The organism is Pseudarthrobacter arbutini (genome assembly GCF_054510915.1).
This window is the reverse complement of record NZ_JBTNDQ010000020.1, coordinates 1-57671: the sequence shown is the minus strand read 5'-3', so window position 1 is coordinate 57671 and position 57671 is coordinate 1. Positions and strand designations below refer to the sequence as shown.

53 protein-coding genes are annotated in these 57671 nt (G+C 65.3%); 38 read left to right on the top strand and 15 right to left on the bottom strand.

The features are described from left to right. Positions 1–55: 55 nt before the first annotated feature. The 11 genes from ACX80V_RS19595 to ACX80V_RS19545 all read left to right on the top strand — a co-directional run bounded on the left by ACX80V_RS19595 (position 56) and on the right by ACX80V_RS19545 (position 9374). Entirely contained in the window at positions 56–1741 is a 1686-nt protein-coding gene (locus ACX80V_RS19595; RefSeq protein ID WP_485844546.1) for a glycoside hydrolase family 32 protein, read from the top strand. Positions 1742–1812: 71 nt separating this feature from the next. Next, positions 1813–2310, top strand: a complete 498-nt coding sequence (locus tag ACX80V_RS19590) for an Asp23/Gls24 family envelope stress response protein (RefSeq protein ID WP_485844545.1) — start codon at positions 1813–1815, stop codon at positions 2308–2310. Then, complete coding sequence (locus ACX80V_RS19585; RefSeq protein ID WP_056348767.1) at positions 2307–2498, top strand: hypothetical protein; 192 nt, start codon at positions 2307–2309, stop codon at positions 2496–2498. The genes ACX80V_RS19590 and ACX80V_RS19585 overlap by 4 nt, the downstream gene beginning before the upstream one ends. Then, positions 2495–2875, top strand: a complete 381-nt coding sequence (locus ACX80V_RS19580; RefSeq protein WP_248763031.1) for a hypothetical protein — start codon at positions 2495–2497, stop codon at positions 2873–2875. The genes ACX80V_RS19585 and ACX80V_RS19580 overlap by 4 nt, the downstream gene beginning before the upstream one ends. A gap of 23 nt (positions 2876–2898) precedes the next feature. Continuing rightward, the gene (locus ACX80V_RS19575; RefSeq protein WP_485844572.1) at positions 2899–3516 is read left to right on the top strand and encodes a hypothetical protein; all 618 of its coding nucleotides are present in this window, start codon (positions 2899–2901) and stop codon (positions 3514–3516) included. Further along, positions 3513–4124 (top strand): hypothetical protein, encoded by a 612-nt coding sequence (locus tag ACX80V_RS19570; protein WP_485844544.1) that lies wholly within the window; start codon positions 3513–3515, stop codon positions 4122–4124. The genes ACX80V_RS19575 and ACX80V_RS19570 overlap by 4 nt, the downstream gene beginning before the upstream one ends. Positions 4125–4335: 211 nt before the next feature. After that, a complete protein-coding gene (locus tag ACX80V_RS19565; protein ID WP_156380383.1) occupies positions 4336–4494 on the top strand; it encodes a hypothetical protein in 159 nt (52 codons plus the stop codon). Between the two features lie 312 nt (positions 4495–4806). Next, the gene (locus ACX80V_RS19560; protein ID WP_485844543.1) at positions 4807–6144 is read left to right on the top strand and encodes an ABC transporter substrate-binding protein; all 1338 of its coding nucleotides are present in this window, start codon (positions 4807–4809) and stop codon (positions 6142–6144) included. A gap of 93 nt (positions 6145–6237) precedes the next feature. Next, on the top strand, positions 6238–7203 hold the full coding sequence (locus ACX80V_RS19555) for a carbohydrate ABC transporter permease (protein ID WP_056348751.1): 966 nt from the start codon (positions 6238–6240) through the stop codon (positions 7201–7203). Beyond that, positions 7200–8177, top strand: coding sequence for a carbohydrate ABC transporter permease (locus tag ACX80V_RS19550; RefSeq protein ID WP_058930231.1), 978 nt, complete (start codon positions 7200–7202; stop codon positions 8175–8177). Before ACX80V_RS19555 ends, ACX80V_RS19550 begins: the two co-directional genes overlap by 4 nt. A gap of 144 nt (positions 8178–8321) precedes the next feature. Beyond that, a complete protein-coding gene (locus ACX80V_RS19545) occupies positions 8322–9374 on the top strand; it encodes a LacI family DNA-binding transcriptional regulator (RefSeq protein ID WP_485844542.1) in 1053 nt (350 codons plus the stop codon). 64 nt (positions 9375–9438) lie between these two features. On the opposite strand, the gene ACX80V_RS19540 is transcribed toward ACX80V_RS19545, so the two are convergent. Together ACX80V_RS19540 and ACX80V_RS19535 are read right to left on the bottom strand one after the other, a co-directional pair. After that, positions 9439–10455: a DUF8083 family protein gene (locus ACX80V_RS19540; protein WP_485844541.1), complete on the bottom strand. Its 1017-nt coding sequence runs from the start codon at positions 10453–10455 to the stop codon at positions 9439–9441. A 34-nt stretch (positions 10456–10489) separates the two neighbouring features. Beyond that, on the bottom strand, positions 10490–11296 hold the full coding sequence (locus ACX80V_RS19535; RefSeq protein ID WP_485844540.1) for an exodeoxyribonuclease III: 807 nt from the start codon (positions 11294–11296) through the stop codon (positions 10490–10492). A gap of 162 nt (positions 11297–11458) precedes the next feature. Here ACX80V_RS19535 and ACX80V_RS19530 point away from each other — a divergent pair, with 162 nt between their 5' ends. The 4 genes from ACX80V_RS19530 to ACX80V_RS19515 all read left to right on the top strand — a co-directional run bounded on the left by ACX80V_RS19530 (position 11459) and on the right by ACX80V_RS19515 (position 15786). Then, the gene (locus ACX80V_RS19530; protein ID WP_485844539.1) at positions 11459–12958 is read left to right on the top strand and encodes a CoA-acylating methylmalonate-semialdehyde dehydrogenase; all 1500 of its coding nucleotides are present in this window, start codon (positions 11459–11461) and stop codon (positions 12956–12958) included. Next, complete coding sequence (locus ACX80V_RS19525) at positions 12958–14037, top strand: enoyl-CoA hydratase/isomerase family protein (RefSeq protein ID WP_485844538.1); 1080 nt, start codon at positions 12958–12960, stop codon at positions 14035–14037. The genes ACX80V_RS19530 and ACX80V_RS19525 overlap by 1 nt, the downstream gene beginning before the upstream one ends. Beyond that, complete coding sequence (gene mmsB, locus ACX80V_RS19520; protein WP_056348732.1) at positions 14030–14944, top strand: 3-hydroxyisobutyrate dehydrogenase; 915 nt, start codon at positions 14030–14032, stop codon at positions 14942–14944. Before ACX80V_RS19525 ends, mmsB begins: the two co-directional genes overlap by 8 nt. 65 nt (positions 14945–15009) lie before the next feature. Further along, entirely contained in the window at positions 15010–15786 is a 777-nt protein-coding gene (locus tag ACX80V_RS19515; protein WP_058930224.1) for an enoyl-CoA hydratase, read from the top strand. A 7-nt stretch (positions 15787–15793) separates the two neighbouring features. Here the strand turns inward: ACX80V_RS19515 and ACX80V_RS19510 are convergent, their stop codons facing one another. Then, positions 15794–16768, bottom strand: a complete 975-nt coding sequence (locus tag ACX80V_RS19510; protein ID WP_485844537.1) for an NAD(P)/FAD-dependent oxidoreductase — start codon at positions 16766–16768, stop codon at positions 15794–15796. 66 nt (positions 16769–16834) lie between these two features. On the opposite strand from ACX80V_RS19510, the gene ACX80V_RS19505 reads away from it, so the two are divergent. Continuing rightward, a complete protein-coding gene (locus ACX80V_RS19505) occupies positions 16835–17416 on the top strand; it encodes a helix-turn-helix domain-containing protein (protein ID WP_485844536.1) in 582 nt (193 codons plus the stop codon). Between the two features lie 35 nt (positions 17417–17451). On the opposite strand, the gene ACX80V_RS19500 is transcribed toward ACX80V_RS19505, so the two are convergent. Together ACX80V_RS19500 and ACX80V_RS19495 are read right to left on the bottom strand one after the other, a co-directional pair. Next, positions 17452–17958, bottom strand: a complete 507-nt coding sequence (locus tag ACX80V_RS19500) for a MarR family winged helix-turn-helix transcriptional regulator (RefSeq protein WP_058930221.1) — start codon at positions 17956–17958, stop codon at positions 17452–17454. A 2-nt stretch (positions 17959–17960) separates the two neighbouring features. Then, positions 17961–19688, bottom strand: coding sequence for an AMP-binding protein (locus tag ACX80V_RS19495; RefSeq protein WP_485844535.1), 1728 nt, complete (start codon positions 19686–19688; stop codon positions 17961–17963). A gap of 163 nt (positions 19689–19851) precedes the next feature. Between ACX80V_RS19495 and ACX80V_RS19490 the strand changes: the two genes are divergently transcribed. Next, positions 19852–20985 (top strand): acyl-CoA dehydrogenase family protein, encoded by a 1134-nt coding sequence (locus ACX80V_RS19490; RefSeq protein WP_485844571.1) that lies wholly within the window; start codon positions 19852–19854, stop codon positions 20983–20985. A 78-nt stretch (positions 20986–21063) separates the two neighbouring features. On the opposite strand, the gene ACX80V_RS19485 is transcribed toward ACX80V_RS19490, so the two are convergent. The 3 genes from ACX80V_RS19485 to ACX80V_RS19475 all read right to left on the bottom strand — a co-directional run bounded on the left by ACX80V_RS19485 (position 21064) and on the right by ACX80V_RS19475 (position 23323). Next, a complete protein-coding gene (locus tag ACX80V_RS19485) occupies positions 21064–21267 on the bottom strand; it encodes a cold-shock protein (RefSeq protein ID WP_013599688.1) in 204 nt (67 codons plus the stop codon). Between the two features lie 170 nt (positions 21268–21437). Continuing rightward, a complete protein-coding gene (locus tag ACX80V_RS19480) occupies positions 21438–22064 on the bottom strand; it encodes a response regulator (RefSeq protein ID WP_485844534.1) in 627 nt (208 codons plus the stop codon). Beyond that, the gene (locus ACX80V_RS19475) at positions 22061–23323 is read right to left on the bottom strand and encodes a sensor histidine kinase (RefSeq protein ID WP_485844533.1); all 1263 of its coding nucleotides are present in this window, start codon (positions 23321–23323) and stop codon (positions 22061–22063) included. The genes ACX80V_RS19480 and ACX80V_RS19475 overlap by 4 nt, the downstream gene beginning before the upstream one ends. A gap of 246 nt (positions 23324–23569) precedes the next feature. On the opposite strand from ACX80V_RS19475, the gene ACX80V_RS19470 reads away from it, so the two are divergent. After that, entirely contained in the window at positions 23570–24154 is a 585-nt protein-coding gene (locus tag ACX80V_RS19470; RefSeq protein ID WP_485844532.1) for a GlcG/HbpS family heme-binding protein, read from the top strand. A gap of 10 nt (positions 24155–24164) precedes the next feature. Further along, entirely contained in the window at positions 24165–24911 is a 747-nt protein-coding gene (locus ACX80V_RS19465; RefSeq protein ID WP_485844531.1) for an ankyrin repeat domain-containing protein, read from the top strand. Positions 24912–24918: 7 nt separating this feature from the next. Here the strand turns inward: ACX80V_RS19465 and ACX80V_RS19460 are convergent, their stop codons facing one another. The 5 genes from ACX80V_RS19460 to ACX80V_RS19440 all read right to left on the bottom strand — a co-directional run bounded on the left by ACX80V_RS19460 (position 24919) and on the right by ACX80V_RS19440 (position 31028). Continuing rightward, on the bottom strand, positions 24919–25929 hold the full coding sequence (locus ACX80V_RS19460) for a glycosyltransferase family 4 protein (protein ID WP_485844530.1): 1011 nt from the start codon (positions 25927–25929) through the stop codon (positions 24919–24921). Between the two features lie 22 nt (positions 25930–25951). After that, positions 25952–28105: an amylo-alpha-1,6-glucosidase gene (locus ACX80V_RS19455; RefSeq protein ID WP_485844529.1), complete on the bottom strand. Its 2154-nt coding sequence runs from the start codon at positions 28103–28105 to the stop codon at positions 25952–25954. 243 nt (positions 28106–28348) lie between these two features. Further along, positions 28349–29545 (bottom strand): acetyl-CoA acetyltransferase, encoded by a 1197-nt coding sequence (locus ACX80V_RS19450; RefSeq protein ID WP_485844528.1) that lies wholly within the window; start codon positions 29543–29545, stop codon positions 28349–28351. Further along, the gene (locus ACX80V_RS19445; protein WP_485844527.1) at positions 29542–30216 is read right to left on the bottom strand and encodes a CoA transferase subunit B; all 675 of its coding nucleotides are present in this window, start codon (positions 30214–30216) and stop codon (positions 29542–29544) included. The genes ACX80V_RS19450 and ACX80V_RS19445 overlap by 4 nt, the downstream gene beginning before the upstream one ends. A gap of 92 nt (positions 30217–30308) precedes the next feature. Then, positions 30309–31028, bottom strand: coding sequence for a CoA transferase subunit A (locus ACX80V_RS19440; RefSeq protein ID WP_485844526.1), 720 nt, complete (start codon positions 31026–31028; stop codon positions 30309–30311). A 199-nt stretch (positions 31029–31227) separates the two neighbouring features. On the opposite strand from ACX80V_RS19440, the gene ACX80V_RS19435 reads away from it, so the two are divergent. After that, positions 31228–31998 carry an IclR family transcriptional regulator gene (locus ACX80V_RS19435; RefSeq protein ID WP_485844525.1) on the top strand — a complete coding sequence of 257 codons (771 nt, stop codon included), beginning with the start codon at positions 31228–31230 and terminating at the stop codon, positions 31996–31998. A 267-nt stretch (positions 31999–32265) separates the two neighbouring features. Continuing rightward, positions 32266–33171, top strand: coding sequence for an NADP-dependent oxidoreductase (locus tag ACX80V_RS19430; RefSeq protein WP_485844524.1), 906 nt, complete (start codon positions 32266–32268; stop codon positions 33169–33171). Positions 33172–33304: 133 nt separating this feature from the next. Here the strand turns inward: ACX80V_RS19430 and nadE are convergent, their stop codons facing one another. Beyond that, complete coding sequence (gene nadE, locus ACX80V_RS19425; protein ID WP_485844523.1) at positions 33305–34126, bottom strand: NAD(+) synthase; 822 nt, start codon at positions 34124–34126, stop codon at positions 33305–33307. A 115-nt stretch (positions 34127–34241) separates the two neighbouring features. Then, a complete protein-coding gene (locus ACX80V_RS19420; protein ID WP_485844570.1) occupies positions 34242–35258 on the bottom strand; it encodes a LacI family DNA-binding transcriptional regulator in 1017 nt (338 codons plus the stop codon). 222 nt (positions 35259–35480) lie between these two features. Between ACX80V_RS19420 and ACX80V_RS19415 the strand changes: the two genes are divergently transcribed. From ACX80V_RS19415 to ACX80V_RS19335, 17 genes are all read left to right on the top strand, one after another. Continuing rightward, on the top strand, positions 35481–36341 hold the full coding sequence (locus ACX80V_RS19415; RefSeq protein ID WP_058930208.1) for a sugar phosphate isomerase/epimerase family protein: 861 nt from the start codon (positions 35481–35483) through the stop codon (positions 36339–36341). Beyond that, positions 36338–37351 (top strand): Gfo/Idh/MocA family protein, encoded by a 1014-nt coding sequence (locus tag ACX80V_RS19410; protein WP_485844522.1) that lies wholly within the window; start codon positions 36338–36340, stop codon positions 37349–37351. Before ACX80V_RS19415 ends, ACX80V_RS19410 begins: the two co-directional genes overlap by 4 nt. Positions 37352–37543: 192 nt before the next feature. Next, the gene (locus ACX80V_RS19405) at positions 37544–39067 is read left to right on the top strand and encodes an ABC transporter substrate-binding protein (protein WP_485844521.1); all 1524 of its coding nucleotides are present in this window, start codon (positions 37544–37546) and stop codon (positions 39065–39067) included. Positions 39068–39188: 121 nt separating this feature from the next. Continuing rightward, a complete protein-coding gene (locus ACX80V_RS19400) occupies positions 39189–40130 on the top strand; it encodes an ABC transporter permease (RefSeq protein WP_485844520.1) in 942 nt (313 codons plus the stop codon). Next, positions 40127–42001 (top strand): dipeptide/oligopeptide/nickel ABC transporter permease/ATP-binding protein, encoded by a 1875-nt coding sequence (locus tag ACX80V_RS19395; protein WP_485844519.1) that lies wholly within the window; start codon positions 40127–40129, stop codon positions 41999–42001. Before ACX80V_RS19400 ends, ACX80V_RS19395 begins: the two co-directional genes overlap by 4 nt. After that, entirely contained in the window at positions 41998–42903 is a 906-nt protein-coding gene (locus tag ACX80V_RS19390; protein WP_485844518.1) for an ATP-binding cassette domain-containing protein, read from the top strand. Before ACX80V_RS19395 ends, ACX80V_RS19390 begins: the two co-directional genes overlap by 4 nt. 45 nt (positions 42904–42948) lie before the next feature. Continuing rightward, positions 42949–43809, top strand: a complete 861-nt coding sequence (locus tag ACX80V_RS19385; RefSeq protein WP_485844517.1) for a sugar phosphate isomerase/epimerase family protein — start codon at positions 42949–42951, stop codon at positions 43807–43809. Between the two features lie 60 nt (positions 43810–43869). After that, complete coding sequence (locus ACX80V_RS19380; protein WP_485844516.1) at positions 43870–45036, top strand: Gfo/Idh/MocA family protein; 1167 nt, start codon at positions 43870–43872, stop codon at positions 45034–45036. 105 nt (positions 45037–45141) lie between these two features. After that, complete coding sequence (locus tag ACX80V_RS19375) at positions 45142–46203, top strand: LacI family DNA-binding transcriptional regulator (protein WP_485844515.1); 1062 nt, start codon at positions 45142–45144, stop codon at positions 46201–46203. Positions 46204–46283: 80 nt separating this feature from the next. Beyond that, a complete protein-coding gene (gene uxaC / locus ACX80V_RS19370) occupies positions 46284–47690 on the top strand; it encodes a glucuronate isomerase (protein WP_485844514.1) in 1407 nt (468 codons plus the stop codon). 20 nt (positions 47691–47710) lie between these two features. Continuing rightward, complete coding sequence (locus tag ACX80V_RS19365; RefSeq protein WP_485844569.1) at positions 47711–49117, top strand: mannitol dehydrogenase family protein; 1407 nt, start codon at positions 47711–47713, stop codon at positions 49115–49117. Between the two features lie 300 nt (positions 49118–49417). Beyond that, positions 49418–50833, top strand: a complete 1416-nt coding sequence (gene uidB, locus ACX80V_RS19360) for a glucuronide transporter (RefSeq protein WP_485844513.1) — start codon at positions 49418–49420, stop codon at positions 50831–50833. 45 nt (positions 50834–50878) lie between these two features. After that, positions 50879–52108 carry a D-mannonate dehydratase ManD gene (manD, locus tag ACX80V_RS19355; RefSeq protein WP_056348669.1) on the top strand — a complete coding sequence of 410 codons (1230 nt, stop codon included), beginning with the start codon at positions 50879–50881 and terminating at the stop codon, positions 52106–52108. Between the two features lie 56 nt (positions 52109–52164). Next, the gene (locus ACX80V_RS19350) at positions 52165–54432 is read left to right on the top strand and encodes a gluconokinase, GntK/IdnK-type (protein ID WP_485844568.1); all 2268 of its coding nucleotides are present in this window, start codon (positions 52165–52167) and stop codon (positions 54430–54432) included. Between the two features lie 151 nt (positions 54433–54583). Beyond that, on the top strand, positions 54584–55873 hold the full coding sequence (locus tag ACX80V_RS19345) for an FAD-dependent oxidoreductase (protein ID WP_485844512.1): 1290 nt from the start codon (positions 54584–54586) through the stop codon (positions 55871–55873). A 10-nt stretch (positions 55874–55883) separates the two neighbouring features. After that, on the top strand, positions 55884–56456 hold the full coding sequence (gene pyrE / locus ACX80V_RS19340) for an orotate phosphoribosyltransferase (RefSeq protein ID WP_058930196.1): 573 nt from the start codon (positions 55884–55886) through the stop codon (positions 56454–56456). Between the two features lie 70 nt (positions 56457–56526). Next, on the top strand, positions 56527–57567 hold the full coding sequence (locus ACX80V_RS19335) for an alpha/beta fold hydrolase (protein ID WP_058930195.1): 1041 nt from the start codon (positions 56527–56529) through the stop codon (positions 57565–57567). The last annotated feature ends 104 nt before the right edge of the window (positions 57568–57671 follow it).

Below are 57671 nucleotides of genomic sequence, written 5' to 3'. Positions count from 1 at the left end.
AACGGGGACGTCCGTGACATTCACGGGCGTCCCCGCCTCAAATTTTAGGATCCCCATGCTTTTCTTCACCGCTTCCCGGCCGCACCTGAGCAGCCCGGACAGACGCAGGTCCAGCAGGCCGGCCCTTTCCGCCGTCGTCGCCCTGCTCCTGGCGGTGACAGCCGCCGGCTGCACCCCTGATTCGCAGAACGTGAATCCCGACGCCGGAAGCCACCCTCCTGAGGGTTCCTCCCAAGGTGCCGCAACGCCGTCGGCCGGCGATCCCTGGCGTCCTGCGGCGCACCTGACGCCGTCAAAGAACTGGATGAATGATCCCAACGGCCTGGTGTACGAAGACGGCACCTACCACGCGTTCTACCAGTACAACCCGAAGGGCAACGACTGGGGCAACATGTCCTGGGGCCACTCCACCAGCACTGACCTGGTGCACTGGGCGGAAGAACCGGTGGCCATGGAGGCCACGGAGACCGAGGAAATCTTCTCCGGCTCGATCGTGGTGGACACGGACAACACCTCGGGGCTGGGCAGCAAGGACCACCCGGCCATGGTGGCCCTATATACGAGTGCCTACAAGGACAACGCCCCGCTGCCCAAAGGCTCCCAGGCCCAGTCCGTCGCGTACAGCCTCGACCACGGCCGCACCTGGAAGAAGTACCAGGACAATCCGGTGGTGGATCTGCAACCCTCTTCGCAGAACTTCCGCGATCCCAAAGTCACCTGGTACGAGCCGGGGCAGTACTGGGTCATGACCACCGTCGTGGCCGACGACCACGTGGTGAAGCTCTATAAATCCAAGGACCTGCTGCACTGGGACTTCCTCAGCGACTTCTCCGGTGTCGGCGCCCAGGGCGGACTGTGGGAGATGCCTGAACTCCTGGAGGTTCCTATGGAGGGGACCGACGAGCGGCGCTGGGTCATGCTTCTCAGCATCAACCCGGGGGGCATAGCCGGCGGCTCAGGCATGCAGTACTTCACGGGAGAGTTCGACGGCGTGACGTTCCGCGCCCAGGGTGCCGCCGGGCCGGACGCTCCGCTGCAGGACCACCAGTGGGTGGATTACGGCGCGGACTTCTACGCCGCCACCACCATCTCCGGAGCCCCCGGCGGCAAGCCAGTCCTCTTCGGCTGGATGGGGAACTGGGACTACGCCCAGAAGATGCCCACCACCCCGTGGCGCGGCGCCATGGCAATTCCCCGCGAACTGACGCTCTCCGGCAGCGGCAGCGGCAGCAGCAACAGTAACGACGACGGCGGCAGGCCCGTCTTGCGCTCGTCCATCGCCGCTGCCCCCGCTGGAGTTTTGTCCAGTGGAGCTGCCTCCGAGCGGCAACTCACCGTTGCCGATGAAAGCAAGCCGCTGGGGGAGGACTTCTCCTCCAGGTCCCAACTCCTGGATGTTGAACTGACGCCGGACGGTGCTGCGGAGGCCGGAATCGAACTGCGCGGGCTCCAGATCCGCTACAAGGCGCAGTCCGGCACGCTGACGGTTGACCGGTCCGCGGCAGGGACCTCAAACTTTTCGGACAAGTTCAGCCCCTACCACCAGGTGAGCGTCCCGCTCGTGGACGGAAAACTGAAGCTGCGGATCCTGCTCGATACCTCCTCGGTGGAAGTGTTCGCCCCCGGAAGCGGCACTGTTGTCACAGATCTCTTCCTGCCCGACTGGTCCAACACTGACACTTCGGTGTTCAGCGAAGGCGGAAAGACCGGATTTACGCTGACCGGCCGGAAGCTGGCCTGACTCGCCACGGATTCCCGTGCGTTCCCACACGCAGGGGATAGGGTTGGGAACAACAGAAGGGGAAGTGTCTGATGGAATACCAGAACCCACAACCCGATGCGGGCGTCGAGCGCCAGCATGCTACCAGCCAGCCTGCTACCAGCCACCATGCCGCCAGCCAGGCGCCCGTGCCCGGTCATGGCCGCACCGTGATCGCTGAGACCGCCGTGGCAAAAGTTGCCGGCATCGCTGCCCGTGCCGTGCCCGGCGTCTATTCATTGGGCTCGGCTCCGTCGCGTGCGCTGGGGGCCATCCGGGACGCTGTCGGCAGTTCGGACCATGCTACCGGCGTCCGTGCCGAGGTCGGTGAGACGCAGGTGGCCGTGGACATCAGCCTGGTGGCCTCCTACGGATCGCCCCTGCATTCGCTGGCCGATCAGGTCAGGGCAGCCGTTTACCGCGCGGTCGAGGAACTCGTCGGCCTGCAGGTCATTGAAGTGAACGTCGAAATAACCGATGTCTATGTGGCGCCGCCGGCGAAGGCCGGAGCCCCTGCCATCGCCGTCGTCGAGAGGGAGGCACTGCTGTGAATCTGACCGTTGTGGGGATCGCCATGGGCGCCTTCGTAGCGTTTATGTCCTTCCAGTTCGGGCTGTGGGGCTTCCTGGTCTCGCTCCTCTTTATGGCCGTCGGCGCCCTCCTGGGCCGCGCAGCGGAAGGGAAACTGGACCTGCGCGGCGTCCTGGACGCCATCATCGGCCGGCGCTCCTCGTCATGACGTCAGCCGCACCATCCATCCAGGGGCGGGTCCTGAGCGGACACAACCGCATCAGCACGCAGGCCCTGACCAGCCTTGCCAGGACAGCGGCCGCGGAGGCCCTCGGTGTGGAGCCCCATGATGTCCGGGCGGACTGGACGGACGACGACGGCCTGCTGGCGTTATCGCTGGTGTCACCTATCAGGATCCCGCCCCTGGCCACCGTGCTCAGGGACGCAGGCCGGGTGGCCGCATTCGGTGGATCCATTTGGGACCGGACGGTCGATGCCAAATCCAGGATCCTTTCGACGGTCACGGCCCTCAGCGGCGCCAGCCTGAGCAGGGTGGATATCCGCATCAGCGGCGTTAAGCCGATCGAGGGAGGCCGGGTCCAGTGAGCGGAGGATCAGTGGACGGGGACCTGGACTCGAGGCAACCAAGCCGCGCCCGGGCCCAGCCGCAACCTGATTTGCGCAGGGTCGTCTATCGGGAAACCCATTCCTCGCGGGCAGTGGTGGCAACAGTGGCCGCGGTCCTGGTGATGGGGTTGGCAGGCTACGGTCTGCTCGAATCTGCCGTTCACGCCATCGGTCAGCCGGCCTGGCTGATCGAACCGCAGCTGGCGGCGGAGCGCATCGTTGCACTTCCGGCCGGTATCCCGCCGTTGCTGCTCGGTGCCAGCGGCGCCGTAGTCGCCATGGTAGGGCTGTTTTTCCTGCTCAACGCCATCCTGCCGGGAAGACGCGCCCGGCACGTGTTGAACGGCACCGGAACTTCGTCCGCCGTGGTGGTCGATGACGAGGTCATCGCCTCCGCCCTGGCACGCAGCGCACGGCTCGCTGCCAATGTCACCCCGGAGCAGGTCATGGTGGTGGTGTCCCGGCGGCAGATTGTCGTCAACGTGCGCCCCACCTCAGGGGTTCCAGTAGCGGAAGCGGCGGTGCTGGCCGCAGTCCAGGACGAACTCAGCGGGATGTCACTGGTCCCGGTACCTGACGTCCGCGTGAACATTTCCACCGTAGGAGTGATTGGAGCATGACTGCCACACCCTCGCTCCTCAACCGGATCCTGCTCGGCATCCTCGGCCTCAAGCTGCTCGCCGTGGGCATCCTGCTCGTTCTGCTGGCCATCGTTCCACCCGTAGGAACCTGGTGGCATGCCTGGTCCGGATCGGCCTGGCGCAGCGTCAACCAGTCCTTCGACAACACCCGCTTTCCGGGACGTCCGGAAAGCTGGCTCTGGATTGTGATGGCGCTTGCCCTGGTGGTCCTGATCGGGCTTCTGGTTGCCTGGATTGCGCAGCAGGGCAAAGGCCGGAGCAACCTGTTGGTGGCTGAGTACGATCCCGGGACAGTGGCCGGGGACGTCCGGATCAGCGGGGGAGTAGCGGAGCAGGCGTTGAAGCACGCCTTGGCTGAACGGCCCGATCTGGCGGGTGCCACGGTGGCAACATACGATGTCCATGGCAGCCCTGCCTTGAAAATCCGGCTCCAGCCGCGTCAGGGTGTGGCGCCGCATCTCCTTGCGGCCGAGGTCTCTGCCCTGGTGGACGCCTTGGACCAAGTGGTGGGAAAACAGACACCCGTCCTGATTCACATTGGTGCCGGGGCCAGGACACGGTTCAGCCGCGCTGAGCGCGTCCGTTAGCTGCTCTGAAGGGGACGACCCATAGGGCATGGATGCCCTCCGCGTCATGTCAAGGTGGCCAAGTGACCCGAAACGACCCTGTTGGTGAATGGTGCGCGCTTCCTGGCCGTAAGGTGATGCGGGGACAGCTGGTCATCCCTGCCCGGCGGTCCTCGCCTGGCGGAGGGTCTCACCGGCCGGCTGGAATGCCGGTCAACTAAAGGAGAACAACATGAGCGAAGAAGTAACCGGCACCGAAGCACCCAAACACGGAATCGAAGGCGCTGCTGAAAAGGCCAGGAAGTTCGCCGGCGAAGCCATTGACAACGTCAAGCAGTTCGTTAAAAGCCTCGGCGCCAGAATCGCGGGATTGTTCAAGGGCGGCAAGTAGGCCAAATCAGTGGGGCATGCCCCAAAAAGGCCTTATCGGGCGCCGCGCTCCCCAGGGAGCGCGGCGCCTATTCCTTTGTGCAGCCTGCGGGCATGAGAACACTGAGTCGAGGGCATCTTAGCGCCTCGAACGACAACGCTGCGGCGTCAAACGCCCGTGGACTGGGCCTAGATATCTTTTCGGACACAACCGCATGTAAACGCTTGCATTCCTTGCCGGGGCCTGATTAGTGTGTGAGTCATACCACGTGAAGATGTCGGTCACCTTAGTCTCACCTGTTGAAGTTCTGTAACTCACCGAGGAGTCCTCAGCATGAAAAACCGCAAATACCTGCTTCCGGTTGCTGCCACCGGAATTCTGGCGCTGTCCCTGACAGCCTGCAGTCCCGGCGGGGGCGGTGGCGGCACCACCGGCAGCGACTGCTCTCCCTACGAGAGCTACGGCAAGCACGACGGCAAGACCGTCTCCGTCTACTCCACCATCGTGGACATCGAAGCTACTAACCTGGAAACCGCCTGGGCAACGTTTGAGGAATGCACCGGGGCAACCATCAAATACGAGGGCAGCAAGGAATTCGAGACCCAGATCGGTGTCCGGGCCAAGGCAGGAAACGCCCCGGACGTCGCCATCTTCCCGCAGCCAGGCCTCCTGGCCGATCAGGCCAAGGCAGGCGGCCTGAAGCCGGCTCCGAAGGCAGTCTCGGATCTTGTGGACAAGAACTGGTCCGCTGACTGGAAGAAGTACGGCACGGTGGACGGGACCTTCTACGCGGCACCGATGCTCGCGAACGTCAAGGGTTACGTCTGGTACGCCCCGAAGACGTTCAAGGACAAGGGCTGGGAAGTTCCCAAGACCTGGGACGAAATGATGACCCTGTCGTCGAAGATCGCCGATGACGGCACCATGAAGCCGTGGTGTGCCGGCTTCGAATCCGGCGAAGCGACCGGCTGGCCGGGCACTGACTGGGTCGAGGACGTTGTCCTCCGCGCCCAGGGCCCTGAGGTCTACGACCAGTGGGTCACGCACGGGATTCCGTTCAACGACCCCAAGATTGTGGATGCGCTGAACCAGACCGGCGAGATCCTCCTGAACTCCGACTATGTCAACGGCGGATTCGGCGATGTTCGTTCAATCCTGACCACCGGCTTCGCGCAGGCAGGCCAGCCCGTCCTCGATGGCCAGTGCGCCATGCACCACCAGGCCAACTTCCAGGCAGCCAACTGGCCGGAAGGGACCGCCGTGGCTCCCGATGGCGACGTCTGGGCCTTCATGACGCCTCCGATCGACCCCAGCAAGGGCCAGGCAATCACCGGCGGCGGCGAGATGGTGGGCGCTTACAAGGACACCCCGGAGGCGCAGGCCTTCCTGGCTTACTTGGCCAGCGCCGACTTCGCCAACAACCGTGTCAAGCTCGGTGGCGTCATCAGTGCAAATAAGGGACTGGACCCGGCGAGTGCCCAGACGGAACTCGACAAGCAGTCCATCGCACTGCTTCAGGATCCGGACACCGTCTTCCGCTTCGACGGCTCTGACCTGATGCCCGGCGCCGTGGGCTCCAACTCCTTCTGGAAGGGCATCGTTGCATGGATCAACGGCACTCCCGCCCAGCAGGTTGCCGACAGCATCGAAGGCAGCTGGCCTAAGAGCTAACCTCCTTCGCATCGCGCCCTTGGGACAACAGGTCCCAAGGGCGCGATGTCGATTCCGAACAAACTGATCCACGCACACCACGGAGGTTGGGCAATGGAGTTTCTTGGAGGAAAATTTCTTCAAGTTTTTATCGCCTTGGCGGTTTTTGCCGCGCTAATTGGGCTGATCATGCTGATTGTGGACAGGGCTCCCAAATCAGTCAAAGACAAACTGACGATCGTTGGCTTTTTGGCGCCGGCGGCAATCCTGATGCTGGTCGGCCTGGTTTATCCCGCCGTGCAGACATCGTTCCTCGCATTCACGAATGCCTCCGGCCAACCCAACGGAGTCGATAACTTCGTCTGGATGTTTACCCAGCCCGAGGCGCTGGCCACCCTCCGCAACACGGTGATCTGGACCGTTCTAGTGCCGTTGCTGTCCACGGTCTTCGGTCTCGCTTACGCGGTGTTCATTGACAAGGCGCGCGGCGAAAATGCCCTCAAAGCTTTGGTCTTTATGCCGGTGGGCATCTCGATGGTGGGCGCCGGCATCATCTGGAAGCTTGTGTACGACTACCGCGGCCCCGGCATTGAACAGACTGGCGTCGTTAACGCTGTGCGGGTTGCCCTGGGCATGGACCCCAAGCAATTCCTTCTTGATGCCCCGGAAAACACCATCTTCCTCATCATCGTGATGGTTTGGATCCAAACAGGCTTTGCCATGGTGATCCTCTCTGCTGCCATCAAGGGCGTGCCGGTGGAACTGGTTGAGGCGGCGCGCCTGGACGGTGCCAACCCCTGGCAGCAGTTCCGCAATGTGACGGTTCCCGGCATTCGGGGCGCTTTGGTGGTGGTGCTGACAACCATCACCATCGCCACCCTGAAAGTCTTCGACATTGTCCGCACCATGACGGCGGGCAACTATGACACGTCCGTGATCGCCAACGAGATGTACACACAGGCATTCCGCGCCGGCGAACCGGGCAGGGGTGCGGCGCTGGCCCTAGTCCTGTTCCTTCTCGTATTGCCCATAGTGGTCTACAACGCCCGCGTACTTCGTCAGCAAAGGGAAATCCGATGACCGTCATGCCAGCGCCGGATGAGGCGGCCAACTCTTCCCGGACCCAGTCACGCAAAGACAAAGGCCGTCCCGCGACGCCGGAGGATTCCGCACCGATCATGCGGCGCGTCAAGACCAAGCTCACGTCACGGTGGGCCACTGCGGCCGCCGTGATCATTGCAACGATCTGGACCGTGCCCACCTTCGGTCTCCTGGTATCCTCCATCCGTCCCGCGGCCAAGCAGGTGGGCCCGCGCTCGGATGGCTGGTGGAACTTCTTTGCCGACTGGGATTTTACTTTCAAGCACTACGTCGACGTCACGGCAGCAGCCGGATCGCAGTCGGCGAACCTTTCGCAGTACTTCGTCAACTCCCTGGCGATTGTCATTCCGGTGACCGTCTTTGTCCTGGTGCTCGCCTCCATGGCGGCCTACATCTTCGCCTGGGGCAACTTCAGGGGCCGCGAGGCTACGTTCATCTTCGTGTTCGCGTTGCAGATCATTCCCCTGCAGATGGCACTCATCCCGCTGCTGTCATTGTTTACACAGGTCCTGAAGCTCCCGCCCGGGTCCTATGCCCAGCTGTGGATCGCCCACACCATGTTTGGACTCCCGTTGGGCATCTTCCTGCTGCACAACTTCATCTCGGAGATCCCGGGCGAAGTTATCGAGGCCGCGAAGGTGGACGGGGCAGGACACACCACCATTTTCTGGCGGATCATCCTGCCGTTGTCTGTGCCGGCTCTGGCATCCCTGGCCATCTTCCAGTTCCTGTGGGTCTGGAATGACCTTCTGGTGGCATTGGTGTTCTCGGGTGGAACGGCGGACGTAGCGCCCATCACCCAACGGCTCGCTGAGATCTCCGGTACCCGCGGCAACAGGGACTTCCTGAACCCTGCCGCTGCGTTCGTCTCGATCATCGTCCCGCTGGCGGTGTTCCTTGGCCTGCAGCGCTTCTTTGTCCGTGGTCTCCTGGCCGGCGGCCTCAAGGGCTGACAGGGCTCTGGGCTGATCCGCATAGGCGGATCGGACGCAAGGGAGGCAGGCAGGTAACACTGTGACGTCGGGCGGCCCGCAACCTAGCATGGCTTGGGGGCAACTGCATAGCGGATATTAGGTTTGAACCCATGAGGGGAAACGGTGGCACGGATGGCTGAGAGGTCTCAACGGGGTGGCCACAGCGGCGTCAGTATTGAAGACGTGGCAGCAGCCGCCGGCGTATCCACCGCCACCGTTTCCCGGGCCGTGCGCGGGCTGCCAAGGGTTTCGCCCGCCACCCGGGAGAAGATCCTCGAGGTGGCGGGTGCTTTGGGTTATGTGGCGTCGTCGTCGGCGTCAGGTCTGGCCACCGGCCGCACCAAGACCATTGGCGTGCTGGCTCCGTTCGTGAGTCGGTGGTTCTTCTCCAAGGCCATTGAGGGCGCGGACCGCGAACTTCACGCCCGCCACTACAACCTTTCCCTCTTTAACCTGGGCGGTCACGGCAGCAACCGGGAACGCCTGTTCAGCAAGACCATGGTTTACAAACAGATTGACGCCCTGCTTGTCCTTTGTATGGCGCTCAACCACGAGGAACTGGACCATCTCCAAAAGATTGATATCCCGCTGATCGTGGTGGGCGGCCATGTGGAAGAGTGCGCGTACATCGGCATCGACGACTACGCCGCAGCGTCCACCGCCGTACGGCACTTGATCGACCTCGGCCACCGGGACATTGCCCTCCTGCACGGCGACGACGAAACGGACCTTAACTTCGACGTTCCCCGCGTGCGGATCCTGGCTTTCAAGGACGTTATGGCAGGAGCAGGGCTGCCCACCCGCCCCGAGTGGGACGAATGGGGCGATTTCACGGTCCGCAGCGGCCAAGAGGCATTCCGACGCCTCTGGACCCAGCCCGGCCCGAAGCCGACCGCCATCTTTTGCGCCTCAGACGAAATGGCCATGGGAGTCATCTTCGAAGCAGCACGCGTAGGCGTACGGGTCCCTGAGGACCTCTCGGTGGTGGGGATCGATGACCACGATTTCGCCGACGCGATGGGCCTGACCACCGTGGGACAACGGCCCGACGAACAGGCCGAGCTGGCTACCAAGATGCTCATCGACGAACTGGACGGCACGGTCGGGGCGGTCCGGTCCGCCGTCGCGCCCCACCAGCTCATCATCAGGCGTACGACGGCGCCGCCTCCTTCCTGAGGAGGCGCGGCGTGGCATCCGGCCAGGATGCCGCAGTCGCGAAGCCGTGTCTAGGAAAAAGCGGTCAGGACGCGCGGGCGAGCTGCCGGATGGGAATCCAGCGGGAAGCCAGCCTGCGGTAGGCCGCGGCGGCGCCCGTCATGTCGCCCTCAGCCAAGCATTCGATGCCCAGCCGGATGTCCATGGGCGACTCGTCCGGGTAGACCTTGTCCGCCACTGCGCCGTAGTCGAGTTCCACCATGGAATTGACGTGGAACAGCTCCAGCCATTCGGTCAGCTGCGCGAGGTCGTCCAGCATGTCCAGGTCCGGGGCCGCCAGCGCCAGGTGGGCCACGGCGTACCGTGCCCGCTCCATGGCTTCGGTGATGGGAGCCCACACCCTGACGGTGAGGATGCGCCCGCCTGATTCCACCACGTCCTTATGGTCGCCTTCCATAAACAGCGAGAACCAGCTGAAGGGGATGCCCCACGTGGAGGCGCGGGTATGCACGCGGATGGCGCCGTCACGGGCTTTGACCTGGTCAATGCGTTCCTGGTGCTTGTCCCGCTGCTCTTCCGGAATCAGCATTTCGGCCAGCGGGCCGTGGATGCCTTCCATAAGGGCATTGGCGGCGAGGCCGGCGCGCAGGACCAGCTGGCTGGGGCAGTACAGCAGGACGCGCCCGGACCCAGCGTCACGCCCACCGTCGCCCCCAGCGTCAGGCCCAAGGCCGGAACCGGCGCCCATCCCGGCACCCAAGCCAGCCTCGGCATCCGGGCCGGCAGCGCCACCCGGGCCGGCGGCAGCACCGGCGTCGGACGTTCCTGGCTGCGGGGTCCGCCCGAGGGGTACACCGGGAATGCTGGTGACGCGGACCAGATCCGTCCGCCCGGTGGGGAAGGGGTCCCCGCCGGAGCGGGTGATCCGGCCCAGCGAGGCCAGCAGTTCGGCGTTTTCGACGGCGGCCCGGGAGGCTGTGCGGGCACCGGCGGAGCGGATGGCCTCCCGCTGTCCTTCCGGGAAGGCTTCCAGCGGTTCGTAGACGCGCAGGGTGGAGGAGAACGGCAGCCCGGCCTGGCCCCGGTAGAGGTTTCCCGTCATTACAGTCTCCCTTCCTGGGCCCCGGCTGCAGCCATCAGTCCGCCAGTTCCACCAGAACGGGGGCGTGGTCCGAGGCGCCCTTGCCCTTGCGTTCCTCGCGGTCGATCGACGCGCCCGTGACGCGGGCCGCCAACGCGGGGGAGCCAAGGACAAAGTCAATGCGCATCCCCTCCTTTTTGGGGAAGCGCAGCTGGGTGTAATCCCAGTACGTGTAGACGCCGGGACCGGGCGTGTACTGGCGTGCCACGTCGGTGAAGCCCGCCTCTTCGAAAGCGTGGAAGGCCGCGCGTTCCGGCGGGCTGACATGGGTGTACTTGTTATTGACGAAAAGGTCGATGTCCCAGACGTCGTCGTCGAACGGCGCAATGTTCCAGTCGCCCATGAGGGCTACCTGAGCTGTCGGGTCGGCGGTCACCAGCCCCTGGGCGTGGGTCTTCAGGGATTCAAGCCACTTGATCTTGTAGGGCATGTGTTCGTCGTCCAGGGAGCGGCCGTTGGGCACGTAGAGGCTCCAGACCCGGACGCCGCCGCAGGTCGCGGCCATGGCGCGGGCTTCCTGGACGGGGTCCTTGCCTTCTTTCCCGAACGGAGGCTGGTCCAGGAACGTGCGCTCAACATCTTCCAGGCCTACCCGGGACGCGATGGCCACGCCGTTCCACTGGTTCACACCGAAGTGGGCCACCTCATAGCCCATGCGTTCGAACAGTTCCCAGGGGAAGTTTTCGTCCTTGCATTTGGTCTCCTGGATGGCCAGGACGTCGCAATCGCTGCGCTGCAGCCAGGCCTCCACGCGGTCGGCGCGGGCACGGAGGGAGTTCACATTCCAGGTAGCAATCTTCACAGTCCCTAACTTACCGAACTTGTTGCCCGGAGGCGTTGCCGTGGCCGGAAAGCCCGCGAAGGCCGTTGCCCACCGCGGCCGGGCAGTCTGGAATTTAGTAGGAAGTCCGAGTATATTCGCTTGCAGAGATGACCTGGATCACATGCGAAGGAGCATTGCATCATGGTGCGCGAACTATCCCATTACGTAGACGGCCAGCGGGTGACGGGGACCTCCGGCCGCTTCAGTGACGTTTTTGACCCCTGCACCGGCCAGGTCCAGGCGCGCCTGCCCCTCGCCAGCGGGGAGGAGGTCCGGAACGTGGTGGCCGCGGCAGAGAAAGCGCAGGTCCAGTGGGGCGCCATGAACCCGCAGCGCCGCGGCCGGATCCTGCTTAAGTTCGTTGACCTCGTCAACGAGAACATGGACGAACTCGCCACGCTGCTGTCCTCCGAACACGGGAAGACGTTCGCCGATTCCAAGGGCGATATCCAGCGCGGGATTGAAGTGGTGGAGTTCGCGGCGGGCGCCCCCCACCTGCTCAAAGGCGAGTTCTCCGACGACGCCGGTGCGGGCATCGACGTCCACTCGCTGCGCCAGCCGCTCGGCGTCGTCGCGGGCATCACCCCGTTCAACTTCCCGGCCATGATCCCCCTGTGGAAGTCCGGCCCGGCCCTCGCCGCCGGCAACGCCTTCATCCTCAAGCCCTCCGAGCGGGACCCCTCGGTTCCCCTGCGCCTGGCCGAACTGTTCACGGAGGCCGGACTGCCGGACGGGGTGTTCAACGTAGTCAACGGGGACAAGGAAGCCGTTGACGCGCTGCTGGAAGATCCCCGCGTGAAGGCCATCGGCTTTGTGGGTTCAACACCCATCGCCCAGTACATCTACGCCACCGCGGCCGCCCACGGGAAGCGCGCCCAATGCTTCGGCGGGGCCAAAAACCACATGGTGATCATGCCGGACGCGGACCTGGACATGGCCGCCGACGCCCTGATCGGCGCCGGGTTCGGCTCCGCCGGCGAGCGCTGCATGGCCATTTCCGTGGCAGTCCCGGTGGGGGAAAAGACCGCGGATGCGCTGGTGGCCAAGCTGGCCGAGCGCGTCAAGCATCTGCGGGTGGGCCACAGCCTGGACAAGGACTCGGATTTCGGGCCCGTGGTGGCGGCGAGTGCCAAGGAACGGATCGAGGGCTACATCCAGTCCGGTGTGGACGAGGGTGCCACCCTGCTGGCCGACGGGCGCGGCCTCACGGTGGAAGGCTATGACGACGGCTTCTGGGTGGGCCCCACGCTCTTCGACCACGTCACCAAGGACATGAAGATCTACCGGGAGGAAATCTTCGGCCCCGTCCTCAGCGTGCTCCGCGCCGCCGATTACGACGAAGCCCTCCGGCTGTGTTCCGAGCACGAATTCGGCAACGGCGTGGCCATCTTCACCCGCGACGGCGACGCCGCCCGGGACTTCGCCAGCCGGGTGGAGGTGGGCATGGTGGGCATCAACGTGCCCATTCCGGTTCCGATTGCGTACTACACGTTTGGCGGCTGGAAAGCGTCCGGCTTCGGCGACCTGAACCAGCACGGCGCCGATGCGTTCCGTTTCTACACCAAGACTAAAACGGTCACCACGCGCTGGCCGTCCGGGATCCGCCAGGGCGCCAGCTTCATCATGCCGGAAGGCAGCTGATGGCGGAGGTTCTGTTCGAGAAGCGCGGACACCTGGGCGTCATCACGCTCAACCGGCCCAACGCAGTCAACGCCCTGAACGCCGGCATGGTGGACGCCATTCTGGCGCAGCTCACCGCCTGGGCGGACGACGACGGCGTGGCCACCGTCCTGGTGCACGGCGCCGGCGAGCGTGGCCTGTGCGCCGGGGGCGACATTGTGGCGATCTACCGGGACATCCTCGGCGGGGGTACGGAAACTGCTGACTTCTGGCAGAACGAATACCGGCTGAACTCCCTCATCGCCGCCTACGCCAAGCCCTATGTGGCCTTTATGGACGGCCTCGTGCTGGGCGGCGGCGTGGGAATCTCCGCGCACGGCTCGGTGCGGGTGGTCACCGAACGGACCCGGACGGGAATGCCGGAGACCACCATCGGATTTGTGCCCGACGTCGGCGGGACCTGGTTGCTGGCGAAGTCACCCGGGGAGACCGGCACCCACGCCGCGCTGACCGGAGCCCACCTGACCGGGGCGGATGCGCTGTTCCTGGGCCTCGCAGACCACTTTGTCCCGTCGGGGAGCCTGCCGGAGCTGGCGGCCGCGCTCGAACACGAAAGTGCGGAAGCCGCCGTCGTCCGCTTTGCCCAGGACCCGCCGCCCTCCGGGCTGGAGGAGCAGCGCGGCTGGATCGATGCCGCCTACGCCAGTGATGACGCGGAGGACATTGTGCGGCGGCTGCGGACGGATGAGGCCTCGGGCGGCGCGCCGAGTGGGGAACCTGGCGCGGAGGCTACCGAGGCCGCCGACACCATCGAAGCGAAGTCGCCTACGGCTGTGAAGGTGGCACTGGAGTCCCTCCGCCGGGCCAAGGGACTGACGTTGGACGAGGCGCTGGCGCAGGAATACCGCGTGGGGCTTCGGTTCCTGGTTGCGCCCGACTTCCGCGAAGGGATCCGCGCGCAGGTGGTGGACAAGGACCGCATTCCGCAATGGAAGCCGGACACGCTGCACGAGGTGCACGCGACGGACATCGAACGGTTCTTCGCGCCGCTGGGGGACCGGGAGCTCAACCTGCACACAAAGGAGCCGGACAATGCCTGAACAAACCACCGTCGCTTTCCTGGGCCTGGGCCACATGGGCGGGCCCATGGCAGTGAACCTGGTCCGTGCCGGCTACACCGTGGCGGGCTTCGACGTGGTCCCCGCCGCGCTGGAAGCCGCCCAGACACACGGTGTCCCCACGGTGGCCAGTCCGCTGGACGCCATCGCCGGTGCCGACGTGGTGCTGACAATGTTCCCCAGCGGCCAGCACGTGCTGGACGCCTACCGCGGCGCGGACGGACAGCCGGGACTGCTGGCCGAGGCCAAGCCGGGGACCATGTTCCTGGACTGCTCCACCATCAACGTTGACGAGGCACGGGAAGCCTCCGCGCTCGCCATCGCGGCCGGCCACCGTGCCGTGGATGCCCCGGTCTCGGGCGGTGTGGTGGGTGCGGAAGCCGGCACGCTGACCTTTATGGTGGGCGGCGAAACGGAGGACTTCGAGGCGGTCCGGCCGCTGCTCGAGGTGATGGGAAAACGGGTGGTCCACTGCGGCGGGCACGGCGGCGGCCAGGCCGCCAAGATCTGCAACAACCTCATTCTGGGGGTCTCCATGATCGCGGTCAGCGAAGCCTTTGTGCTGGGCGAGAAGCTGGGCCTGACGCACCAGGCGCTGTTCGACGTCGCCTCCAACGCCTCCGGACAATGCTGGGCCTTGACCACCAACTGCCCTGTTCCCGGACCGGTCCCCACCAGCCCCGCCAACCGCGACTACCAGCCCGGCTTCGCGGGGGCGCTGATGGCCAAGGACCTGCGGCTCGCGCTGAATGCGCTGGAAAGTACCGGGGTGGCGGCCCGGCTGGGACCGCTCGCCTCGGAAATCTACGATACGTTTGCCGCTGAAGGCGGAGCCGGCCGGGACTTCTCCGGAATCATCACCGATATCCGCGACAAATCGCAGCACTAGCACCATCTGCAGCACTGGCAACTCTGCAGCACCAGCAACACGCGAAAACAGCTGAAAGGTTAGGCATGACGGAGTACACGAACATCCTGGTGGAACAGCGCGGCCGGGTAGGGCTGGTCACGCTCAACCGGCCGGAGGCGCTCAACGCCCTGGACAAAGCCACCATGGACCAGCTCGTGGCAGCCGTCACCGCCATGGACGCCGACCCCGGCGTGGGCGCGGTGGTGATCACCGGCTCGAGCAAGGCGTTCGCCGCGGGTGCCGACATCAAGGAAATGGCCTCGCAGGGCTACATGGACATGTACGCCGCCGACTGGTTCCGGGGCTGGGAGGACTTCACCCGGCTGCGGATCCCTGTCATCGCGGCCGTGTCCGGCTTCGCGCTGGGCGGCGGCTGCGAGCTGGCCATGATGTGCGATTTCATCATCGCCGGGGACAACGCCAAGTTCGGCCAGCCGGAGATCAACCTCGGCGTGCTGCCGGGCATGGGCGGTTCGCAGCGGCTCACGCGCGCCGTGGGCAAGGCCAAGGCCATGGACATGATCCTCACCGGGCGCTTCATCGGCGCCGAGGAGGCTGAACGCTCGGGACTCGTCTCGCGCGTGGTGCCCGCGGAGAATGTGGTGGAGGAGGCGCTCAAGGCCGCGGAGGTCATCGCGTCCAAGTCCAAACCCGTGGCCATGCTCGCGAAGGAAGCCGTCAATGCGGCCTTTGAAACGGGACTCGCCCAGGGTGTCCTGTTCGAACGCCGGATCTTCCACTCGCTCTTCGCCAGCGAGGACCAGAAGGAAGGCATGGCCGCCTTTACCGAAAAACGGCAGCCCGAGTTCACCCACCGCTGACCGGTAATTACCGGGCAACCGACAGGGATTCCCGGTGGGCGGCAACGTCTGCGGCCAGTTCCTCGGCCATCAGATGGTTGTTGATGACGACGGCGGTCCACGCACCTGCCGCCGCCGAGGCCAGGACCTGCGCGCGCGTGTCCGTCACGTTGCCCGCCGCCCACACCCCCGGGACCGCGGTGGCGCCGTCGGCATCGGTCTCCAGGAAGTCCCCGATCCCCATTGGATGCGGTGCCGGCTCGAGGCCAAGCCCGGCGAAGGCGTCCAGCCGTGCGCGCACCTGGGGTCCCACCACTACCGCGTCCACGGCGATCTCGGGTCCGCCGGCCAAGGCGACGCCGCGCAGGACGTCCTGCTCCACCCGCAATGATTCAACAACGCCCGCCACCACCCTGATGCCCCGGGCGGCCAGCTGCTCCAGCTCGTCGTCGGTGGGCAGTGTCAGGTCGTTCAGGAAGAGGGTGATGTTGCCGCTCCACTGCCGGAAGAGCAGGGCCTGGTGCACGGACCAAGGCCCGTTGCCCAGGATGCCGATGGCCTGATCCTGCACCTCCCAGCCGTGGCAGAACGGGCAGTGCAGCACATCCCTGCCCCAGCGCTCGCGGAGCCCGGCAATCCCCGGCAATTCGTCCACCAGCCCGGTGGTGATCAGCAGGCGGCGCCCGCGGATCACGCTGCCGTCCGCCAGGGTCACGGAAAAACCGTCGGCCGCATTGCCCGCAGCGGCAACGGCCTCGCCCTCCACTATCCGTACGCCGTAGTGCTCGGCTTCGGCACGTCCGATCCTCAGGAGTTCGGCGGGGCTGACACCATCGCGGGACAGGAATCCGTGGACCCCCTGGGCGGGGGCGTTCCGGGGTTCGCCGCTATCAACCACCACCACGGAGCGGCGCGACCGGCCCAACATTTGTGCGGCGCTCAGGCCGGCGGCCCCTCCACCGATGATGAGGACGTCGTACGTGTTGTCATTGTCTGTTTTCATTCCTCCATGGTCCGCGGCACCTGCTCAGAGTGGCAAGGTAAGTTGCTGGAATGGCAAACTGGGCCAATGGATGAAGAATTCGACGACGTGCTGGCAGCGGTGGGGCCGCGGCTCAGGGCCCTCCGCCTCAACAGCAACACCACCCTGGCGGCCCTGGCCGAGGCCACCGGGATTTCGGTCAGCACACTTTCGCGGCTGGAGTCCGGTCAGCGCCGCCCCAACCTTGAGCTGTTGCTGCCGCTGGCCAAAGCTCACCGGGTCCCGCTGGACGAACTGGTGGGGGCTCCCGCCACGGGCGATCCGCGCCTGCACCTGCGCCCCATGGTCCGCCACGGCATGACCATCATCCCGCTGACGAGGCGGCCCGGCGGGATCCAGGCCTACAAGCACATCCTGCCGGCTGGCAAGCCGGACCAGCCGGACCCCCAGGTCCACGAGGGGTACGAATGGCTGTATGTGCTCAACGGCAAACTCAGGATGGTCCTGGGCGGCCAGGACCTGGTGATGGGGCCCGGCGAAGCAGCCGAATTCGATACCCGGGTGCCCCACTGGTTCGGCCGCGCGGACACCGAAGCGGTGGAGTTCCTGAGCCTCTTTGGAACCCAGGGCGAACGCATGCACGTCAGAACCAAACCGAGCTCCTCCTAGACCCGTAGGGCCGCCAAGCGCTAAGGAACGCGCCCCTAGTCCGCAAAGTCCCCGGCATTCCGGCGGAACGTGCCCAGGATGCGGATCAGCTGGTCCACATCGGCCGCGTCGAAACCTGACTGGCCAAAAACCTCGGTGTTGAGCACCGCCGTCGCCCGTTTGGCAACGATCCGCCCCTCCGCGGTGAGCTCGATCAGGGTGGTGCGGCCGTCCGTAGGGTGCGGCGAACGTGCCACCAGTCCCGAGCCTTCCAAACGGTCGACGGCGTTCGTCACCGAGGTGGGATGGACCTGGAGCAGGGCGCTCGCCTTGTTCATGGGCAGCGCGCCGCTGCGGGCGAAGCTGAGGAGCGCGAGCAGTTCGTAGCGGGCGAAGGTCAGCCCGAACGGCTTCAGGGCGCCCTCGATCCGGGCCAGCAGGATCTGCTGGGTGCGCATGATCGCGGTGATCGCGGCCATGGGAGCGGCGACGTCGGCCCAGCCGTGCTCTTCCCAGTTCCGTTGGGCGTCCGCGATGGGGTCCCGGGGCAGTGGCACAGCCATCCTCAGCCCTTCAACCCCGGGAAATCCGCCTCGGAGTACTCCACGCCGAAGCCGTCGGGATGGGTGCCCCCGCCATGCCGGAGCTCCTCATTGTGCCGCAGCTCAACACGGCGGATTTTGCCCGAGATGGTCTTGGGCAGCGCCGCGAATTCCAGCCGCCGGATCCGTTTGAACGGCGCCAGGTGTTCGCGGCAGTACCGCAGGATGTCCTCGGCCAGCTCCGGCCCCGGCTCCAGTCCGGACACCAGCACAACATAGGCCTTAGGGACGGAAAGCTTGACCGCATCCGGCGACGGAACCACAGCCGCCTCGGCCACGGCGGGGTGTTCCAGCAGCACGCTCTCCAGTTCGAACGGCGAGAGCCGGTAGTCGGAGGATTTGAAGACGTCGTCGTCGCGGCCCACGTAGGTGATGACACCGTGTTTGTCCCGGCTGGCCATGTCGCCCGTGTGGTAATAGCCGCCGCGGAACGCCTCGGCGGTCCGTTCCGCGTCCCCGTAGTAGCCCTTCATCAGCCCCACCGGCCGGGGGTCCAGGCGGAGGCACAGCTCGCCGTCTTCGGCTTCTTCCCCCGTGTTCGGATCCACCAGCACAACGTCGTAGCCGGGAAGCGGCCGCCCCATGGCGCCGATGGTGACCGGCTGGCTGGGCGTGTTGGCCACCTGGACGGTGGTTTCGGTCTGGCCGAAGCCGTCCCTGATGGTCTGGCCCCACGCACGCTGGACCTGCTCGATCACTTCGGCGTTCAGCGGTTCGCCCGCGGAGACCACCTTGGTGGGCGGGGTCTTCAGCACTTTCAGGTCCGCCTGGATGAGCATCCGCCAGACCGTGGGCGGGGCGCAGAAGCTGGTGACGTGCTCGCGGTCCATCTGCCCCATCAGGGCACGGGCGTCGAACCGTTCATAGTTGTAGACGAAAACGCACGCCTCCGCGATCCACGGGGCGAAGAAATTGGACCACGCGTGTTTGCCCCAGCCCGGCGATGCCACGTTCAGGTGCACGTCGCCGGGTTCCAGGCCGATCCAGTACATCGTGGAGAGGTGCCCCACCGGGTATGACGTATGGGTGTGCTCCACCAGCTTGGCCTTCGACGTGGTTCCGGAGGTGAAATACAGCAGCAGCGTCTCGTCCGCGTGGGTGGGGGCGTCGGCTGTGAAGGTGACTGCCGCCGTCGTCGAATCCGTGTACTGGAGGGCACCGGGGGTGCCGGCTGAACCGCCGCCGGCGCCGATTTCGATGAGGCGGTAATCGCCGGGGACGCCGGCAAACTTACCGATGTTGGAACGTCCGACGGCGGCCCAGCCCGCCTCGCCGCGCTCCACGCGTTCGGCCAGGTCCTCCGGACCCATCAGGGTGGTGGTGGGGATCAGGACAATGCCCAGCTTGATGCCGGCCAGCATCAGCTCCCAGAGCTCCACCTGGTTGCCCAGCATAACGATCATGCGGTCCCCGCGGCGCATGCCCTGGCTTCTCAGCCAGTTGGCCACCTGGTTGGAACGGGCGGCCAGGTCCGCGAAACTCCGGCGCGTGGCCGATCCGTCCTGCTCCACGATGACCAGGGCCGGATTGTCGGCCTTCTCAGGATCGGCGGCGATCTGATCGAACCAGTCGAGGGCAAAGTTGAATTCCGTGAAGCGCGGCCACACGAACTCGCGCCTGGCCTGGTGGTAGTCGGAATGCAGGGTCAGCAGGCGGTCGCGTGCCTCGCGGAAGTCATCGGTGACTGACATGGGGGACACCTTTCGTCCAGTGATGCGCATCACTAAGAATCCATCCCTGTGCAATATACTAGGACATCCAAGGGTTTGGAAGACCGAAGGGATATGAAGCGTGCAGCCACAAGGACGTGAGCGTGTTGTGACCGAAGCCCCGCCCTTTCCAGAGGCAGACCTGATGCACATCGTGGACCTCCTGCCCGCAGCGGAGCGCGAGCGCTACCTGGAGGTCCGGGCGTTCCTGCAGTCCACGGTGCGGCAGGCCTCCATTGACTACTGGAACCGCGAGGAATTCCCGTTCGGGCTGCTGGCGGAAATGGGCAAGCACGGGCTTGGCACCTTGCAGACGGACGGCACGTCCAAGCTCTTCAAGGGCCTGATGTACGTCGAAGTGGCCAGGGCGGACGTTTCGCTGTCGGCACTCGTGGGGATCCACAACGAACTGATCGTGGGGATGATCGACGCCCTCGGTTCCGAGGAACAGAAGCAGCGGTGGCTGCCTGGCCTGAAGAACTTTACCCAGCTGGGAGCTTTTGCCCTGACCGAACCGGAGCACGGCTCGGATATCGCCGGCGGGCTGGAAACATCCGCGCGGCTGGAGGGCGGCGAGTGGGTGATCAACGGCGCGAAGCGCTGGATCGGCTCCGGGACTATCGCGGACTTTGCCCTGGTGTGGGCGCGCGACGCTGCGGACGGGCACATCAAGGGCTTCATTGTGGAGACGGACCGCACTGGCTACCGGGCAACCAAGATTGCCAACAAGATCGGCCTGCGGATCATGCAGAACGCGGACATCGTGCTGGACAACGTCAGGATTCCGGCGTCCAACATGCTGCCGGGCGCCACGGACTTCTCCAAAGCCAACGACCTCCTGCGGGATTCGCGCGCCTGGGTTGGCTGGCAAGGTGCCGGGATCCAGCTGGCCGCGTTCGACGTCGCCCGTTCCTACTCCCTGGAACGCAGGCAGTTCGGCAAGGAACTGGCATGCTTCCAGCTGGTCCAGCAGCAACTGGCGGAGATGCTGGGCAACGCCTCCGCGTCACTGGCGTTGATGGCCCAGCTCGCCCGGATCCAGACGGACGGCAAGCTGGAGATGGCGCAGGCGGCCATGGCAAAGTCCACGTGCACCCGGCTGGCCCGCGCGTCGGTGGCGATGGGACGGTCGCTGCTGGGCGGCAACGGGATCAGCTCGGACTTTGAAATGGGCAAGCTGTTTGGTGATGCCGAAATCCTCTATACCTATGAGGGCAGCTACGAAATCAATTCGCTGATTGTTGGCCGGGCCGTTACCGGAAAATCGGCCTTCGTCTAGCAATTCACGGGACAAGAACTTAAGAAAAAACTGCCCTGGCCATGCTTTGCAGCACGGTCAGGGCAGTTGATCAGAACCTTAGAGCGGGCGAATATTCTCTGCCTGCGGGCCCTTGGGACCCTGGGTCACATCGAATTCGACTTTCTGGTTCTCATCCAGCGAGCGGTAGCCGCTGCTGGCGATTGCGGAATAGTGCGCGAAAACATCGGCGGATCCGTCGTCCGGAGCGATGAAACCAAAGCCCTTTTCAGCGTTGAACCATTTAACTGTGCCTGTTGCCATTGCTAACTTCCTTTGTAACCCTTTTCTGGTCCTGCTCGGACGGCAGGCAGACGCGGAGTCTGTAGTCCGCTGTCTCAAACCTAGGGGCTACGCGGTGGGCGTGCAATAGCTGCAGTCATCAAGTGTCACCGCTGTTACAGAAGTGGTACACGGGAATTGACCGCTGCGGGCTAGCGCATGCCCTCCCGGCGGATGGCCGTGGCGATCGCCGCGGCGCGGGTCTCCACCCCGAGCTTGGCGTAGATATGCGCCAGATGGGTCTTGACGGTGGCCTCGGAGATGAAGAGCCGCTGGCCCAGTTCCCGGTTGCTGAGCCCCTCGGTCAGGAGGCTCAGCAGCTCCGCCTCCCGGGGCGTCAGGACCTCGTCGGGATTGCGCAGCTGCTGGAAGAGCCGGGAGGCCACGGGGGCGCTCATGACGCTCTTCCCTTGCACGGCACCGCGGATGGCGGCGAAGATTTCGTCCGGGGCGGCGTCCTTGAGGAGGTAGCCCATGGCGCCGGCGTCGACCGCCCGGACGATGTCCGCGTCGGAATCGTATGTGGTGAACACCAGGATGGCCTGCCGGCTGTTGCGCTGCCGCAGCTGCCTCATGGCCTCGATCCCGTCCATTCCGGCGCCCATGGCCAGGTCCATCACCACGACGTCAGGGGAGTGGTGTTCCACCAGCCCCAGCGCTTCCTCGCCGGAGGCGGCCTCGGCCACCACGTCAAAGTCAGGCTGCGTACCCAGCAGTGCCTTGAGTCCGCTCCGGACCACTAGGTGGTCGTCCACCAGGAGGACAGTGATGGTAGTCATGCGCCCTCCGGTGTCATCTGCTGGCCAGGTGGCGCTGACTGCACCCGGGCCGGCACTTGTGCGGCCACGATGGTCCCTTCGCCGGGGGAACTTTCCACCGAGAATACCCCGCCCAGCTGCTCAACCCGCTGGCGCATGGCCCGCAGCCCGTAGCCTCCGGCGTCCGACGGCGGTGCTGCCGCAGACGGGTCAAAGCCCGTCCCGTCGTCGTAGATGTCAAGGGTGACCGAGCCGGGAAGGAATCCCAGCGTCAAGGTTGTGGTGGCGGCGTTTGCGTGCTGCTGGATGTTCGCGGCCGCGCTCTGGACCACCCGCAGCAGGGTGTGCCGGACTTCCGCCGGGACGTCCCTCGGTTCGCCGGTGACCAGGAGCCGGGCGTGCGGGACGTACTGGGCGGCTGCCTGGTGCAGGGCTTCGGGAAGCGGCGATGCGTCGAGGCCCGGGGAGGCGAGCTCGTGGACCAGATTGCGCGTCTCGGTGAGATTCCGGCGCAGCAGTTCCGTAGCCTGGTTGAGCTCCTGGCGCGATGCCTGGCCTGGCCACGAACGGTCAGCGGCCTCCAGGAGCAGCAGGCTGCTGGCGAGGCCCTGCGTCACGGTGTCGTGGATCTCTCGCGATACGCGCTCGCGTTCGGCGATGGTGCCGGCCAGGCGCTCGCTGGCCGCCAGCTGCCCGTGTGCCAGCGATACCTCCGCATGGAGACGGCGCTGCTCCGCGGCGTCGTGCTCGATCCGGTCATAGATCAGCGTAAGCATCACGCCGACGGCGAGTGGCCCCAGCAGCATCGCGAGGTCTGTCCCGTCGCTGAGCCGGAACAGCCCGACGGCGGTGGCGGCCGCCGTCGCGCTTGCCGCCACATAGCCCACGGCGCCCGTAAAGGCCGTCCGGCACAGGAAGAGGATCGCAAAGGAACACCAGGCGAAGCTGGGTGCGGCGATGACCAGTGCTGCCCAGACGGCCACAAACACGAGCATCCAGACCGCCCATGGGCGTCTCTGCCGGGCCAGTACGGCGATGACGGCGTAGAGCGCGCACACCGTTCCAGCCAGGCCGAGGACCAGCAGGTTGTCCTGCAGGCTGTGCCGCATGGCATAGCGGACGGCCGAAGCCACGAGCAGGACCGCGAAGCCAAGGTGGACGGCGGTGTCGATCCGGCCGAACCGGCCAGGGGAGGCGGCCGGTCCACGAGGCTGGGCGCGTCCGGTGGTCAGCGAAGATCCGTCGGTCAGGGTTTTACGGGGAGTGGCTGGGGAGGGCATGGGGTCCGGTTCAGGTCAGGGGCGTTCCTATCCCATGCTATTGCCCGCGCCGTTGCTGGTCTCTCCGCCTTTTGGCTGATGCTGCTGGCCATCCGGGGGAGCGGGGCGCAGCCAAAGGCCCGATGTTTGTTCCGGCGGGGCCGGACAGGATGGATGGAGCCGATGCCCGTTCCAATGGATTCAGCCAACGTGAGTCCATCAACGGGCGTCCAGCAACGTGCGTCCATCAACCCAAGGAGAAACACCGTGAAGAAGTCCAACAAGATTGCCGCCGCCGCTGCTGCCGCAGGAGCCTTGCTGCTGACGGGAGGGCTGACCGCTGCAGCCAACGCCGGGACCAGCCAGGCGGCCGCTCCCGCCGCGGTACCCGCCGTCGATATCCCGCAGGCGCTGGAGACCGTGGTGGCGCAGAACCGCATCACCGCGGGTGCCTCGGCCGATGCGGTCCGGGCAGCCCTTGCGAAATGCCAGGCTGACAAGCTGCCGTTCGTCACGGTGGCCCTGGTGGACAGGTTCGGCACCGTCCAGGCGCTCCTGCGCGGGGACAACGCCGCCGAGCACACGATCGAAGCAGCCCAGCAGAAGGCCTACACCGCGGCCGCTTTCGGCGCACCGACGAGCGAGCTGGCCAAGCGCGTCAACGGCAACGGGCCCAGCATCGCGGACCTCCCCGGCACCCTGTTCCTGCCCGGGGGCGTCCCGCTCAAGGTCAATGGGGTGTCCGTGGCAGGCATCGGCGTGGGCGGTGCCCCCGACGGCAACCTGGACGAAGCCTGCGCCACCGCCGGCGCCGAGGCCATCGCCGCTGCAGCTGCCGGCTCAGGCAAGTAGGCTCGGCTCCATGAGGCGGTTCAGGACCTGGAGCCGGGCACGCAGGGCGGCGGGAATTCTCTTTCTGGCGGGCGGTGTATCAGTTTGCCTGGCCGCCTGCCAGACGGGTCCCGGCGAGCCGCAGCGGCTGGAGTCACCGCCGTCGTCCGGCCTGGTCAGCCCGGGCAGCCAGCCCCCGTCCGGACCGTCAGCTTCGCCGGGTACGTCCCCGCCTGCTTCCACCGCAACGGCCGCCACCACGCCACCAGTCCTATCGGCTGAAGCCCAGGCCCGGCTCGACCAGGAACTGATCGCCGCCGCGAAGGCCAACAACGTGGCGCTGGTGAGCGAACTCATCGGCCGCGGCGGCAACGTCAACGCCAAGGACGCCATCCAGGACTCCGCATTCCTCTATGCCGGGGCCGAGGGATTCAACGAGGTTCTCCGGCTGACGCTGGCGGCCGGCGCGGACGTTGCCAGCACCAACAGGTACGGCGGGACGGCGCTGATTCCGGCCAGCGAACACGGCCACGTGGAGACGGTCCGCATCCTCCTGGCCGCCGGCGTGCCCGTGGACCATGTGAACAACCTGGGCTGGACCGCCGTGCAGGAGGCCATCCTGCTCAACAACGGCGGGCCCAGGCAGCAGGACGTGGTGCGCCAGCTGCTCGACGCCGGTGGGGACCCGAACATCCGCGATCCCCAAGGACGGACGGCCCTGGAGAATGCGGAGCGGCTGGGCTTCGGCGAGATCGCTGCCCTGATCCGTGCCCGCTGACCCAGGGCTAAAGCACGTCCTCGAACAACTCCACGTATTTCCGCGACATCGCCTCCGCGCTGAATCGGGTTTCGACGGCGGACCGGCAGCCATGCCTGTCCAGGCCGGACGCACGCTGCAGGCAGCTGGCCAGTGCATCGGTACCTGCGGCTAGGAAACCGGTGACTCCGTGCTCGATGATTTCCGGTGCGGAGCCCCGCGGAGTGGCCACAACGGGGGTGCCGGTGGCCAGCGCCTCGATCATGACCATTCCAAAGGGTTCGTCCCACTGTACGGGGTTGAGCAGCGCGACCGCATTGCCCAGCAGGGCGAACTTTCCGTCGGCGTCCAGTTCTCCGAGGAACTCTTCATCAGGCCCGAGCAAGGGTGCGATCACGGAGCGGAAATAATCCACTTCAGCCGGGTCGCTCATTTTTGCGGCGATCTTGAGCTGCATGCCCGCTCTTCGGGCCACCGCTATCGCCTCAGCGATGCCTTTGCACGGCGCCATTCGGCCCAGAAAACACGCGTAGCCGCCGGCTCCGGCACCGGGTGGAACAGTGGCGGGATCGATGCCGTGGTGGATGACCCGGCGTATTTTGAGGTCGGGGGCGCTGTCGGCCTGGTGCTGCGAGATGGCCACCAGTGACACGTCCCGGCTGAAGGCTTCATATACCCGGCACAGCGCCGGCGTCATGTCCGAATGAATGGTGCTGACCACTGGAATCCCCGGTGGGCGGTGTCGGTACAACGGTCCCGCCAGGGTGTGGTCATGGATAATATCGACGTCGTCCAGTCCGGCGTAGGCCCTGATGACGTGCGGCAACTCTGAGCTTGTGCTGCCCATGGCGGCACGCTCCGCCGGGGCGAAGCCGTCCAGCAGTTCGACCGGGCAGGTGCTGTCCGCCGCGGCCGCCAGCACCACGCTGTGCCCGGCCGCCGCCAGCGTGGTGGCCAGCGCGTGGATGACCGCCTCCGTTCCGCCGTAGCCTAGGGGCGGGACGGGGAGCCATGGCGGAGCTATCAGTCCTATCCGCAAGATGCGCGCTCCTGCTCGGGGTTTAGCCTGTCTTGTCCAGCTTCTCGGCGAGCTCAACCAGATCGGCAAGGGGGGGACGTGTCCCGCGGTGGAACGTCATGCCCGGCGGGAGCCCGTCGATCGTGGCCTGGCTGCCGGTCACGTCGATGGTGATCCGGCCGTCACCTATGGGGCAGTTGGTGATGTGGACCCGGCCCCAGGACTCCGGCAGCACCGGGTCCATCCACATGCCGTTCATGGAGACGTGGGGGTCATACCGCAGCAGTGTGCGCAGCAGATGCACGGGGGTGGTGGCCGCCCAGGCCTGGGGCGAGCAAGCTGTCGGGTAAGGCACCGGTTCCGGGAAATCAGCGCGGTCAAATCCGCAGAACAATTCAGGCAAGCGGTGGTCGGTGAAATCCGCCGCCTCAATAAGCCCGAGGGCAACCCGCCGGGCCTCGTCCACAAATCCGTACCTCATCAGGCCCGTAGCAATCATCGCGTTGTCATGCGGCCACACGGATCCGTTGTGGTAGCTCGCAGGGTTGTAGGCGCCCATATCCGTGGCCAGGGTGCGGATCCCCCAGCCGCTGAACATTTCAGGCGACATGAGCCGGGCCGCCACCAGGGGCGCCTTGTCGGCGTCGATTATCCCGTTCCACAGGCAGTGCCCCATGTTGGAGGCGCAGGCATCCACAGGTCTCTTGTCCCGGTCCAGTGCGATGGCGTAGTAGCCTCTGGCCGGCAGCCAGAACTGTTCGTTGAACTGCTTCTTAAGCCGCGCCGCGCGTTCCCGCAACTCCCGCGCCAAGGCCAGGTCCCCGGCGTCGTACGCCATCCACGCCCGGGCAATGTAGGCGCCGTACACGTAACCCTGCACTTCGCAGAGGGCAATGGGCGGTTCTGCCATGCGGCCGTCCGCGAAATTTACGCCGTCCCAGGAATCCTTCCATCCCTGGTTGATCAGCCCCTGGTCGTTAAGCCGCTGATACTCCACAAAGCCGTCGCCGTCGCGGTCGCCGTAATCCCTGATCCAGTCCAGCGCCCTGTCCGCGTTTGGCAGCAGCCCGGCCACCTGGTCCGCGGCGAGGCCCCAGCGGCTGACTTCGCCGAGCAGCGTGACGAACAACGGCGTGGCATCGGCCGTGCCGTAGTAGGCGGACTTGCCGCCCAGTGCCAGGCCCGTGCTGACGCCCAGCCGGACCTCATGGAGGATCCGGCCGGGCTGCTCTTCGGTCAGCGCGTCCACCGCGTTGCCCTGCCTTTCGGCCAGCGTCTGCAAGGTGTCCAGGGCCAGCGACGGGTCCACCGGCAGCGCCATATAGGACGAGAGCAGCGAATCGCGGCCGAAGAGGGCCATGAACCATGGAGCACCCGCCGCGACGACGGTCCGGTCCGGATGCAGCGGGTCCTCGATCTGGAGGGCGCCGATGTCATCATGGCTGCGCTGCAGGGTGCGGGCAATCGACACGTTGCTGACGTGCATCGCGGGGATCTTCCGGACCCACTCCTGGCGCCGTAGTTCCGCAGGCGAGGTTCCGGTAGCCTGGCGCTGGAAGGGCGCGGGCGTTTCGGCTGCATCCAGTAGCGGCGACACCGTCACCCTTGTGCGCCACTGGCCGTGCGGCGGCACCACGGTGCGGTAGCCCAGGCCTTCGTGGCTGAAAGTCGCGTCGGGAGCATGCAGGACAACCCCCTTGTGAATTCCCCGCCAGACGCCCTTGATGGTCAGCGAGTCGCCTTCCGGGTGCCGGGACTGGTCCCAGTGGCGGATGATCCGGGCGTCCTTCACCTCAAAGAGGTCCGCGAAGTCCGCGTCCATCGCCAGTTCCACCACGCACACGGCAGGCTCGCGGGAATGGTTCCGGACGGTGATCTCCTCCAGGATGCCCGCGCCCACCTCGCGGTTTCGTTCCACGATCAACGGGCTGTCCGCTTGGCCGGCTGCCCGGGCCGGACGGCCGATGAAGACGGCCCGGTACGGTTCGACGGCACGGGCGGCCAGCGGCTCCAAAGTCACATCATTGACCGTCAGTCTCCAGCGGGAGACGATGCGGGTGTCCTCATGGAACACACCATGGGGGCGGTCGGAGTACATGTCGCCGGCCAGGCCGGAAATGCAGAAGTTCGAGCCATCCACAAGTGTCACCGTGGCCCCCAGGGGGCCAGCCGCGGTGTCAACATTCCATCCAGCCATCCCTGGCTCCTTTGATGCTCATCCGGTAAGCAACGCTACGGGGCCCGTTCCTGCGGACCCCGCGGGTAGATCAGAAGGGCTGCCGCCGCGGATCGTTCACGTGGGATCTTCGTCCCATCGGCCTCCGGCGGAGCCCGGTGGGCAACGAATCCATCATGGCGGACCTCCACCCGGAGCACGATGCTTCTATGACCCTACGCTTGTGGTTCTGTGGACGCTAGGTGCGGAACCCACCACGGATCCCTAGACCGCTTCGAGGACGCTGACGTAGTTGGCGATGCCCACGCCGCCCATGTTCTGGACGGCGGCGCGGCGAGGGTTGGCGAGTTGCATGTCGCCGGCGGTCCCGGTGAGCTGCATGGCGGCGATGACGTGCTGGGATACGCCGGTGGCGCCGACGGGGTGGCCTTTGGCCTTGAGCCCGCCGGAGACGTTGATGGGCAGCTTCCCGTCCTTGAAGACCCAGCCTTCCTGCACAGCGCGGGCGCCCTGGCCCGGTTCGGTCAGGCCCATGGCCTCGTACATCAGCAGCTCGGCGATGGTGAAGCAGTCGTGGACCTCAGCGAAGTCCAGGTCTTCAAGCCCGACGCCGGCCATCCCCAGCGCACGCTGCCAGGACATGCGCGTGGCGGCGAAAGCCGTTGGATCCCGGCGTTCGGCCGGGAAGAAGTCGTTCGCCTGGCCGAAGCCGGCGAGCCGCACCGGCGCGGTGGCCCCGCCGGTTGGTGACGTCCTGAGCACAACGGCAGCGGCGCCGTCGGACACGGGGGAGCAGTCGGTGCGGCGCAGCGGATCGGCCACCATGGGGTTCTTGTCCGAGACGGTGCGGCAGAACTCCTCGCCGAGGTCCTTGCGAAGCTGGGCATAGGGGTTGTCGACGCCGTTGCGGTGGTTCTTGGCCGCGATGGAGCCCAGCACGTCGCCCAGCTGTCCGTCGCCGCGACCGTAGCGCTTTTCGTAGTGCTTGGCGACGTCCGCGAACAGGCCCGTAAAGCCGGTGGTGGACGTCTGGCCGGCCATGTCGTAGTCGGCGCCCAGCAGGGCAGCCCCGACGACGTCGGCGCTTGCGTGCGTCATCTTCTCGGCGCCGATCACCAGCACGGTCTTCGCCGTCCCGGCCAGCAGCGACTTGGTTCCCTGCTGGAACGCGGCCGACCCGGAGGCGCAGGCGTTCTCCACACGCGTGGCGGCGACGTTGGCCAGCTGGTCCGAGCCCTGCAATGCCAGCGAGGACGGGAACGCCAGCGGCATCATGCCGGAGTTGAACTGGCCCAGATAGATCTCATCGATCTGGCCGGGCTCGATCCCGGCGTTGCTGATTGCCTCGGTGGCCACCTGGACGATCAGGGACTCAAGGGTTTCGTCTGTGAGCTTGCCGAACCGGCTGTGGCCCCAGCCGGTGAGCAGGACATCCTTGCCGAACTGTTCCTTGAGGCTCATGCTGCCACTCCCGCGGTTTCAAGCTGGACGTCGAATGCGGCTTCGGTCTTTTCGCGAATTTCCTCCACTGTGACCCCCGGCGCAAGGCGGGTCAGCGTGAGCTGCCGCCCGCCGTCGTCGTCCGCTTTTTTGAGGTCGAAAACCGCGAGATCGCTGATGATCCGGTCCACGCAACGCAGGCCGGTGAGCGGCAGGGTGCACTCGGTGACGATCTTGGCCGTGCCGTCCTTGGCGTTGTGCTCGGTCAGGACCACCACGCGCGGCGTGCCGGCGACGAGGTCCATGGCGCCGCCCATGCCTTTGACCATTTTGCCGGGAATGGTCCAGTTGGCGAGGTCGCCGTTGCCGGAGACCTGCATGGCGCCCAGGATGGCCACCTTGACGTGGCCGCCGCGGATCATGCCGAACGATGTGGCGGAGTCGAAGATGCTGCCGCCGGGCAGGACCGTGACGGTCTGCTTGCCGGCGTTGATGAGGTCCGCGTCTTCCTCGCCGTCATAGGGGAACGGGCCCATGCCCAGCAGGCCGTTTTCGCTCTGCAGGACCACGCGGACGCCGTCGGGCAGGTTGTTGGCCACCAGCGTGGGGATGCCGATGCCCAGGTTCACGTAGTCGCCGTCGTTCAGTTCCTCGGCCGCGATGGCAGTCATTTCATCCCTGGTCCAGGCCATGGGGTTCTCCTTGGGGTTCAAAGTTTTGTGGGGGCTTAAGTGTTCGTTCGCGCTGCGGGGTGGGGCGGGCGCGGTCAGGCGGGCACAGTTGTTCAGGCGGGGACTGCTGCCGCTTCTCGTGGGCGGACGGTGCGCTGTTCGATGTCCTTCACCCGGCCGCTCGCCTGGACCAGGTGCTGGACGTACACGCCCGGGGTGATGACGTGGTTCGGATCAAGTGCGCCCGGCTCCACGATGACTTCGGCTTCGGCGATGGTCACCAGGCCGGCGGTGGCCACTACGGGGTTGAAGTTCCGGGCCGTGTAGCGGTAGATCAGGTTCCCGTCCGTGTCGGCGGTGTGTGCGTGGACCAGTGCGACGTCGGCGCGGATGGCGCGCTCCTGGACGTACGTTTCGCCGTCGAACTCTGCGAGCGGTTTGCCTTCGGCCACCAGCGTTCCCACACCGGTCTTGGTGTAGAAGGCGGGAATGCCGGCGCCGCCGGCGCGGAGGCGCTCGACCAGGGTGCCCTGCGGAGTGAACTCCACCTCAAGCAGGCCCGCGAGGTACTGCTCGGCGAAGAGTTTGTTCTCGCCCACATACGATGCGATCACCTTGCGGACCTGGCCGGCTTCGATCAGCACGCCCAGGCCTTTCTCGTCCACGCCCATGTTGTTCGACACCACGGTCAGGCCGCGCACACCGGAGTCCCGCACGGCCTCGATGAGGTCCGCCGGGATGCCGCTCAGGCCGAATCCGCCGACGGCGAGCGTCATGCCGTCCTGGAGCACTTCCGCCAGGGCCGCGGCGGCGTTGGATTTCAGTTTGGACATTCCGTCTCCTCTTCATCGAGCGTGCAGAGCCATTCGGGTTATCCACTTTGTGGACATAGGGCCTGAAGAAGGAGCCTAAGGTGTTCAAGGAAGTTGGTCAACGGCGTAATCCTGCCCGCAAGGCAGATATTTCACAGCGTGGACGCTAAGCTTTGAGGTGTCCACATTGTGGAGAATTTCTTGAGAGTTGGTGATCCGAATGAAGAATCCAGTCCAAGGGGCTCAGGTGGTGGGCCGCGTGGCGTCACTGCTGCGTCTGGTAGGCCGGAAGCCGGAGGGCAGCTCGATTGCCGGGCTGGTCCGGGAGTCAGGGCTGACCCGCCCCACCGTCCACCGGCTCCTGGCCTCCCTTGCCGCGGAGGGCCTACTGGACCACGATGCCCGCAGCGGAAACTGGATCCTGGGCCCTGAGATTTTCCTGCTGGGATCAGTGGCGGCGGCCCGCTTCCCGTTTGAGGATCTGGCGCGGCCAAGCCTGCGCCGGCTGGCGGAGGAGACCGGCGAGAGCGCGTTCTATTCCATCCGCAGGGGCCAGGAGACGGTCTGCGTGCTGCGGGAAGAGGGCAGCTTCCCGGTACGCTCCTTCGTGCTGCACGAGGGAGTCCGCTTTCCACTGGGTGTGGCCTCGGCCGGGACGGCCATCATGGCGTTCCTCCCGGATGAGGAACAGGAAGCCATCCTGTCCGGCTGGGACCAGCACGCCGGCAGTTTCGCGGCAGGTCACAGTATGGACGTGGTGCGCAGGAACCTGGAACGGACCCGGCTGCATGGATTCGCAGTGAATCCCGGCCTGGTGCTGGAAGGCAGTTGGGGAATGGGGGCGGCCGTGTTCGACCAGCTGGGCAGGCCGGTGGGCGCGCTGTCACTCACCGGCATCGAACCCCGGTTCCGGCCGGAACGCCAGGAGTTCCTCGGCAAACTGCTGATGGAGGAAGCCCACCGGATGAGCTCCACACTGAGCAGCCGCTGATTTCTTCTCTGGCGCCGGCTGAATCACGGCCGTCGCCGCTGAGTTTCCCCGATGCCTCGACTGGGCGCGCGCCCTCGCGGGGCAGTTTGACACGGACACGCCGGCAAATAGAGGCCGATACGCGCCAACCGCGGCTCAAAGTGCCCCGGTTCGGCCCGGACTACCTCTGACAAGTTCACCTAACTGCAGGCGCTTGCGAACACATCCGATGTGCAAGATGCTGGCAGCATAGGCCGCAATCGCGTCGAGCCTAAGGAGCGCAGCCTCATGAAAAGCATCAGAATGACTTTCGACCATTTTGGTAGCCCGGACGTCGTCACCGCGGGCGAAGAAGAGCAGTCATCCCCGGGTCTTGGCGAGGTGCAGGTTGGCGTCCGTGCCATCGCCGTCAACCCGATGGACTGGAATGTCGTGGCGGGCTACCTGGAACCCTACTTCCCGTTGCAGCTCCCCGCCGTTCCTGGCTGTGAGGCTGCGGGGACAGTGACCGCCGTCGGCCCCGACGTGACCGGGTTCGATGTGGGCGACGAGGTCATCTGGAACGGCATCGCCGGAGGCTACCGCGCCGTGGCCAACCTTCCGGCCGCCCAGCTGACACGGAAGCCGGCCGGCATCGATTTTGAGCAGGCGGCCTGCATGGCGATAGCGGGCGGTGCGGCGTATTCGGCCCTGGTCCAGCTGGGCATCGGAGTGGGGGACACCGTCCTCATCCACGGCGCGGCGGGCGGTGTGGGCTCGGCATCCGTCCAGATCGCCCGGGACCTCGGCGCCCGCGTCATTGGTACCGCCTCGGAGCAGAATCATGACTACCTGCGCGGGCTCGGAGCCGAACCTGTGGCCTACGGCGAAGGCCTCGTGGAGCGCGTCCGCTCCCTGGGCAGCATCACCGCTGTCGTGGACACCTTTGGCGGGGAAGAGACGACGGCGGCCACGGTCGAGCTTCTGGGTGGTCACGGCAACGCGGTAACCACCGTGCCCGGCAAAGAGTCCAACGCTGCAGGAATTGCCCCCGTCCGGTTGCTTGACGGACGGGCGACGGAAGCGGCCCGTCTTGCTGCCAACGGGAAACTTCGTTTCGACATCCAGGAGCGGATCCCCCTCACCGAGGCGGCCCGGGCGCTGGGCCTCAGCCGGGCGGGACACGTCCGGGGCAAGCTCGTGCTCATCCCGTAACTCGAGGCGCCGCGAGGGCCGTTGTGGGGCACTTTGACACGGGCACGCCGGCATTTCAGGCGGGATCGGTCCAGGCAGGGTTCAAAGGGCCCCGGTTCGGCTGACAGTCCGACCGGGCGTGCGTCGGCTCAGCCTATTTCCACCACGTATCGAAGATGGTGACCGGCACGGTGCGCTTGTGGCGTGTGCGGAGGTACTTCTCTTCGATCAGCTCGGCCGCCGCTTCGGGGATCTCCCGGCCTTCGAGGTAATCATCGATCTGGTCGTACGTGATTCCCAGTTCGTCCTCGTCGGTGCGTCCGGGCCTGCCGTCCAGGAGGTCGGCGGTGGGTACTTTTTCCCAGACACGGGCAGGGGCGCCCAGTTCGGCCAGCAGTTCGCGGTTCTGGCGTTTGTTGAGGCCGAACAGGGGCAGGATGTCCGCGCCGCCGTCGCCGAATTTCGTGAAGAACCCGGTGACGGACTCTGCGCCGTGGTCGGTGCCGATCACCAGGTAGTTGTGCTCGCCGGCCAGGGCGTACTGCGCGATCATTCGCGTGCGTGCCTTGGTGTTTCCCTTGTGGAAATCGGAGATGCCGTTCCCCACCGTCTTCTCGAATTCGTCCTCGAAGCCATCCACGGCGGCCGAGATGTTGAAGGTCCATTCCGTCTTGGCCTGGATGAAGTCCAGGGCGGCCTGGGCGTCGTCCTCGTCGTGCTGGACGCCGTACGGAAGGCGGACCGCCACGAAGTTGGCCTCCACGCCTTCGGCCTCAAGCTCCTCCACGGCCAGCTGGGCCAGTCTGCCGGCGAGGGAGGAGTCCAGCCCGCCCGAGATCCCTAGGACAAAGCCCTTGGTGTGGGTTGCCCGGAGGTAATCCTTCAGGAAATCCACCCGCTTGCGCACCTCCCCGAGGGGGTCGATCCGGGGCTGCACGCCCATTTCTTCGATGATGGTGGCCTGGAGTTCGCGCATGTGATCCAGCCTAGTCAGCGCTGTCAACAACGCTCAACTGTGTCCGCCCGAACCAGGCACATGTCCAACCGAACCACTCACAGCCCAGCGCGAACGGACACTTGGGGCCCCGGAGCTACAGCGCTGCCGGTGCCGCTCCGGTTGAACCGCGGACGGTGAGATGCGTAGGCATCAGGGAGCGGCTACGGCTGCCACCGCCTGCCAACGGGTTGAGCTGGGCCAGGAGCATGGATACGGCCACGCGGCCGGCCTGTTCGATCGGGGAAGCCATGGTGGTCAGCGGGGGATTGCAGAAGTCCGCGCCGAAGATGTCGTCGCAGCCCACAACGCTCATGTCCTCCGGGACCCGGATGCCGCGTTCGCGCAGCCGCTGGAGCATACCGATCGCGATGAGGTCGTTGAAGGCAATACAGGCGGTGACACCGGAGTGGACGGCCGCGTCTGCTGCGGCGGCACCTGATTGCGTCTTAGGGGCGAACGGGCCCAGCCTGCGCACATCCACGCCGCGGTCCTCGGCGGCGGCCGCCAAGGCATTCCATCGAAGTGTGCTGGATTGGGACGTGAGTGGACCGGCCATGTAGGCGATGCGGGTGTGGCCGAGGGAAATCAGGTGGTCCAATGCCTGGCTGGTGGCGGACGGCGTGTCAATCACGACGGCGGGAACGCCGGGTACGTCGCGGTTGATGGTCACCATGGGAATCTTGGCGGCTGCGGCCAGCAGCGCCTCATCGCTGAGCCTGGACGCAGCGACGATGATTCCGTCAGCGCTCTTGCGCAGCTGCTCCACGGTGGAGGCCTCTACCTCGTCGGACTCTTCCGTGTCCACGAGCAGCTGGGTGTAGCCGGCGGCCTTGAGCTGCAGCTGTGTGCCACGGATGAGGTCAAAATAGAACGGATTGGTGATGTCAGGCACCAGGACGCCGACGGCGCCGGTGCGGCCGGAGCTCAGGGCCTTCGCCTGGCTGTTCGGCGTGTAATTCAGCTCGGCGGCCGCCGCTTCGATGCGGGCACGGGTCCGGATGTTGACCCGGTCCGGAGTGGAAAGTGCACGGGACACGGTGGATGCGGCCACCCCGCAGATCGCGGCGATGTCGTGGATGGTGGCAGGGCGGTCTGTTCCGGCTGCTTGCATCGCCATGGCGCGCTCCTCACTGAACGGGATGACAGGGGGCTTGTGACGGTTGCCACAGCCCTGTAGCTCCTAGATTGCCACAGCCTGCAATCATTTGGCAATCGGTTGTCATTGACAGTTGACGTGTCTAGACTTAGGGCAGCACTTTTTTGTGAACTGAGTCACCCGCGCGCCGGAGCGGCACTAGGCTGTCCCGTCGCGGGCGTACCTAAGGAGATTCCCGTGACCGAAACATCAACCCAAGCAGCAAGCACCGTCTGGACGCTCTCAGGATTCGGCGACGAGGTGGATACGGACCCTGCCATCCAGGCTGCTGTCCTGCTGGCGCTCGGCGCAAACTACATCGAAGTACGCAGCGCCTGGGGTGTCAACGTCTCAGAAATGACGCCTGAGCAGGTTGCCGATCTCAAGGAACTCCTGGACGCCAAGGGCCTGAAGGTCTCAGCCGTGGCCAGCCCCATCGGCAAGGTGGACATCAGTCTGCCCGTGGAGCACGAGGTGGAGCGCCTTCGCCAGATCATCTCCGTGGCCAAGGGCTTGGACACCAAATACATCCGGATCTTCTCCTTCTTCCGGAGCGAAGCCCAGACGCCGGAGGAAATCCGCGACGACGTCCTGACGCGCATGCGGGCACTGGCCGCTGAAGCCGAAACCGCCGGCGTCGTACTCCTGCACGAGAACGAAAAGGACATCTACGGCGATACGCCGCAGCGCGTCCTGGACATCATGCAGTCCGTGGACTCTCCCGCACTGCGGATTGCCTGGGACAACGCCAACTTCGTCCAGGTTGGCGTCCGCCCCTACACCGATGGCTACGCCTTGCTCCGCCCCTACCTCGAATACCTCCAGGTCAAGGACGCCATCATGGCCACGGGTGAGGTTGTGCCTTCCGGCCACGGCGACGGCGAACTGGACGCCACCATTGCTGCCCTGAAGGCGGACGGTTACGCAGGCTTTGCCTCACTCGAACCCCACCTCGCCAGCCACCACAAACTGGGCGGCTTCTCCGGTCCGGTTGCCTTCGGCATGGCCGCGCGCGCCTTCGCGGTCCTTGCTGCCAAGAACGGAATCGAACTTTCGTGACCGGCCTCAAGGCCGCAGTTATTGGCTGCGGTGATGTGTCGGCAGTCCACTTTGAGGCAATCGCAAAGCTCGACGGCGGGCGGCTGGCTGGGGTCTGTGACTCAGATCCCGGCCGCCTCGCGGCAGCCGTGGCCGCCTATGGCGTCCCGGGATTCCCCGATCACCTCAGCATGATTGAGGCCATCGGACCGGATGTTGTGCACATTACGACGCCGCACAACATGCACGCCTCGATCGCGGCGGGCTGCCTTGAGCGCGGCGTGAATGTGATTGTGGAAAAGCCGCTCGCGCACACGCTCGAGGAGGGCCACAGGCTGGTGGAGACCGCGAAAGCGTCCACCGCCAAGATCGCGGTCTGCTTTCAGAACCGCTACAACGCCACCTCCCAGGCCATGCATGCCCTGCTTTCCTCCGGTGAGCTGGGTGCTGTAACGGGGGCTTCAGCCACGGTGCTGTGGCACCGTGACGCCGACTACTACCGCAGCCGGCCGTGGCGGGGTACCTGGGACGGTGGCGGCGGCGGGCTCATGATGAACCAGGCCATCCACACCGTTGACCTGCTGCAGTGGCTGGTGGGCGACGTCGTTTCGTTGTCCGGCAACGCGGCCACCCGGTTCCTGGGCGAAACCATCGAGGTGGAGGACACTGCGGAGTTCGTTGCCGAGCACGCCAACGGTGCGCGCAGCGCCTTTTATGCCACGCTGGCCAACGCCGTCAACGCGCCGGTTACGTTGGACATCGTCACGGAAAAAGCGACGCTCAGTCTTCGCGGGGACCTGACGGTCACCTATGCGGACGGCCGCGTTGAAGTGGTTCCCGAGCGTGTGGTGGAGTCCGGTGGGCGCGCCTATTGGGGGGTCTCGCATGAGTTGCTCATCAGCGACTTCTACGCCCGGCTCGGTGACGAGGGTCCGTTCTGGATCGACCCTGAGGAAGCGGAAAAATCGCTGAGGATCGTCAAGGAAATTTACCGGCAGAGCTACCCGGACGCGGCGGCGAAAGTTTCCTGACCGCCTTATGGCAACCGGTTGAAGCCCTTAGAACGTTTCATTCGCGGCCATTTTCGCTAAGATTGCAACAATATTGACAATCGGTTGCCAAAGTTGGCAATTATGCGTACTCTGAATCTCGAAGGCCGGTGTGGCCCACGCCACACCGGCCTTATTCGCAACTCCCACGTTTTACAGATTCAGGAGCCAACAATGAAGTTAGGTCCCAAGGCGGCAGCTGCCGCCATTCTCGTCAGCGCAGGACTGGCGCTGACTGCCTGCGGCGGCGGCGCCACCGCAGGCAGCGGTACGGCCAAAACAGCCTCGCTGACACTGGGTGCCGTTCAGGAACTCCGCTCCTGGGACCCGGCGCAGGCCCACGTCGGTCACTATCTCCAGCCTTACCAGGCAGCGTACGACTCCCTGATCCTGCGGGAACCGGACGGCAAGCTCAGCCCCATGCTGGCCACCGCGTGGAAGTACAACGAGACCAACACCAAGCTCACCGTTGACCTCCGCACGGACGTGACCTTCAGTGACGGTGCAAGGTTCGACGCCGAGGCGGCCAAGGCCAACATGGACCACTTCAAGAAGGCCAACGGCCCGCAGATGGCCCAGCTGACCGCCGTTTCCGATGTCGCAGTGGTCGACGCCGACACCATCGAACTCAACCTTTCCGCGCCGGACCCGTCCCTGGAGTTCTACCTCAGCCAGGCCGCCGGCCTGATGGGCAGCCCCAAGGCGCTGGGCACCGACGCCATCAAGACCGAGCCCGTGGGCAGCGGCCCGTATGTCATGGACAAGGCCGCCACAGTGAAGGACTCGCAGTCGGTGTTCACCGCCCGCAAGGACTACTGGAACAAGGACCTCCAGAAGTTCGAGAAGGTCACCTTCAAGATTCTGATTGACCTGACGGCCCGCACCAACGCCCTCGTTTCGGGCCAGGTGGACGCGACGCTGCTGGACCCCAAGACCGGCAAGCAGGCTGAAGGCGCCAAGATGAACCTGGTTGCCACTGAGGTGGACTGGCAGGGTCTCCTGCTGATGGACCGGGACGGTACCAAGAACCCCGCGCTTGGGAACGTCAAGGTCCGCCAGGCAATCAACTACGCCTTTGACCGCAAGACCATCCTGGACCAGGTCCTGATGGGCCAGGGCACCCCCACGTCGCAGCCGTTCGGCAAGGCCAGCGGTGCATGGACCGAAGAGCTGGAGAACTACTACAGCTACGAGCCGGCCAAGGCCAAGGCTCTCCTGAAGGAAGCCGGCTACGAGACCGGCGTCGTCCTCGACATCCCGTCGGTTCCGGGCTGGGAAACCCAGCTGGCAGTGATCAAGCAGCAGCTGGCGGACGTTGGAATCACCGTGAACATTGGTGCCGCCATCACCAACACGTTCACCAGTGATGTCGCCGCCCAGAAGTTCACCACCATGTTCTTCTCCCTCTTCCAGGGTGAGCCGTGGGTTGCCACCAACCAGATAATCTCCACGAAGGCCCTCTACAACCCGTTCAAGAACACCACTCCCGAGCTGCAGGCCAAGATCGATGCAGTCGAGAAGGGCGGCAAAGACGCTGGCAAGCTGGCCCAGGAAGTCAACAAGTACGTTGTGGAGCAGGCCTGGTTCGCCCCGATGTTCCGCGTGAACCAGATGTATTACCACAACTCCAAGATCGCCGTGGAACCGCAGGTCCAGCAGGCCGTTCCGTCGATCTACAACTACTCGCCCGCAAAGTAACCCGCCAGGAAGTACCGGGTACGTAGCCACACAATAAACCTGCGCAGGTCCGGCAGCCCATCACCAACGGTGGGCTGCCGGATCGGGCCAACCAATCCATGCCAGTTCAATGGAGCCAGCCATGATCACTTTCATCCTTAAACGCCTCGGCAGCGGACTCGTAGTCCTGTTCGCCGTCTCGATCCTCGTTTTTTCCCTGCTCTACGTATCGAGCGGCAGCATTGCACGGAACATCCTGGGCGACCAGGCAACGCCGGATCAGCTGGCCGTGAAGGAAGCGGAGTTGGGGCTCGACCAGCCCATCATCACGCGCTACTTCAGCTGGCTCACGGGCGCCCTGCAGGGGGATCTGGGCACATCCTGGTTCACCTCTGAACCCGTCTCCAACGCCCTTGCCACGCGCATTCCGGTGACCATGACCATGGTGATTGCAGCCATGCTCCTGATCTCCGTCATCGCCACCCTCATCGGCGTCGCGGCAGCAGTAAAGCGCGGCTGGGTGGACCGCGTGGTCCAGATCGGTGCCATCATCGGCGATTCCGTCCCCGGCTTTGTCATCGGCATCATCCTGGTGACCATCCTTGCTATCCAGATGAACCTGTTCCCCGCCACCAGTACCATTTCGCCCGGTGTCGGCGCGGATGCCTGGGTGCTGTCCTTGACCCTTCCGGTGATCGCCCTGCTGATCAACGGCGTCACCGGCGGTGCCCAGCAGATCCGCAGCGCCGTCATCAAGCAGCTCGAACGCGATTACGTCCGCACCCTGCGCAGCCGCGGCATCGGTGAGCGCGAGGTCCTGTTCAAGCACGTCCTGCGCAGCGCAGCTCCGGCTGGACTGACCGTGCTCAGCCTCCAGTTGATCGGCATGCTGGGCGGCGTGGTCATCATCGAGCAGATCTTTGCCCTTCCCGGCATGGGGCCGCTGGCCGTAGCCGCCACCAGCCAGAGTGACCAGCCGGTAGTCATGGGCGTTGTTATGTACACCGTCGCCGTCGTCATTGTGGTCAACCTCATCGTTGACCTGCTCAACGGCTGGCTTAACCCGAAGGTGCGTGCCTCGTGACCGAGTCCGTCGAAACCTCAGCACTGACGCCCGCCCCTGGGACGTCAGGCCAGACCGGAACTGTCGTCCGGTCAACAGTCCTCAAGCGCCTGTTCAAGAATCCCATGGGCGTCGTCGCCATTGTTATCCTCCTGGCTATGGCCGTCATGGCTGTGTTCGCCGATGTCCTGGCCCCGTTCGACGAGAACTTCGCCAACATCTCCAAGACCCTCGCCGCCCCGGACGCAGTCAACATCCTGGGCACTGACAGCTCCGGCCGTGATGTCTGGAGCCGGCTGCTTTTCGGGGCGCAGCTGACCCTCAGCTCCGCGCTCCTTTGCGCCGCCGTTGCCATCGCGATCGGCCTGCCCGCCGGCCTCGTGGCCGGCTACTACGCCGGCAAGTTTGAAGCTGTCTCCAACTGGATTGTCAGTATCCTGATGAGCCTCCCGGGCCTGATCGTCCTCCTCACCATCCGGGCCGCGTTCGGTCCGTCGGTATGGATTGCCATGATCGCGTTCGGCGTCCTGATCAGCCCTTCCTACTTCCGCCTGACACGGTCAGCGGTGCAGTCGGTCCGCAACGAGCTCTACGTTGATGCCGCGCGGGTCTCCGGCCTGTCAGACCTCAGCATCATCACCCGTCACATCTTCTCCGTGGTCCGCGCGCCTATCATCATCCAGACGGCAGCGATCGCGGGCGTCGCCATCGCCATCCAGTCCGGACTTGAGTTCCTGGGTCTGGGCGATCCGGCCAAGGCCACTTGGGGTGTGATGCTCAGCGAAGGTTTCAAAAACGTCTACCTCACCCCGACTCTGCTCTTCTGGCCCGCACTTGCCATGGCGCTGACCATCGGTGCCCTGGTCCTCTTGGGCAACGCCATCCGCGACGCCCTGGAAGACGGCGAAAAGATCAAGCACCGCAGGCAGAAAGCACATCAAGCGGAAGATGCTGCCGCAGCCAGCGCCGCCAAGTCAGCACGCAAGACCATTGCCGCCGTCGAGGCTGGGACTGAACACCACCTCGTTAAAGTGACCAACCTCGGCGTCGGCTACCCCCAGGCCGACGGATCCATCAAGAAGGTGGTGGACGACGTCTCCTTCCACGTTGACCGCGGCGAAATCCTCGGCATCGTGGGCGAATCCGGATCGGGCAAGTCCCAGACTGCCTTCTCCATCCTGGGCTTGTTGCCGGACACCGCGCGCATCGTGGGCGGGGCCATCCAGTTCGATGGCAACTACACCGTCGCTCCAGGAGAGGACAAGGTCAGCCAGGACCGGCTGTCCAAGCTGCGCGGCAAGCGGATTTCGTACATTCCGCAGGAACCCATGAGCAACCTGGACCCGGCTTTCACCATCGGCTACCAGCTGGTCACGCCCATGGTGCGGGTCCTGGGAATCTCCAAGGCAGAAGCCACAGCGCGGGCCATGAAGCTGCTGTCCGACGTCGGCATCGTCAGCCCGGACCGGACCTTCGGGGCCTACCCCCACGAGGTTTCCGGCGGCATGGCCCAGCGTGTGCTCATCGCCGGCGCGATCAGCTGCGAACCGGACCTCATTATTGCCGATGAGCCCACTACGGCACTGGACGTCACGGTCCAGGCCGATGTCCTGGACCTCATCCGCGACCTCCAGCGGCGGCTCGGCGTCGGCGTCATTCTGGTGACCCACAACTTCGGCGTTGTGGCTGACCTCTGTGACCGCGTTGTGGTCATGCAGAACGGCCGGCTGGTGGAGGAAGGCTCCGTACGGGAGATCCTGCGCGAACCGAAAGAACGCTACACCCAGACCCTGCTGGCTTCCATGCTGGAAGGCAAGGAACCCATGACCATGCTGGTGTCAGCTGCTTCGTCTGCAACTGCGTCATCAACTGCCAAGGAGAACGTACTGTGACCGAAACTGCAGCCTTGCGCGCCGCGGAATCAGCGCCGGCACGCCAAGAACTTCTTCGGGTGGACAACCTGGTGGTGGAGTACGCCGGCAAAGGGTTCCGGGCACGGAAATTCCGCGCCCTGACGGACATCAACATCACCATCGGCCAGGGCGAGACCCTGGGCCTGGTGGGGGAGTCGGGCTCCGGCAAGACCACCCTGGGCCGGGCGGTGCTGGGGCTCGCGCCCGTAAACGGTGGCAGGATCACCTTCGAAGGCCAGGACATCAGCCACGCCGGCCGGAAGCAGCGCCGCGTCCTCAGCCGCGACATGCAGGTGGTCTTCCAGGATCCCTACACCTCCTTGAACCCTGCCCTGGAGATTGGTGACATCCTTGCCGAGCCGCTTGGCGTGCAGGGCATGGAGCAGGCAGCAGCCAAGAAGCGCGTCAAAGAGCTCCTGGACCAGGTAGGGCTGCCGTCGGACGCCATCCACCGTCTCCCGCGGGAGTTCAGCGGCGGCCAGCGCCAGCGCGTGGCCATCGCCCGTGCCCTGGCACTGTCGCCGAAGCTCATCGTCTGTGATGAGCCGGTCAGTGCCCTGGACCTCTCCACCCAGGCGCGTGTTCTGGATCTGTTCCTGCAGATCCAGAAGGACACAGGCGTGTCCTACCTTTTTGTCTCCCACGACCTTGACGTGGTCCGCCACATCAGCCACCGTGTAGCCGTGATGTACCGTGGAGAAATAGTGGAGCAGGGGCCGGCAGACGTGGTCACCCGCGACCCCGAACACCCCTACACACAGCGGCTGCTGCTCGCTTCCCCGGTGCCGGACCCGGACCGCCAGGAGAAGCGCCGCGCCGACCGTCACCGGCTGCTTGAAGAGCAGCGCATGCAGGCCGAACAGGCTGGCGTCCCCGCCTAAGGCCGGGACCAGATTTATACAACAGCGAAAACCATGGAGGAAAAAGTGGCCAAAATTGGCGTACAGGCAATGATGCTGAAGGACAGCTTCACCGAGATCGGCGCGTTCGAAACGCTCCGTAAGGTCAGCGGCATCGGCTACAACGCCGTCGAGATCTCCCAGATCCCGATGACGCCGGAAAACGTCGCGGAACTGGACCGGTCCCGCAGCGAACTAGGCATGGACATTGCGGCCCTGTCCGTGGCCATGGAGACCCCCAAGGGCCGGCCTGGCGATTCCCTGGCGGAGCACTTTGACAAGATTGTCGATGACGCCAAGAGCCTGGACTCGAAGCTGCTGCGGATCGGTATGCTGCCGTTCGAGGCAATGACGTCCATCGGCGCGGTGATTGACTTCGCGAAGCAGGCCAACGAATACGCCGAACGGCTGCAGGAGCAGGGCCTGGGCCTGTATTACCACAACCACCACATCGAGTTCGCGAAGTTCGACGGCAAGTACATGCTGGACATCATCGCCGAGAACTCCCCGGCCATGGGCATGGAAATCGACGTGCACTGGGTACAGCGCGGCGGCCTGGACCCGGTCCGGACCCTCGAAAAGTACGCCGGCCGCACGGCCATGGTCCACCTCAAGGACTACCGCATCGGCGAACTGCCCAAGTCCGCCTTCGGGCTGCTGGACTCAGGGGACGTCGCCGGATTCATGGCGGAGTTCAAGAACGTCGTCCAGTTCGCCGAAGTGGGCGAAGGCAACCTTGACTTCGCCTCCATCATCCCGGCCGCGCAGGCTGCCGGCGCCCGGTACCTGCTGGTGGAGCAGGACGAACTCTATGGCCGCACGGTCTGGGAAGCACTGCAGACCTCCTACGACAACCTGGTTGCCTTGGGGCAGTCCGAACTCTTCTAACCGGACCCACTTCCCCAATTTGGTTTCGACAAGCTCAACCGACGAAAAGGACAAATAACTGTGAGTAAGAAAGTACGCCTCGGCATCATCGGCCTGGGCCAGCAGGGCGGCGCCTACGCCAAGTTCATCACGGACGGCATGGTCCCCAACATGGTGATCGGCGCCATCTGCGACACCGATCCGGCCAAGAGGGAACTTGCCTCGGCCACGTACCCGGATGCCCCCTTCTATGACGACTACATCGCCATGCTGGAAAGCGGCGACGTTGACGCCGTCGTGACTTGCGTGCCGCACTTCCTGCACCCCGAAATGGGCATCGAGACCCTGAAGCGCAACATCCACGCGCTGGTGGAGAAGCCGGCCGGCGTCTACACCAAGCAGGTCAAGGAACTGAACGAGTTCGCCGCCAGCAAGCCGGAACTCTCCTTCGGCATCATGTTCAACCAGCGCAACAACCCGCTGTACAAGAAGCTCAAAGAGATCGTGGAAAACGGCGAGATCGGCAAGATCCGCCGCAGCAACTGGATCATCACCAACTGGTGGCGTCCGCAGGGTTACTACAATTCCAGCGAATGGCGCGCAACATGGGGCGGCGAAGGCGGCGGCGTCCTGGTCAACCAGGCTCCGCACCAGCTGGACCTGTGGCAGTGGATCTGTGGCGTGCCGAAGTCCGTCTACTCCAAGGTTTCCTTTGGCTTCCGCCGCGACATCGCCGTCGAAGATGAAGTGACTGCGGTGGTTGATTACGGAGACGGTGTTACCGGCGTTTTTGTCACCGCCACGCACGACCTGACCGGAACCGACCGCTTCGAGATCCTGGGCGACCAGGGCAAGATCGTCGTCGAGGGCAGCAAGACCGCCACGGTCACCCGCCTGCACAAGCCGGAGCGCGAACTCAGCGACGGCATGGGCATGGACGATGTCCGCAAGCTGTTTATGGGCGAGCTGAACCCGGAGCAGTACTACACCACCGAGGTCATCGAGTTCGAGTCCGTCTGGGGTGGACAGCACGCCGGTGTCCTGGAGAACTTCGCCGCCAACATCCTGGACGGCACACCGCTGCTGGCTCCGGGCTCGGACGGCATCAACGGGGTCCGCCTTGCCAACGCCATCCACCTCTCCGCCTGGACCGGCAAGGAAGTCGGACTGGACTTCGACGAGAACGAGTTCCTCGCCGAGCTCAACAAGCGCATCGCCGAAGAGGGCAAGTTCCCGCAGCGCACGTAACCTCCCGAGCGACTAGCGAAGCTGAGTAGCAGCTGTGGCCGTTTTGGACTCCAAAACGGCCACAGCTGCGACCTGCTTAAGGGGTTTCCTCGTTAGGATGGGGCGGTGACTGAACCCCAAACGCCGGACACCGCCCCTTCAACGGGTTCGGTCAAAAAGCACGGCCGCGACGGCAAATCCAACGCCACCATCTACGACATCGCCAAGATGGCCGGCGTCAACGCGTCCACCGTTTCCCGCGCGCTGAGCAAGCCGGGCAGGGTCAGCTCCAAAACACAGAAGCTCATCGAGGATGCGGCTGCCGAGCTGAACTACCAGGTCAATCCGTTCGCACGCGCCCTTCCCACGGGCAAGACCAACACGTTCGGCCTCATCGTCGCGGACATCACCAACCCCACCTTCTTTGACATCATCCGCGGCGCCGAAACCACCGCCACCAGCCGGGACTATACTCTGGTGCTCGCCGAATCCGCGGAATCCCCGGAAACCGAACTGACGGCCGCCCGTCGGCTTATGGCCACGGTGGACGGCCTCATTCTCGCGAGCCCGCGCATGGACGATGACAACATCCGCGCCCTGGCCCAAGACAAACCCGTGGTGGTCATCAACCGCGAAGTGGAGGGCGTTCCGTGCGTGGTGCCGGACGTCAACAAGGGGATCAGCGAGGCGGTCCGCAGCCTGGCCGCCAACGGACACCAGCGGATCGCCTACGTAGCGGGGCCGCCTCAGTCCTGGATGTCCGAACGCCGTTGGGAAGGCGTGCAGGCAGCCTGCGAATGGTCCCGGCTCGAGGCCGTGCGGCTTGAGTCCAGCAAACCAACGGTCGACGGCGGCCGGCAGACTGCGCGTGATGTCCGTGCCAGCGGTGCAACCGCGGTCATGACGTACAACGACCTGCTGGCCATCGGGCTCATGCAGGAGCTCCAGGCCGCCGGCATGGTGGTGCCCGACCACATCAGCATCGTCGGCTTTGACGACATTTTCGGCGCGGATTTCACGACGCCGCCGCTCACCACCGTGCGTTCACCGCTGGGGGAGTGCGGCGAGGCGGCCGCCACACGCCTGCTGGACGTTCTTCACGGCAGCGGGGAACAGGCCGGTACTTTGAGCGTGGAGACTGAGCTGGTGCTGCGCGGTTCCAGCGGCAGGATCCTGCCGGCGAAGTAAGTGCCGGCGGGCCGATTTCAGCACTTGGCAATTTATGGCAACCGGTTGACAAAACGCGGCGCCAGGCAGATTATTGATCTATGTCACAGTCGATTGCTGCCAACCCAGACAGGCTCCTGCCCGCCGACCCAGGAACGCGCAGCATCGCGCGGGACCTTCTTGCGCGCGTCCAGGACCTTCCCATTATCTCCCCGCATGGACACGTTGACGCCGCCGTCATCGAGCACAACACGCCGTTCCCGGACCCGGCCGCGCTGCTCGTCAGCCCGGACCACTACGTCACACGCCTGATCCACGCCAACGGCGCCTCCTTGGACAAGCTGCGCGCCGGCGGTCCCACCACGCCCGAGTCACGCGAAATCTGGCGCACGTTCGTGGATGCCTGGCCGCTCTTCGAGGGCACGGCCTCCGGCTACTGGCTGCGCAACCAGTTCGACAGCGTCTTCAACCTGGGCGCGGACCTGGGCGAGATGACCGCCGATGCCAGCTATGACGCCATCGCCGCCAAGCTCGTGGAGCCCGGCTTCCGTCCCCGCCAGCTCTTCAAGGACTTCAACATCGAGGTCCTGGCCACCACGGACGATCCCCTGGACAACCTCGCCAGCCACAAGGCCATCGCCGAGGATGCCACCTTCAACGGCCGCGTCCTGCCGACGTTCCGCCCGGACGCCTACCTGAACATTGCGCACCCCACCTGGAGCGCCAACGTTGACCGGCTGCTCGATGCTGCCGGTGACGGCGCCAGCGGCTACGCGGGCTACATCACGGCACTGGAAAACCGCCGCCGCTACTTCGTGGAGCACGGCGCAGTCTCGGCGGACCACGGTGTGGCCACCCCGGCCACACTCAAGCTGGACCGCGCCGAGGCCGAGCGCATCTTCGAACTCGCCCGCGCCGGCAAGGCCACGGCCGAGGACCGCAACACCTTCGAAGCCCACATGATGTACCAGATGGGCCGCATGTCCGTGGAGGACGGGCTGGTCATGACCATCCACCCGGGCTCCTTCCGGAACCACCACACGCCCACGTTCGAGGCCTTCGGCGCCGACACCGGCCACGACATCCCGTTCGCCACCAACTACACCGAGGCCATCCGGCCCCTGCTGCAGGACTTCGGCACGGCCAAGGACTTCCACCTGGTGCTGTTCACGCTGGACGAGACCGTTTTCTCCCGCGAGCTCGCACCGCTGGCCGGCTTCTACCCATCCGTCTACCTGGGCGCACCCTGGTGGTTCCTGGACGCCCCGGATGCCATGCTCCGGTTCCGCTCCGCCGTGACCGAAACGGCCGGCTTCTCGCGTTCTTCCGGTTTCATCGACGACACCAGGGCCTTCTGCTCCATCCCCGCACGTCACGATGCGTCCCGCCGGATCGAAGCCTCCTTCCTGGCCCGACTGGTGGCCGAGCACCGTGTCAGTGAAGACCGCGCCCACGAAATCATCGTGGACACCGTCGATTCCTCCCCGCGAAGGGTTTTCAAGCTGTGAGCATCGAAGAGACAGACACCATGGGCAAGGAGGCTGCCGTATCGCTGCCGCAGCTGAACCGGAGCACGCACCCTGCCGCCAAGCCACCCGTGCGCATCGTCCACCTCGGACTCGGTGCCTTCCACCGCTCGCACCAGGCCTGGTACACCAGCCGGGCCGGCGACGCCGCGGACTGGGGCATTGCGGCTTTCACCGGCCGGCGCCCGGACGCCGCCCTGGCTCTTGCCGAGCAGGACGGCCTCTTTACACTCGTGGAGCGCGCTGACAGCGGCGACTCGTTCTCCGTCGTCGGCAGCATCGTGGAAGCGGTGGACGGCGCGGACGTGGAGCGGCTCGCGGAACTCGTTTCGGCACCGGCCACCGCCATGGTCACGCTGACGGTCACCGAAGCCGCGTACCGGCTCGGTGCCGACGGTCAGCTGGACACTACGGCGTCCGACGTCGCCAGCGACCTTGCGCTGTTGGCTTCCGGCAGCGGAAACCCGTCGACGCCGCTGGGCCGGCTTGTCTTCGCCCTCGCCGCGCGCCGGGCTGCCGGAGCCGGGCCGCTCGCCGTGGTCTGCTGCGACAACCTCGCCAACAACGGCACCGTAGCCCGCAATGCCGTGGCGGGCCTGGCGCAGGCCTGGGACGCGGAGCTCGCGGCCTGGGTCGAGGCAAACGTCAGCTTTGTCAGCACGTCCGTGGACCGCATCACGCCGCGCACCACGGAAGCGGACATCGCCGCCGTCGAGGCCGCCTGCGGCTACCGCGACAACTCGCCCGTCGTGGCTGAGCCCTTCACCAACTGGGTGCTCAGCGGCGACTTCCCCGCAGGCCGTCCACGCTGGGAGGATGCCGGTGCGGTCTTCGTTGACCACATCGAGCCCTACGAGAACCGCAAGCTGTGGCTCCTGAACGGCGCTCATTCCCTGCTGGCCTACGCCGGCCAGCTCCGCGGACACACCACGGTGGCGCAGGCCCTCGCGGACGCGCAGTGCCTGACCGGCGTCGAAAGCTTCTGGGACGAAGCCGAGGCGAACCTGTCCGGTGCCGCGGCCGGTGGCGCAGACCTGCAGATCCCGGCGTACCGCGCTGCCCTCCTGGCCCGCTTCAGCAATGCGCGCATTGCCCACCACCTTGCCCAGATTGCCATGGACGGGAGCACCAAGCTGCGCATGCGGGCCGTGCCCGTCCTCCTGGCCGAACGGGCCCAGGGCAGGTCCGGTGCCGCCGCGGCACTGATGATCGCGGCCTGGATTGACTTCAGCGCAGCGGCCGAGACGTTCCACGATCCGCTGGCAACTGAAGTGGCCGCGGCCAACCAACTGGAAGGCGCAGAGCGCGTGCGGGCGGTCCTGGCGCTGGTAGATCCTGCCGTCGCAGCGGACGACGCCGTCGTGGAACTCGTTTCCGGCCTGCTCGGCACATTCCCGGCGGACGCCTAAGAATCACCCTCCAGCAGCCCTTCTGCTTCATAAAGAACAGCACTGCCCGGTCCAGGCGCCTGGACCGGGCAGTGCTGTTTCGGTGACCTGCAGTTTCATGAAGTTTCAACAGAAACTCATGGCAACCGCTTGCCATTTTATTGCCAAGTGACTAGGATTACAGACAACGAGAAACACACGGCGGTACGCCCGTCGGAGGCGGATTCTGCCGGCTCCAGCATCGCCAAAGATTCACCGCTTCATAGCATTTCAATAGTTTTCGCTGGCCAACACGGCGGCAAGGGTAAAGGAGCCCAATTCATGAAAAAGCTAAACAAGCTCAGCATCATCGGCTATGGCGCCGGCGATGCAGCTAACAACCTCGCATTCACCACCGCAACCATGTTCCTGCTGGTGTACTACACGGATGTTGCCGGCATCTCCGCAGCGGCTGCCGGAACCCTGCTGCTCGTGGTCAGGCTCTTTGACGCTTTCGCTGACGTCTTCGCCGGCCGGATCGTTGACCGAACCTACAGCAAGCGCTTCGGCAAGTTCCGTCCCTTCATCATGTTCGGCTCCATCCCGCTGCTCCTCCTGAGCGTGGCAACCTTCTCCGTTCCGCAGCTGGGCGAATCCGGCACACTGCTGTATGCCTACGTCACCTATGCGGCCCTCGGCCTTGCCTACAGCCTCGTGAACATTCCGTACGGCTCGCTGGCCGGCGCCATGACGCAGGATCCGGGAGAGCGCGCCAAGCTGGGTTCGGCCCGCATGGTGGGCGCCCTGCTGGTGGGCTCTTCGCTGGGCATCTTCGTTGCGCCGCTGATCAAGCCCGGTGCCGATCTCCAGTCGATGTTCACCACCATCACCCTCGTGTTTGTGGTCATCGGGGCGGCGCTGTACTTCTTCACCGCATTGACCGCCAAGGAACGCGTGCACCGCGCCGTCCCCAAGGTGACGTTCAAGCAGAGCGTGGACACACTCAAAGGCAACAAGCCCCTCCTGATGCTGTGCCTGAGCTCCTTCTTCTTCCTCTCCGGCTACCTCGCCCTGACCTCCGTGCAGCTGTACTACCTGCGCGACGTCCTGGGCCGCCTGGACCTGTACCCCGTACTGTCCATCATCCAGCTGGCGCTCACCTTCTTCCTGGCCGCCTTTATGCCCAAACTTGTCCGTAACGTCGGCAAGAAGAGCGTCTACATCTACTCTTCGCTGGTCACTGTCCTCGGCGGTGCGATCATCTTCTTCGCCCCAGCCGGCCAGGTCTGGATGGGCTTTACCGGCCTCGTGGTCAGCCTCGTGGGTGTCCTGGCCGTCAACATCGTGGTGTGGGCCCTGGAAGCCGACACGGTGGAGTACGGCGAATGGCGGACCGGTGTCCGCACCGAGGGCATCACGTACGCGCTGTTCTCCTTCACCCGCAAGTCCGGCCAGGCTGTGGGCGGTGCCCTGGCGGCATACGCCCTGGCACTGGGCGGCTACAAGTCCGGAGCGGCGCAGACCGCGGACGCCCTGTTCGGCATTCAGATTGCGGCGGGCGCGATCCCTGCCGTGCTGACTATCCTTGCCGTATTAGTAATGTCCAAGTACACGCTGACCGACGCCAAGCACGCGGAGATCCTCCAGGAGATCCAGGAACGCCGGACCAAAACTGTGGGCGCCGGCGAAGCCGCTGACGCCAGCACCACCGCTGATGCTGGCACCCCGGTTGGCGCCGGCAAAACTGCCGGCCACTAACTCCCAGCACCACAAACTGACCAGAAGTCCCCGAAAGGATCTGCCGTGAAAATCATTGCCGCTGAAGTCTTCGTGACAAGCCCGTCACGTAACTTCGTGACCCTGCGCATCACTACGGACGACGGGGTCACCGGCATCGGTGACGCCACGCTGAATGGCCGCGAACTGGCTGTTGCCGCCTACCTCAAAGAGCACGTGGCCCAGCTGCTGATCGGCAAGGATCCGCACAAGATCGAGGACACCTGGCAGTTCCTGTACCGCAGCTCGTATTGGCGCCGCGGGCCGGTCACCATGGCCGCAATCGCCGCCGTGGACATGGCCCTGTGGGACATCAAGGGCAAGATGGCGAACATGCCGGTCTACCAGCTCCTGGGCGGCGCTTCACGCAACGGCCTGCGCGCTTACGGCCACGCTTCCGGCGCTGACCTTGAGTCGCTGTTCGATTCAGTCCGTGAGCACCTGGAACTGGGCTACAAGTCCATCCGCATCCAGACCGCTGTCCCCGGCATCAAGGCCGTCTACGGTGTGGCCGCCCAGGCCCAGGCCTCGGGCGAACGCTATGACTACGAGCCCGCCGGCCGCGGCGCGTTCCCGCAGGAAGAGGACTGGGACACCCGCGCCTACCTGCGCCACCTGCCCACCGTCTTTGAAGCCGTGCGCAACGAGTTCGGGCCGGAAATCCCGCTGCTGCACGACGGCCACCACCGCATGACCCCCATCCAGGCCGCCAAGCTCGGCAAAGCCCTGGAACCGTACGACCTCTTCTGGCTCGAGGACTGCACCCCGGCCGAAAACCAGGAGGGCCTGCGCCTGGTCCGCCAGCACACCACCACCCCGCTGGCCATCGGTGAAATCTTCAACACCGTGTGGGACTACCAGACCCTCATCAAGGAACAGCTGATCGACTACGTCCGCGCAGCCTCCACCCACTTCGGCGGCATCTCCCCGCTGAAGAAGGTTATGGACTTCGCCGCCCAGTACCAGATCAAGTCCGGCTTCCACGGCCCCACGGACATTTCCCCGGTGGGCTTCGCCGCCCAGCTGCACGTGGGCTTGGCCATCCACAACTACGGCATCCAGGAATACATGCAGCACTCGGACAAGACCAACGAGGTCTTCGAGCAGTCCATGACCTTCAAGGACGGCTACCTGCACCCGGGCGACAAGCCCGGTATCGGCGTCGAATTCAACGAGGAAGCCGCGGCAGCGTACCCGTACCAGCAGGCTTACCTGCCGTACAACCGCCTGGTAGACGGAACGGTGCACGACTGGTGACCGCCGCGACATCGCCCGCCCCAGCAGGAGGAGCTACGGGTCCCCGCGTCATCGTTATGGGCGTCTCCGGCTGCGGCAAGACCACCATCGGTGACCTGGTGGCCCGCGAACTGGGCGTTCAGTTCCTCGACGGCGATTCCCTCCACCCGGTGGAGAACGTCGCCAAGATGGCGGCGGGCACTCCGCTGACCGACGAGGACCGCTGGCCGTGGCTTGCCACGGTGGGCAATGAACTGGCAGCTGCCACAGGCGGCCTGGTTCTGGCCTGCTCGGCTCTTCGCCGCAGTTACCGCGACGCCATCCGTGCCCAGGCGCCGGATACGGTGTTCCTCCACCTGCACGGCAGCAAGGAGGTTCTTCGGGCACGGACTGAAGGCCGCTCCGGGCACTTTATGCCGCCCGCGCTGCTGGAATCCCAGCTGGCAACCCTTGAAGCACTCGAAGCCGATGAGGCAGGCATCGTGGTGGACATCGCCGGTCCGGTGGACAAGGTGGTGGCCGACGCGCTGGCGGGCATCGCAGCTGCGGTGACTGCCGCCGTCGGAAGCCCCGCCCATGGTGCCATTGGCACCCCAGGGCGCCAGTTCGACGTCGACCTCCAGGCCGCGCCGTTCAACCTCGACGATACAGCGATCACCTGGGTGAACAGCACCCTGGAATCCATGACGCTTGAGGAAAAGATCGGGCAGCTGTTCATCAACCACAATAACGATTACTCCCCGGAGTACCTCGATGGCGTGTTGGAGAACTTCCATGTGGGCGGCATGCGGTACCGCCCGGGCCCGTCCGCCGCCGTGCAGGAACACATCCGGTACGCGCAGTCGAAGTCCAAGGTGCCGCTGCTGGTGGCGTCCAACCCGGAAATGGGTGGCGCCGGAAGCTGCGACGACGGCACGTTTGTGTCCACGCACCTGCAGGCAGGGTCGCACCCGGACAAGTCCATCGCGCGCCGGATGGGGCAGGTTGCCGGCGTTGAAACCGCTGCCCTGGGCTGCAACTGGGCGTTCGCGCCGATTGTGGACATCCACTACAACTGGCGGAACACGGTTATCTCCACCCGGGCCTTCGGCAACACGCCGGAGATCGTGGTGGAGCGGGCCAAGGAGTACTTCGACGGCATCAGTGAATCTCCCACTGCCTGCGCCATGAAGCACTTCCCGGGCGACGGCATGGACGAGCGTGACCAGCACGTGGTCACGTCCTACAACACTCTCGGCTATGACGAGTGGAACAAGACGTACGGCCACGTGTACCGCGAAATGATCGGGCACGGCGTGCAGTCCATCATGATCGGGCACATCGGCGCGCCGGAGCTTTCCCGGCACTTCCGCCCGGGCCTGGCGGACAAGGACATCCTGCCCGCCACCCTGGCCCCGGAGCTGCTCCAGGACCTGCTGCGCGGCGAACTCGGGTTCAACGGGCTCATCCTCACGGACGCCTCGCAGATGATCGGGCTCACCCAGGCCATGAAGCGCAAGGACCTGGTTCCCGCGACCATTGCCGCCGGTTGCGACATGTTCCTGTTCTTCCGCAACGCCGACGAAGACTTCCAGTACATGCTGGATGGCTACAAGTCCGGCGTCATCACAGAGCAGCGCCTGCATGACGCCCTGCGCCGCATCCTGGCCCTCAAGGCCTCGCTGGGGCTGCACCTGAAGGCGCGCAACGAACTGGTTCCGCCCGTGGAAGCACTCGGTGTGATCGGCAGCGAGGCGCACCGGGCCATCGCGGCGGAGATCGCGGACAAGACCGTCACCCTGGTCAAGGACACCGCGCACAACCTTCCCATCCGGCCGGAAACGCACAAGCGGATCCGCCTGTACGGCATCTCCGGCGGCTCGGACTTCACCCGGGCGGACCCGCTGGCGTACCTGGACACGGTCAAGGACGAGCTGGAAAGAGCCGGCTTCGAGGTGCACCTGTTCAAAACCGCCGCTCAGCGCGAAGCGGCGGGGGAGACGGGCGTGAACTTCATGTCGGTCATCTCCGAGGAAGCCACCGGCGACTACGCAGACAAGTACGACGCCGCGTTTGTCTTCGCGAACGTCAAGGGCTTTGCCCAGGAGGCGGCCATCCGGATCAAGTGGTCCACCCCGATGGCCGCGGAAATCCCGTGGTACGTCACCGAGATTCCCACGGTGTTTGTGTCGCTGAACCAGCCCAACCACCTCATCGACGTGCCGATGGTCAAGACCGCCATCCACGCCCATGCGGGAACTGTGGAGGCCATCCGGGCCACGATCGAGAAGATCATGGGCAAGTCTGAGTTCCAGGGGACGTTCAACGAGAATGTCTTCTGCGATTCTTTCGACACACGGCTCTAGGGTTAACGCTGCGGTTTTAGGCTGACGACTCGCAGATGGAATGGCGCTACGCGGATATGCGTAGCGCCATTCCATTTCTGCGTCACAGGGCCATTCCCGCGTCCCAAACCAGGCGAGTGCGGCCACTTCACGTGCGGCGTACCGTTAGTGCATGGAGCGAACGGTGTGCGCCGTTGTTGGCGGCGGGCCGGCGGGCATGATGCTGGGGCTGCTGCTGGCCCGGGCAGGCGTGAAGGTCACGGTCCTTGAAAAGCATGGCGACTTCCTGCGGGATTTCCGCGGCGACACCGTGCATGCCTCCAACATCAGGCTGATCGATGAACTGGGATTGGGCGACAGCTTCCACCGGCTTCCGCAGAGCAGGCTGAACAACGTTGCCATCCCCATCCCGGGCGCCGGCTTGGTCACTTTCGGGGATTTCGCGTCCCTGAAGCCCCCGTATAACTACATTGCCATGATGCCGCAGTGGGACTTCCTGAACTTCCTGGCCACGGAGGCCGCGCGCGAACCCACCTTCACGCTCCTGATGCAACACGAAGCAACGTCGTTAATGTTCGACGGCGGACGCGTCGCCGGCGTCCGCTACCGCACGCTCGACGGCCGCGAAGGTGCACTCCGTGCGGACCTCGTGGTGGCCACTGATGGGCGCAATTCAGTGCTGCGGCGGGCCGCCGGGCTGAAGCCAAGGAACTACCCCGTCCCCTTCGACACATGGTGGTTCAGGCTTCCGCGCCATGCGTCGGAGAAGGGCGCCGTGGCGGGCATCGTCCCGGCATTCCGAGACCGGGAAGCCATGATCGCCCTTTTCCGTGACGACTATTACCAGATGGGGTATCTCGGCCCGAAGGGTGAAGACGCGCGGATCCGGGCCGAGGGCGTGGAACGCTTCAGGGAGCGCGTTTCCGGACTGCGTCCTGACCTGGCTGACCGAGTGGATTCGATCCGGTCCATGGAGGACCTGCACTGGCTGGATGTGCGGCTGGACCGGCTGCGGCGCTGGTACGTGGACGGGCTTTTGTGTATTGGAGACGCTGCCCATGCCATGTCCCCGGTGGGTGGCGTGGGCATCAACCTGGCCATCCAGGATGCCGTGGCGGCAGCGGGCCGGTTGGCGCCAGCACTGCTCCGGGGGGACGTATCGGTGCAGGATCTCGCTGGAGTGGAACGGAGGCGCAGGATGCCCACCGTTGTTGTCCAGACGGTGCAGCGCATGCTGCACCGCGCAGTGTTCGTCCCATTGTTCGCCGGAAGGAGGACGGAGCCCCCGCGGGCCCTGCTTTTTGTGGTCCGGCACGCCCCTATGGTCCGGCGGCTGATGCCGCGGCTCATCGCGTTCGGACCCCGGCCGGAACATGCGCCTTCCTTCGCCCGCCGCGTTCAGCCGCAGCCGGCAGCAAAGCCACCCGGCTTGGCGCGCCGTCACAAATCGGGGAACCACTAAACTGGACACCATGACTTCCCCTCTTGACGCTGCCGCCGCACGTGCCCGCCTGCTGGAACTGATCAAGGAACTTGCCGTGGTCCGCGGCAAGGTGATCCTCTCCAGCGGCGCCGAGGCCGACTACTACATCGACCTTCGCCGCATCACGCTGCACCACGAGGCCTCAAAGCTGGTGGGCCAGGTCATGCTGGCACTGACGGACGACGCCGGGATCGACTTTGAGTGCGCCGGTGGCCTGACCATGGGTGCTGACCCCGTGGGCACCGCTGTGATGCACTCCGCCGTGGACGCCGGCCGCACCGTGGACGCCTTTGTGGTCCGCAAAGCCCAGAAGTCCTACGGCATGGGCCGCCAGGTTGAAGGTCCCTCGGTTGAGGGCCGCAAGGTCCTGGTCCTGGAGGATACGTCCACCACCGGCGGCTCGGCGCTCACCGCTGTGGAGGGTGTCAAAAAGGCCGGCGGAAACGTGGTGGCCGTGGCCGTCATCGTGGACCGGGACACCGGTGCCAAGGAAAAGATCGAAGCCGAGACCGGTGTGCCCTACCTGTTCGCCTTCGGCAAGGACGAGCTGGGCCTCTCCTAGCGGGTTCACGCCAGGGGTTACCCGAGGCCGGGGTTGCAGCGGCGGCTTCAGCTGTGGCTACGGTAGAGGTGTGCCGTACAGGGGGGAAGCAGATCCGCAGGAACAGCCAGGAGCTCATCAAGCCCGGCTGCTGGCCAATGCCGCCGCACTCAAGCGGTTTTCGCGCCGCGGGTTCCTGGCCGGCACGGGCGCCTCGGCCCTGCTGGCAGCGGACATGCTGGTCACCCGCCGGGTCCAGGCGGAGCGGCAGGTCAACCGCATACTGCAGGTCGCGGACGACTTCGCCGACGCCTACTACCCGAACGCCAGCTGGTTCCTCTTCCCCGGCTACAAGACCAGCTGGGAAGAGGCGCTCTGGATCCTGAACGCGATGCGTGGTGCGCTGAACAAGCGCGGCCAGCTGGCCGCCGTCGGCTATTCCAACCTAGGGCTGGACATCGACGAGGTGGTAATCGCCGTCATCGAACATGTCCGGGCGAAAAAGCTGACCAAGCTTTTCTTCTACGGCCACAGTTTCGGCGGCATGGTGGCCACCCAGGTGGCCGCGCGGCTCAGGGAATTCCACGGCGTGGAGGTTGACTTTATCCTGCTGGACTCCAGCCCCTACAGCCGGAGCGACGTGCTGGACGAGAGCTGGTTCGACGGCGTGGTGTTCCTGTACGAGAGCGGCTTCCGGGTCCCGTCCGTGGTCCGTGGCAGCTACGAACTGGGGGAGCGCGTCATCCACAAGGACGAGCGGACCTGGCGGCAGATCCTGGACCAGACCATGGAGCAGCTGTCCCCGATCGCCCCGTCCAGTGTCCTCATCCAGTCCGAGTCGGCCTACATCTACCACTTCGACGGAAACCGGTTTGTGGACAAGCTCGGCGCCACCCGGATGGCGTACATCGGCAACCCGAAAGACCGCACAGTCCGGTACCAGACGGCCAAGGACGCGTGGTCGGCAGCGTTCCAACCCCACATGGTCTCCATGGACCTGCAAACGGACGGGGCCCTCCCGGCGCACGCGAGCCCGGGCTGGAATCCGCTCATCTACCGGCCCATCGTGGAGCGGCTCATGGACGACTTTTTTCCGCTGCCCCGCGGCGGCTCGAAGGTGACTGTCTTCTAGTCCGAAAATGAGGTGACGTCCGTTCGGTCGGCGCGCGTGGGGGTGCCCGTGTGGCGAGCGGGAACCACCGGTTTGTCTTTGGAATTGGGAGTCAGGCGGCAGGG

What these genes read in the sequence shown, in the direction of transcription:
- ACX80V_RS19595 (WP_485844546.1), top strand. Translation starts at nt 56, where the DNA reads ATGCTTTTCTTCACCGCTTCCCGGCCGCACCTGAGCAGCCCGGACAGA.
- ACX80V_RS19590 (WP_485844545.1), top strand. Translation starts at nt 1,813, where the DNA reads ATGGAATACCAGAACCCACAACCCGATGCGGGCGTCGAGCGCCAGCAT.
- ACX80V_RS19580 (WP_248763031.1), top strand. Translation starts at nt 2,495, where the DNA reads ATGACGTCAGCCGCACCATCCATCCAGGGGCGGGTCCTGAGCGGACAC.
- ACX80V_RS19570 (WP_485844544.1), top strand. Translation starts at nt 3,513, where the DNA reads ATGACTGCCACACCCTCGCTCCTCAACCGGATCCTGCTCGGCATCCTC.
- ACX80V_RS19565 (WP_156380383.1), top strand. Translation starts at nt 4,336, where the DNA reads ATGAGCGAAGAAGTAACCGGCACCGAAGCACCCAAACACGGAATCGAA.
- ACX80V_RS19560 (WP_485844543.1), top strand. Translation starts at nt 4,807, where the DNA reads ATGAAAAACCGCAAATACCTGCTTCCGGTTGCTGCCACCGGAATTCTG.
- ACX80V_RS19555 (WP_056348751.1), top strand. Translation starts at nt 6,238, where the DNA reads ATGGAGTTTCTTGGAGGAAAATTTCTTCAAGTTTTTATCGCCTTGGCG.
- ACX80V_RS19550 (WP_058930231.1), top strand. Translation starts at nt 7,200, where the DNA reads ATGACCGTCATGCCAGCGCCGGATGAGGCGGCCAACTCTTCCCGGACC.
- ACX80V_RS19540 (WP_485844541.1), bottom strand. Translation starts at nt 10,455, where the DNA reads ATGACGGGAAACCTCTACCGGGGCCAGGCCGGGCTGCCGTTCTCCTCC.
- ACX80V_RS19530 (WP_485844539.1), top strand. Translation starts at nt 11,459, where the DNA reads ATGGTGCGCGAACTATCCCATTACGTAGACGGCCAGCGGGTGACGGGG.
- ACX80V_RS19525 (WP_485844538.1), top strand. Translation starts at nt 12,958, where the DNA reads ATGGCGGAGGTTCTGTTCGAGAAGCGCGGACACCTGGGCGTCATCACG.
- mmsB (WP_056348732.1), top strand. Translation starts at nt 14,030, where the DNA reads ATGCCTGAACAAACCACCGTCGCTTTCCTGGGCCTGGGCCACATGGGC.
- ACX80V_RS19515 (WP_058930224.1), top strand. Translation starts at nt 15,010, where the DNA reads ATGACGGAGTACACGAACATCCTGGTGGAACAGCGCGGCCGGGTAGGG.
- ACX80V_RS19510 (WP_485844537.1), bottom strand. Translation starts at nt 16,768, where the DNA reads ATGAAAACAGACAATGACAACACGTACGACGTCCTCATCATCGGTGGA.
- ACX80V_RS19505 (WP_485844536.1), top strand. Translation starts at nt 16,835, where the DNA reads ATGGATGAAGAATTCGACGACGTGCTGGCAGCGGTGGGGCCGCGGCTC.
- ACX80V_RS19500 (WP_058930221.1), bottom strand. Translation starts at nt 17,958, where the DNA reads ATGGCTGTGCCACTGCCCCGGGACCCCATCGCGGACGCCCAACGGAAC.
- ACX80V_RS19495 (WP_485844535.1), bottom strand. Translation starts at nt 19,688, where the DNA reads ATGTCAGTCACCGATGACTTCCGCGAGGCACGCGACCGCCTGCTGACC.
- ACX80V_RS19490 (WP_485844571.1), top strand. Translation starts at nt 19,852, where the DNA reads ATGCACATCGTGGACCTCCTGCCCGCAGCGGAGCGCGAGCGCTACCTG.
- ACX80V_RS19485 (WP_013599688.1), bottom strand. Translation starts at nt 21,267, where the DNA reads ATGGCAACAGGCACAGTTAAATGGTTCAACGCTGAAAAGGGCTTTGGT.
- ACX80V_RS19480 (WP_485844534.1), bottom strand. Translation starts at nt 22,064, where the DNA reads ATGACTACCATCACTGTCCTCCTGGTGGACGACCACCTAGTGGTCCGG.
- ACX80V_RS19475 (WP_485844533.1), bottom strand. Translation starts at nt 23,323, where the DNA reads ATGCCCTCCCCAGCCACTCCCCGTAAAACCCTGACCGACGGATCTTCG.
- ACX80V_RS19465 (WP_485844531.1), top strand. Translation starts at nt 24,165, where the DNA reads ATGAGGCGGTTCAGGACCTGGAGCCGGGCACGCAGGGCGGCGGGAATT.
- ACX80V_RS19455 (WP_485844529.1), bottom strand. Translation starts at nt 28,105, where the DNA reads ATGGCTGGATGGAATGTTGACACCGCGGCTGGCCCCCTGGGGGCCACG.
- ACX80V_RS19450 (WP_485844528.1), bottom strand. Translation starts at nt 29,545, where the DNA reads ATGAGCCTCAAGGAACAGTTCGGCAAGGATGTCCTGCTCACCGGCTGG.
- ACX80V_RS19445 (WP_485844527.1), bottom strand. Translation starts at nt 30,216, where the DNA reads ATGGCCTGGACCAGGGATGAAATGACTGCCATCGCGGCCGAGGAACTG.
- ACX80V_RS19440 (WP_485844526.1), bottom strand. Translation starts at nt 31,028, where the DNA reads ATGTCCAAACTGAAATCCAACGCCGCCGCGGCCCTGGCGGAAGTGCTC.
- ACX80V_RS19435 (WP_485844525.1), top strand. Translation starts at nt 31,228, where the DNA reads ATGAAGAATCCAGTCCAAGGGGCTCAGGTGGTGGGCCGCGTGGCGTCA.
- ACX80V_RS19430 (WP_485844524.1), top strand. Translation starts at nt 32,266, where the DNA reads ATGAAAAGCATCAGAATGACTTTCGACCATTTTGGTAGCCCGGACGTC.
- nadE (WP_485844523.1), bottom strand. Translation starts at nt 34,126, where the DNA reads ATGCGCGAACTCCAGGCCACCATCATCGAAGAAATGGGCGTGCAGCCC.
- ACX80V_RS19420 (WP_485844570.1), bottom strand. Translation starts at nt 35,258, where the DNA reads ATGCAAGCAGCCGGAACAGACCGCCCTGCCACCATCCACGACATCGCC.
- ACX80V_RS19405 (WP_485844521.1), top strand. Translation starts at nt 37,544, where the DNA reads ATGAAGTTAGGTCCCAAGGCGGCAGCTGCCGCCATTCTCGTCAGCGCA.
- ACX80V_RS19400 (WP_485844520.1), top strand. Translation starts at nt 39,189, where the DNA reads ATGATCACTTTCATCCTTAAACGCCTCGGCAGCGGACTCGTAGTCCTG.
- uxaC (WP_485844514.1), top strand. Translation starts at nt 46,284, where the DNA reads ATGTCACAGTCGATTGCTGCCAACCCAGACAGGCTCCTGCCCGCCGAC.
- ACX80V_RS19365 (WP_485844569.1), top strand. Translation starts at nt 47,711, where the DNA reads ATGGGCAAGGAGGCTGCCGTATCGCTGCCGCAGCTGAACCGGAGCACG.
- uidB (WP_485844513.1), top strand. Translation starts at nt 49,418, where the DNA reads ATGAAAAAGCTAAACAAGCTCAGCATCATCGGCTATGGCGCCGGCGAT.
- ACX80V_RS19350 (WP_485844568.1), top strand. Translation starts at nt 52,165, where the DNA reads ATGGGCGTCTCCGGCTGCGGCAAGACCACCATCGGTGACCTGGTGGCC.
- ACX80V_RS19345 (WP_485844512.1), top strand. Translation starts at nt 54,584, where the DNA reads ATGGAGCGAACGGTGTGCGCCGTTGTTGGCGGCGGGCCGGCGGGCATG.
- pyrE (WP_058930196.1), top strand. Translation starts at nt 55,884, where the DNA reads ATGACTTCCCCTCTTGACGCTGCCGCCGCACGTGCCCGCCTGCTGGAA.